We start from the raw sequence: 56,872 nt of genomic DNA on the forward strand, positions 1-56,872 counted from the left end.
GTAGCCTGCGGTCTGGCTCAGAGTCTCGGCGATGACGCTCTCGTCCTCAAGGGCCACATCAAGCAGCACCTCGCTCGGGATCTGCCGCCCCCCCTGCCCCGACAGATAGAACTGCAGCAGGAAGGATTGCACCACCTCGTCGAGCGGGGTATCGGCCGGCACTTTCGGGAAGTAGCTACGCGAACCCAGCACCTTGCCCTGACGGATAAAGAGCACATGGATGCAAGCCGCCCCCTGTTCGAAGGCCACCCCCACAACATCCAGCTCATCCAGCACGTTGCCGCTCACCGACTGCTGTTCGGTGACCCGGCGCAGCGCCAGGATCTGATCCCGGTAGCGGGCTGCCTCTTCAAAGCGCAGATCGCCGCTGGCGGACTCCATCTTGCCCACCAGCTCGCCAATCACCTGCTGGTTCTTGCCCGCCAGAAACAGTTTGGCCAGCTCCACCTGCTGGGCATATTCGGCCTCGCTCACCAACCCGGGTACGCAAGGGCCGGCGCAACGCTTGAGCTGATAGAGCAGGCAGGGACGGGTGCGGTTGGCATAGACCGCATCTTCGCACTGGCGTACCGGAAATATTTTCTGCATCAGATGCAAACTCTCGCGCACCGCGCCGCCAGAGGGGTATGGGCCGAAGTACTCTCCTTTGATCTTGCGGGCACCGCGATGCACGCCGATGCGTGGATGCTGGTGCGCGGTGATGATGATCCAGGGGTAGGATTTGTCGTCCCTCAGCAGCACGTTGTAACGGGGCTGGTACTGCTTGATGAGATTGTGCTCGAGGATCAGCGCCTCGGTCTCGGTATGGGTGACGGTGACCTGGATATCGGCGATCTGTCGCACCAGGGTGCGGGTCTTGATGCTGTCGACGTTGGTGCGAAAGTAGGAGGCGAGCCGCTTTTTCAGATCCTTGGCCTTGCCCACGTAGATCACGGTGCCACCGCTGTCATACATGCGGTAGACGCCACTTTGATGGGTGACGGCGCTCAGAAACGCCTTGCTGTCGAAGAGAGGTTCGGGAGAGAGGATCATCAGCTACTCGGCTCACACAAAGGCAAAAATTGACGGGCAGAGCATACTGCCCCCGCCGCCTGAAAAGCAAAAGGGCAGAAAAGCAAAAAGGCGGCACGCGCCGCCTTTGTGACCACACGCCACCCTATTAGAGGGTATCGGCATCCAGCATGCCATAGCGAATGGCCAGATGGGTCAGTTCCACGTCACCGTTGATCCCCAGCTTGCTGAACAGACGATAGCGGTAGCTGTTGACCGTCTTCGGGCTCAGGTTGAGCTGCTCGGAGATATCGGTCACCTTCTGCCCCTTGGTGATCATCATCATGATCTGCAGCTCGCGCTCGGAGAGGGACTTGAAGGGATTCTCGTCAGCGGAGGCAAATTGGCTGAGGGCCATCTGCTGGGCAATCTCCGGGGAGATGTAGCGCTGACCGGAGTGCACCAGCCGGATCGCCTGGATCATCTCGTCAGGGGCAGCCCCCTTGGTCAGGTAACCGGCGGCGCCGGCCTGCATCACCTTGGTGGGGAACGGATTTTCTGAATGAATGGTCAGCACTATGATGCGCACATCGGGGCGGATCCGCAGAATTTTGCGGGTCGCTTCCAGACCACCAATACCCGGCATGTTCATGTCCATCAGGATCACGTCCGGATGGTGTTGGCGACAGAACGTAACTGCGGTCTCGCCGCTCTGTGCCTCGCCCACCACCTTGATCCCGCGCACATCTTCAAGAATGCGTCTTATCCCTGTACGCACCAGCTCATGATCATCGACCAGGAATACATTTATCACCCAAACACCCCGTTTTATCTCGTTTTAGCCGCCCGGTTAGGGTTAACAGGGCGTCTTGCATCATAACCAAACTCGTCGCTTTGGCAAACCATGCACGCCAAAAGTTTGAGAAAACCCATGTTTAGCGTTTAAAATCAAATAATTATATAAATTTTCAAAACAAAAAACGGTGCCTTGCGACACCGTTTTTCATGACGTTAGTGCTGTGGCCATCACTTGGCCAAAAAGGCGCGCACCTTCTCAAGATCGGCCTGGGTATCCACCCCGACCGGCGGCGCTTCAAGGGCCTGGGCGACGTGGATCTTCTCCCCGTACCAGAGCACCCGCAGCTGCTCCAGCGCCTCGACCTGCTCCAGCACGCTCGGTGCCCAGTCTACGTAACGCTGGATAAAGCCGGCACGATAGGCATAGATACCGATATGACGCTGGTAGTGGTCACCAATCTGCTCGTGGCTGTTGGCAAAGCGATCCCGATCCCAGGGGATGGTGGCGCGACTGAAGTAGAGGGCGTAGCCATCCTTGTCAGTCACCACTTTCACTGCGTTCGGATTGAACGCCTCTTCGGCATCCTTGATCGGCACCGACAAGGTCGCCATCGGCGCCGTGGCGGCGGCCAGATTATCCGCTACCTGACGAATGATGGCGGGCGGAATGAGCGGCTCATCCCCCTGCACATTGACGATGATGGTATCGGCGGCAAAGCCGTAGTGACGGCACACCTCGGCCAGACGCTCGGTGCCGGACTGGTGATCCGGTGAGGTCATGCACACCTCGACGCCGGTGCTCAGCAGTGCCTGCTGTACCCGGGCATCGTCAGTGGCGACGATCACCCGATCGGCCCCCGATTGCAGGGCTTTCTCCACCACGTGCTGCACCATAGGCTTACCATGGATATCCGCCAGCGGCTTGCCCGGCAGGCGTGTTGACGCATAGCGGGCCGGAATGACGACGACGAAACTCATGACGGCAGCTCATCGCTGTTGAGCGGACGGGCACGGTTCTCCAGCAGCACCGGGATCCCCTCCTCCAGCGGATAGGCCAGCTTGTCAAAGCGGCAGACCAGCTCATGAACTGCTTTGTTGTAGTGCAGCTTACCCTTGCAGACCGGGCAGGCGATGATGTCGAGCAACTTGATGTCCAAAGCCAAAACGATACTCCTTCAACGATGTCGCGCTGGCGGCTTCATCACGCCAGCGATGGATGTCGAGCAACCAGATACTCCATGCGGGGCATATCAAGCCCCTGCTCCCTCGCTGAGGCGAGAGAGATTAATCTTGTGCCTTGGTCGCGCCCTTTGCCTTCGCCCCCAGCTTGTGCAGCAGGGCATCGAGCAGGGAGGCGGGCAACTCGGCGCTGACCGGCAGATACCACCAGTTATCGAGGGCAAACGAACGGCACTTGACCGCATCCTTCTCGGTCATCAGCAGCGGCTTGCTGGCAAAGCGCCCCACCAGCTCATCCCGATCGAAGGGGTGATGATCGCCGTAGGCGGCCTGCTGATCCAGCTGATAGCCGAGCCCTTCTAGGGTGGCAAAGAAGCGGGGTGGATGACCAATCCCCGCCAGCGCATCGACCTGCCCCGACAAGGGGGCAGCCAGCGGGGCATCGTCGCGCACCCGCCGCGGGGTGTCGGCGACCAGTTGCATGGGGTACTCCCCCTTGCCCGGCTCGCCGCCGTTGCAGATGATGGCGTCCACCCGTTTGAGACGAGTGACCGGCTCGCGCAGCGGCCCCATGGGCAGCAAGCAGGCGTTGCCGAAACGGCGCGCTCCGTCCACCACCACCAGCTCGATGTCGCGGGCCAGCGCATAGTGCTGCAGACCGTCGTCGGTGATGATGATATCCACCTCACCGCTCTGCTCCAGCAGTCGTACCGCGTCGGCCCGTTTCGGGGCAACCACCACCGGGCAGCCGCAGCGCCGGGCAATCAGCACAGGCTCATCTCCGGCCTGCGCCGTGGTGCTGGTCTCATCCAGCCGATAGGGGTAATGGGGCGCCTTGCCACCATAACCACGGCTCACCACCCCGGGTCGATAGCCGCGTGCTTGCAACTGCTCCACCAGCCAGACCACCACCGGCGTCTTGCCGTTGCCCCCGACCGAAATATTGCCCACCACGAGCACCGGCAAGGAGGAGTGATACCCCTTGCGCCAGCCATGACGATAGGCGTAGCGGCGGGTGCCGCTGATGATGGCAAACAGCAGGGCAAAGGGGGCCAGCAACCAGCGCCAGCCACTCTTTGCATACCAGAGCCGTTCCAGCATCAGGCCTTGCTTCCCGCGTTGCCAAACTGAATGGCGCGCAGCTGGGCATAGGTGCCGCGCTGCCCCATCAATGCTTCGTGGTTACCGCGCTCGACGATATGACCTTCGTCGATCACCAGGATCTCGTCCGCCTTCTCGATGGTAGAGAGACGGTGGGCGATCACCAGCGAGGTACGCGCCTTGCAAAGCTCATCGATGGCCGCCTGAATGTGGCGCTCGGACTCGGTATCGAGGGCCGAGGTGGCCTCATCCAGCAACAGAACCGGCGCATCGCGCAGCAGAGCGCGCGCAATGGCAACACGCTGGCGCTGACCACCGGAGAGGGATGCACCGTTCTCGCCAACCACAGTGTCATACCCGTTGCTCATCTTGCTGACGAACTCGTCGGCATGAGCGATACGGGCGGCCTGCACGATCTGGTCGCGGCTGTATTTGTCTTCTGCCGCGTAGGCGATGTTGTTGGCCACCGAGTCGTTGAACAGGTGGACATGCTGGGAGACCAGCGCGTACTGCTTGCGCAGCTCGCTCAACTTGTATTCGCGGATGTTGATGCCGTCCAGCAGGATCTCGCCCTGATCGATGTCGTAGAAGCGGGTCAACAGGCTGGCAATGGTACTCTTGCCAGAGCCGGAACGGCCCACCAGCGCCACCGATTTACCCGCCTCCACCTTGAAGCTGACGTTGTGCAGCGCCGGGGTATCCTTGGTCGGGTAGGTGAAGGTGACGTTGCGAAACTCGATCTCGCCGCGGGCACGCTCCAGAGTGCGGGTGCCAGTATCCTGCTCCGGCTCGGTGTCGAGCAGGCCAAACAGGCTGTGGCAGGCGGTGATGGCACGCTGGAACTGGTTGTTGACGTCGGTCAGGCTTTTCAGCGGCTTGAGCAGCATCATCATGGAGGTGATCATGACGGTAAACGTACCGGCCGTCAGAGTTGACTTGACGCTGTCAATGGTCGCGACGTAGAGGAAGGCCGCCAGCGCGATGGAGGCCACCATCTGCACCACAGGGCTGCCGATGGCATCGGCGGCGACCATCTTCATGGTCTGCTGGCGCATGTTGTTGCTGACCTGGAAGAAGCGTTTCTCTTCCACCTTCTGGCCCCCAAACATCAGCACCTCTTTGTGCCCTTTGAGCATCTGCTCGGTGGAGGTGGTGATATCCCCTACCGCCTGCTGGATGTGACGGCTGATCTGGCGGAAACGGCGGCTGATAAGGCCGATGATGATGCCCACCAGCGGGCCAACCACCAAAAAGATCACTGACAGCTGCCAGGAGTGCCAGAACATCAGGCCGAGCAGGCCGACCACGGTCGCCCCTTCCCGCACCAGGGTCACCAGCGTGGTGCTCGCCGCCGAGGAGACCTGACTCGCGTCATAGGTCACCTTGGAGAGCAGGTGGCCGGTATTCTGGCGGTCGAAGAAGCTCATCGGCATCGCCACCATGTGATTGAACACCTGCTGTTGCAGACGCATCACAACGTGGTTGCCGACCCAGGCCATGCAGTAGTTGGAGAGAAAGTTGGCGACACCGCGCAGGGCTACGATGCCGAGGACGAAGAAGGGCATCCATTTCAGAACGGTGCTGTCGTTGCCATTGATGCCCTGATCGATCAGCGGCTTGATGGAGTAGACAAAGGTGGTATCCACGGCGGCGTAGCCCAGCATCCCGATGATGCCACCGACCAGGCCCAGCTTGCGATCACGGACATAACCGAGCAGGCGTTTGAATACTGGCCAGCTCTCTTGTGAGGTTTCTTGTTGCATGAATAGCCGTTAGTAATGGAAATGACGGGCTATTCTAGCCAAAGCGCAGGCTTACACCAAGCGTCGCCACCTATATCGCATTCCTACACGGCAGAAATGGCGGATTATTGCTCAAACCACACTCGCGGTCGCCACCAGTCGCCACTGCGCCGGTACCAGGGCCCCACATCTCGCTCGGCGGTGACGCTCAAGCCCGCTGCGGTGGGTTCGACCAGCATCGCCCCTTGCTGACCTGTGATCCACTGGCGGGCATCCCGATAGCGGGCCACTACATCGGGACGGGGAAAGCCCCACTGATTCATAAAGCCGGCGCTGTGGATCACATCCTTTGCCGCCACCGCCGCGACAAACGGGGGCGTGGAGGAGGTGCGACTGCCATGATGGGGGCTCACCAGCAATGTGCTGGCCAACCCCTCTCCCTCCAGTGCCACCAGTCTCAGCTCTGCCTGCCGTTCGATATCGGCACTGAGCAGCACGCTGCGCTGCCCATCGCTGATACGCACCACGCAGCCATCGTTATTGCGCCCGCCACCGGGGCGCTCGGGCCAGAGCACTGCAAACGAGAGCCCCTGCCAGCGCCACTGTTGCCCACGCTGGCAGAGCGTCGTTCCCTCACTGAAGGGATAAGAGGAGAGCTCGTGGCGCACCGCCATGGCGCTGAGCAGTCGCTTGCGATTGCCGGCATGGTCCCGATCCTTGTGGCTGATAATGAGACGATCGATGACCCGGATCCCCAGATGGCTCAGCTGGGGCAGGATCACAGCGTTCGCCATGTTGTAGCCTCCGGGATAACGATCGCCGGTGTCATAGAGGATGGCACGCTCCCCCTTGCTGATCAGCACCGCCAGCCCCTGCCCCACATCCAGCACCCGCAGTTGCCAGCGGACTGGCGTTGGCCAGAGCGCCAGCAACAGCGCACACAGACCCGGTAGCCAGAGCCAGCGTGCCGGGCACCACTGTGCGGCGAACCAGAGCAGCAACAGCAGGGTGCAGAGCGGCAGCCACCAGCCGGGTAGTGGCCACCACAGTTGCAGTTGATCGGCCAGCCAATTCAGGATCGTCAGCACCCACCCGAGCCCCAGATCCGCCAGCCAGAACAGGCCAAAGGCGAGCGAGGTGGAGAGCGGCGCCAACAGCACACCGATCAGGGCCAGCGGGATGATGGCGATACAAAAGAGCGGTACAGCCAGCAGATTGATCACCATGGCGAGGGGCGCTATCCCTTCGAACAACGCCAGTTGCAGCGGCAGCAGACCGAGCAACAGCCAGAGCTGGATCTGCCAGAGCCCCGGCTTGTCGTGGACATATCCCACCAGCAGCAAGATGGCCACCGCCAGAAACGAGAGCCAGAAGCCGGCCGAATAGAGGGCGAAGGGATCCCAGAGGGTCAATACCACAAAGGCCCACAGCCAGATGCGCCAGGCCGGCCACTCCCGCCGGCTCCAGCGCAACACGCTCCACACCAGCACCATGATCAGGGCCCGCTCGGTGGCCACCGCAAACCCCGCCAACGCGCTGTAGACGGCGGCAAACAGCAGGGAGGTGATGATGGCGCCACGCAGACCAAACAACCTGCCCAGCCACCACCCGAGCACCGCCACCAGCGCGATGTGTTGCCCTGAGATGGCGATGATATGGGTCAGGCCGCTACCGCGAAACAGCTCCCACTGGGCATCCGTGATACCGCTCTGCTCGCCAAAAGTGAGCGCCGCCAGCAAGGGGGCATGGTCAAGCGGACGCCAACTCTCGGTCGCCGCCCCCAACCAGCGTTCGCGCCACCCCACAGGTGCCTGTTGAATGTCGATCACCCGACGCAGATTGCCGGTGGCAGTGATCCCCTTGCCCAGCAGCAGACGCCGCCCATCCAGCCCCGCCTCGTTGGCCAGACCGTGAGCCGGTTTCAACGAGGTCACCAGGGTGATCCGGCTGCCTACCGTCATGGCGGGTAATGCCTGATAGGCATTGACCCGGATCAGGGGCTCAGGTGTCACCGGTTGCTTGTCGAGGGTGCTCACCCGCAGCAGCAGCCGGACAAATTTATCCCCCTCGGGCTCTGCACTTTGCAGCTCTGCGGTTATCATGTGGCTCGTCTGATCGCCCAACCGCTCCAGCCAGGCCAGCCGATAGGCAAGATTGGCCTGCATCCAGAGGATGCCGAGCAGGAGAAACAGCCACCGCCAGGCACGGCAATATGCAAGGGGGATCAGCAGGGACAGCAACAGGCCCCCCCATGCGAGTGAAGGTAACCATGGCCAGAGCAGTGAGGAGCTTGCCCCCAGGGCAAACGACAACAGACGCAGATCCATGGAGCAAGTATTTAGCAAGGTTTCAATATGCCCAAACGACTCATTAAACGCTGGATGCCCGATCAGCAAACCCTGAAAGAACACAAGCACCTGCGGCTGTTCGGCAAACTGCTGCTCGATGCCAACCTCTGGCACCTCAACCGCCGCTCGGCTGCCGGGGCATTTGCGGTGGGCCTCTTCATGGCCTGGGTGCCGCTCCCCTGCCAGATGCTGCTGGCTGCCGGTGGCGCCATCCTGTGCCGGGTCAATCTGCCGCTCTCGGTGGCGCTGGTCTGGCTCTCCAACCCCTTTACCATGCCGCCCCTGCTCTATGGTGCCTATCTGGTGGGTTGCCAGTTGCTGGGACATTCGGCGCAGCAGATAGAGATTGAATTCACCTGGGAGTGGCTAGTCTCGGTGCTGGGCACAGTGGCACCACCGCTGTTGCTGGGCTCGCTGATCCTGGCCCTGCTCAGTTCCCTTATCGGCTACACCCTGATCCGCACCTTCTGGCGGATCAGCACGGTGCGCCAGTGGCAAAAACGCAAGATGGCCCGCCCATGCTGAGTCGCTGGTTTGCCCGCTTCAAGCTAGATCCCGATACCCTGCGCCAGCAGAAGTGGTTTGCCCTGTTTGGTGAGCGACTGCTTGCCCCTGCCCTCTGGCAAGGGGGAACCCGCGCCCTGAGCGGCGCGGTAGCAGCCGGGATCTTCGCCTGCTGGTTCCCCATCCCGATGCACTCGCTCATCGCAGTCGGTCTGGCGCTGGCATTCAGCCTCAACCTGCCGCTGGCACTGCTGGCGGTCTGGTTCAACAATCCGCTGACTTTGCCATTCATGTATCTCTACGCCTATCGCACCGGTTGTCTGGTACTGCACCAGACGCCGGAGCCTTTCCACCTCAGCTGGACCCTCCACTGGCTGGAGCAGGAGGCTGCGACCCTGGTGCCCCCCTTCCTGCTCGGCAGCCTGCTGCTGGCGGTACTCACCGCCCTGAGCGGCGGCGCCCTGACCGCGCTGCTGCTGCAACTGCGCAAACTGTGGCAAGGTGCCCGCCAACAGTGAGTCCCCCTTCCCATCGTTTGACGATCAGCCGTTGGCGATCAAAAAAGCCCGTCACCAAGGTGACGGGCTTTTTCATGGCATAGAACCAGAGCGCAAGGTGATGCGATTACAGCACCTTGGCGATCGCCTCGCACAGGGGATCAATATTGGCGCGGGTAATACCGGCTACGCTGATCCGGCCTGAGCCGACGATATAGATGGCAAATTCGCTCTTGAGGCGCTCCACCTGCTCCTTGGTGAGACCGGAGAAGGAGAACATGCCGTTCTGCTCGCGGATAAAGCTGAAATCCTGGCTCACGCCGAGGGCAGCCAGCTTCTCTACCAGCAGTTCGCGCATCTCGCGAATACGCACCCGCATGGCCGCAACTTCTTCGACCCACTCGGCATAGAGAGCCGGATCGCTCACCACGGCGGTGACCACAGCGGCGCCGTGTGACGGCGGGTTGGAGTAGTTGGCACGGATCACTGTCTTGACCTGAGTGAAGGCCACATCGGCGATCTCCTTGGTCGCGCTGACCAGCGTGAAGGCGCCGACCCGCTCGTTGTAGAGGCCGAAGTTCTTGGAGAAAGAGCTCGCCACCAACAGTTCGTCATGGCACTCGGCGAAAATCCGCAGACCTTCGGCATCCTCTTCGATACCACGGGCAAAACCCTGATAGGCGAAGTCAAACAACGGCAACCAGCCGGCGGCAGCACTCTGCTTGGCCAGCGCGCGCCACTGATCGCTAGTGGGGTCGATACCGGTCGGGTTGTGGCAGCAGCCGTGCAGCAGCACCAGCTCACCCGGCTGCACTTCGGCCAGCGAAGCCTGCATAGCGGCAAAGTCGAGCCCCTTGGTCGCTGCGTCGTAGTACTTGTACCACTTGACGGTCAGGCCCGCGGCCTGGAACACGCTGACGTGGTTGGCCCAGGTGGGATCGGAGATCCAGATGGTCTTGGCCAGACCGTTGCGCACCACGAATTCGGCCGCGATACGCAGGGCACCGGTACCGCCCGGCGCTTGCGCGGTCTTGGCGCGGCCGCTGGCAACCAGCGCAGAGTGCTGCCCGAATAGCAGTTGCTGCACGATGCGGCCATATTCGATATTGCCTTCAATACCGAGGTAGTTCTTGGTCTTCTCGTCGGTCAGCAGCTTCTGCTCGGCTTTCTTGACGCAGTGAAGAATGGGGGTGGCACCGGACTCGTCCTTGTAGATCCCTACGCCCAGATTGATCTTGTGGCTGCGAGAGTCAGCGCGGAAGGCTTCGGTCAGGCCCAGGATCGGATCCGCTGGGGCGGCAACAACCTTTTCAAACATGGTATTCCCTGTATTCCGTTGAGTTCGTTGGGTGGCAAAGCGGCTTGATAAACAAAAGCGCTCATCTGGCGAGCGCTTCGTCAACTCTTTATATCACCGCGTTCAATGGGGGAAAACCGCTTTTTGGCTCGCTTTCAGGCCAATTTCAACCAACGGCATGCCACGCTGGCGCCAGCGCACACACCTCGGCCGACAAGCCACCATTGGACTCAACCAAACCGCTACAAACTGCTAACAATGGCTTGGGGATCCGGCTCGGTTCCCACGGCCTAGCCTCAATCAAAGGCTGGGCATACGCACTGAGAATGGGGGCCAGATCACGGGGCAACCACCAGCTGGCCGGACGACCCAGCCGCTGGGCCAGCGCCTGCAGCCGATCCACCCCGGCAGGGTCGAGAGCGGTGAGATGACTCCACAACACATTGGGGGGCAAGGCGGCCACTACCTGCTGCAAGGCTAGAGGAGCCGATGGAGGGGCCCACACCAGCAAGGTGCCGGGTTCAAGAGGCAGCTCGGCAAAGGCGCCGACGCTGTCTGTGGTGATCACCCGCTCGATACTCCCCTCCCCCCACAGGATCTTGCCAAGACCCGCCAGGGTGCGCTCGGGTAGCGCCACCTCCCCCAGCGCCTGCAACCAGGGGGCTGCGTCGATCAGGGTGCCACCGCTGAAAAAGAGGCTGAACGGCTGGGCTGCGCGCAAGCGCAACAGCTGATCGGCACAGAGCCGGATCCCCTTGTCCTCGAAATCGATCTGCTCGTTGGGGGTGAAGTTCACCTCGCTCTTGCGATAGAGCGCCGCCAGCACCCGCTCGTTGACCTGCTCCCCCAATTGCCAGCCCTGAGCATGCAACCACTCCTCGGGCTCGGGGGGAGCGGTGGCGATCTCGGCCAGCATCAGCTCGCGGGTGAGATAGCGCCGCCCGGCCGGGGTAAGCTCATAGCTGTGGCTGCCGTGGGCGAGCAGCAGCTGGTTATCCTTGAGCAGGCCCACCAGCGGTTGCCACTGGCGGCCACGGATCACCACAGGTGAGTGGCTCAGCAACTGCTGCGCCAGTGCCCGCCATTCGGGGTGACTAAAGTCGATCAATTACAATCCATCCCTGTGAGTGCTCAATCGGATAAACAGCCTGAAAAGGTACCGTTACAAATCGATGACGCCAAGCCTCCCGCGCCAATTACGTGACTTCGCTCCCTGCAATTTTCCCCAAACAGAAGAGCCCACCGTGAGGTGGGCTCTTCCTTGGATAACACTCGACGCTTATTCGACGTTAAGGCGCAGTTCGGCGTCGTGCCAACCCAGTGGCAGGGTCAACAGCTGATCGATCAGCTCCCGGCGATCGGATTTCTCCAGATAGGCGAGATAGAGCGGGCGGCTCAGCGGCTGGCCCCCTTCTACCAGATGCAACGCCCCCTTCTCGAGGAAGGGGCTGACCATCCGCCGTGGCAGGTAAGCAGCACCACCGTTGGCCAGCACGAACTGCAACGCCATGCTGGCAGAGCTGGAGTGCAGCACCGGGGTCTTTTGCAGGCTCTGCAAACGGCTGGGTTGCGGCTCGAAGCTGGTGCCCCAGTCGAGGTGGATGTGGGGCATCTGCATCAGGTTGTCGGCATTGGCGGCCGGATCCCGGCTCACCAGCTCGAACACCAGCTCACCGATGGGATGCAGGGCAATCTCGTCGATCTTGGTGGGCTCGGAGAGCAGGGCCAGATCGAGGGAGCGCTCCAGCAACTGGCGGCAGAGATGCTCGCGGGAGGCTGTTTCCAGCCGCACCGCCAAACCGGGCGCCAGCGCATAGATGTGATTGAGCCAGTCGTTGAAATCGAGCTCCCAGAACACAGCGGGCGCGCCGATGGCCAACTGCTGGCTGAATCCCGGCGAGAGTGCCACATCCTGCTTGGCACGACCAAGGGTGTGCAAGATGGCGTCTGCGTAGGGCAGCAGACGCTCACCGGAGGCGGTCAGACGGATATTGTTGCGATGACGGGCAAACAGACTGACACCCAGTTGCTGCTCTAGCTGACGGATCCGGAAACTCACCGCCGACTGGGTCAGGTAGAGATTTTCAGCAGCCCGGCCAAAATGCCGGGTCTTGCTCACCTCGATAAAGGTCCGAAGCAGCTCGGTATCCATTAATCGATGGACTCGTCACTGCCACCGCCGCTGCCACCACCGACATCAAAGCTGCCGCCACCGCTGCTCTCTTCGCTGGCGCCGCCAACGACAGTGCAGAGGCGATGAACGCGCTTGGGACCGATCACCTTGAGGTATTTGAACCACACCTTGGCATGGGGGTTGGCACCGGCTTCGCCTGATTTGACCTGCTCGACGAAGGCGGACTCGACATCGTCACGGGGTGCAAGGTTGCCCTGGTAGAGTGCCAGCATGGCGGTACCATACTTTTCCAGACTGTCCGCTTCGGCCACAGTGAATTCGCCACTGCGACGCAGGCCACGGGGAAAATGTTTGAAGTCGTTGAAACGCTTGTCTGATTCGAAGCTCATAGTGCTCTTTTTTCTGGTTAGTTTGACCTTTGCGGGCAAGTATCATCAGGCCATCGCCGAGTGCAAAATCAATTTTCTCACTATGTTAATAAATATCTTTTATCGAAGTCACTTTGCCCCATAGCTGACGCCGATTTTGTGGCATAACACACAAAAAACGTTGATAAATAATAAACTTATGTAAACGTGCAGCCAATTTGCACGTCACTTTTTGGACTGTGCAGGCAAAAATAAAGCGCCATACGGCGCTTTATTTATCACATCAGGTGAACCAGCTGAACCTTTGGTTCAAACATGCTTACTCAATCATGGCCGGTTGGGCCAGGTTGTCGGCACGCCACAGACGGTAGCGCACTTCATACTCCTGCGGCACGTAGATCACGAACGGCAGTTTTGAGTTGTAGTTCACGAAGAAGCCCTGACCGTAGATCTGGACGAAGGTCTCTTTCTGCTGGTTATCCGGGCACATCATCAGGGTGCTGATGGGGTCGGAAACCTTGCCCAGTTTCAGGTAGTTGTAGCCCCAGCCTTTGACGCTGTGCTGTTCCAGGTTGCCTGCAAAACGCGGTACGTTGCAATCAACCATCATCTTTTTGCCGACCTGCAGCTCGACCATCATGTCGGCTTCTTTCTCGACTTCAGGCAGGCGGATCACCACACGTTCCTGATTCACGTCAGCGGCTGGGAACATGCTGATATCAAATTTTTTCGGCTCGGCGGCGAAGGCATGGCCACCCAGCAACAAGGCGCCCAGCAGGCTAAAACGCAATACGGTTTTCATCTGTACCTCATGGGGTTGGTTCAACGCCGCTAGACTAACCGCTCTGCCGATTTCATGCCAGCGATCTGCTACGTAAAAACTGCGTAAAATGATGCAGATCCGGCACACCATGACGTGATCTGGCTATTTTCTGACAGGGCGCACACTCCCGTTTCAAGAGCCTGAAACAAAAAGCGAGGCCAATTGGCCTCGCTTTGCATTCAAATGGCGCCAGAGTGCTATTTGGCCGCCTCTTGATGGGCCTTGATGACGGCCACCGCCTTGTCGGGGAAGTCGCTGAACACCCCATCCACATCGGCCTGATAGAGGAAGATATTAAGTAGATCGGTGAAGTCCTTGGCATAGGCCGGGATCTGCCCCTCATCCTGACGGAAGGTATAGGGGTGAACTTTCAGGCCCGCCGCATGGGCTTCTTTTACCATGCCGGTGAAGACCGGTTTGCCCAAAGTGCCCGGCTCGGTGACGATCATCGGCTTCCACGGGCCAATCCCTTCGGCATAGCTGGCGATGGTTTTCATCGCCCCCGGCTTGAACATCCAGTCATAGTTGTAGGGGGTCGCCTTGCCCTTGGCGTCGTAGACCATGGTCTCGTTCCAGTCGGTCTCGGCCATCAGCTGCACCAGTTTCAGATCCATACCCATGGCGGGCATCAGCTCGCTGTTGATGCGCTTGAGTTCATCGGCATCGAAGCACTGCAGATAGACCTTGTCATCCTTCCCGGTGTAGCCGTACTCCTTGAGCACCTTCAGCACCGCCTTGGAGATATCCTTGCCTTCGTGACGGAACAGCCAGGGCGCCTTGATCTCCGGATAGATCCCGATGTTCTTGCCGGTGCTCTTGTTGAGCCCCTGGATCATCTCGATCTCCTCCTGGAAGGTGTGGATCTTGAAGTCTGACTTCCAGAGCGGGAAGCGGGCCGGATAGACCGGCACCTGCTTGCCATCCACCAGCTGGAACGGTTCGGTCATACGCAGGGAACGCACCTCATCTAGGGTGAAATCCACCACATAGTAACGGCCGTCCGGACGGGCACGGCCGGGGAAGCGCGCCGCCACATCGGTGATACCATCGAGGAAGTGATCGTGCATCACCACCAGCTGGTCATCCTTGGTCATCACCAGATCCTGCTCCAGATAGTCGGCCCCCATGCCATAGGCCAGTGCCTTGGACTCCAGGGTATGCTCGGGCAGGTAGCCGGAAGCGCCACGGTGGGCGATCACCACCTTGCCGTCATCGGCAGCCAACGCGGGTAATGAGAGGGATGCCCCAAGGCTTAAGGCGATGAGGGAAACGGCGAGTTTTTTCATATGTGATGCTCTTTATTATTGTGTGTAGGTAATTGTTCTATCAGAGGTTTATTGCACATTTACGGTGGAAAACGGTGAGCAGCAGCGCACTGCCCACCGTCACTCATCAGCTCGCCTTGCGCAGAGCCTGATGGTATTGGTCGAGCCAGATCTGCAACATCTGCTGCTCTGAGTCGTTCAGGCGCAGCCCCAGCTTGCTGCGGCGCCAGAGGATATCGTCCAGTGAACAGGCCCACTCCCGCTCGATGAGATAACGCACTTCCGACTCGTACAGGCCGCCACCGAAGTGAATTCCGCGCTCCTCTTTCAGCCAGAGACGGGCATGGGCACCATAGGCCTCGGCAATACGCAGGGCGCTGCGATCATCGAGCCAGTCAAACTCCAGCGCAAAGGCGCGGGCCAGCTCGCGCACCGAGCAGTCAAACTCGCCGCCGGGCAGACGGCTGGTCGCCGTCCAGTCATCCCCCATCTGGCTAAACCAGAGCTTGAGCTTGTTGCAGGCGGCCTGCGCCAGCTTGCGATAGGTGGTGAGCTTGCCGCCAAATACCGAGAGCAGCGGCGCACCGTCGGATTCGCCAGAGAGTTCGAGGGTGTAGTCGCGGGTCACCGCCTGCGGCGAGTCTGACTCGTCATCACAGAGCGGGCGCACCCCGGCGTAAGTCCAGATCACATCTTTCGGCGCAATTTGGCGAGTGAAGTGGGCGTTGACCACCTTGCACAGGTAGGTAATTTCGGCCTCGCTGATCTTCGCTTCCCGCGGGCTGCCGTGGTGCTCCACATCCGTGGTGCCGATAAGGGAGTAGTCCTGCTGATACGGGATGACGAAGACGATACGGTTGTCTTCGTTTTGCAGGATATAGGCCTCTTCGCGCTCGTGGATGCGCGGCACTATCATGTGGCTGCCTTTAATAAGGCGAATGCCGCGGGGGGATTTCTCGTGCAGGCTCTCGTCATAGAAGGTCTTGACCCAGGGGCCCGCCGCATTGACCAGACCACGGCAGGTGACGGTGAACTGCTCGCCCCCTTCCCGCTCCAAAGTGAGCGTCCAGTGTTTGGAACCGCGCACCGCCTTGATGCAGCGGGTGCGGGTCTGCACATCGGCCCCCTTGTCACGGGCCATCATGGCATTGAGCACCACCAGCCGGGCGTCATCGACCCAAGCATCGGAATATTCAAACCCCTTGTTGATCCCCGCGGTCAAGCCATCTTGCGGCAGGAAGCGCACGCCACAGCTCCCCTTGAGCTTGTCGCGCTTGGCCAAATTGTCATAGAGGAACAGACCGGCGCGGATCATCCAGGCCGGACGCAGGTGCGGGCGGTGCGGCAGGCGAAAACGCATGGGACGAGCGATGTGAGGCGCCATACCGAGCAGCACCTCCCGCTCCGCCAACGCCTCTTTCACCAGCCGGAATTCGTAATGTTCGAGATAGCGCAAACCGCCGTGGATCAGCTTGCTGGAGTTGGACGAGGTGGCAGAGGCGAGATCTTGCGCCTCAAACAGGGCAACCTTCAGACCCCGTCCTGCCGCATCGGCTGCGATGCCGACCCCGTTGATGCCGCCACCGACGACGACCAGATCATAATGTTCGCTCATGTTCACCTACTTTCATTTTTATGATTGCTATAACAGCAATGTTTGATTTCGCTCATTTTAGAACATGAAAATACAACAAACGAACATTTTATGATGAAAGTGTGATCGCCACAGCCCGCCAGAGGTGGCAAAGGGGACAGGTCAGCGGAGCAAATGGCGTCGGGCCAACATCGGCGGGTTAATAGCCAAAAAAACCAGATTGAATAGTGGTTTTGGCAATACCTATAAAGGGGTGAGATGAGTGCAGGAATGGGAGACAAAAAAAGAAAGGAGGCCGCCCTGACGGGCGACCGGCACAGCCTTGGCGTGTTTCGCCGTCAGCAAATGTGGCAGGCGATCTGGTGTTGCGCCATCAATCGCGTCAGCTTTTCCGGTGGCTCCTGATCGGTAAAGAGGGCGTGGATCTGGCTGAGATTGCCCAGATTGACCATGGCATTGCGACCGAACTTGGTGTGGTCGGCGGCCAGGAACACCTGACGGGAGTGAGCGATAATGGCCTGGGCGATCTTCACCTCGTGATAGTCGAAATCGAGCAGGGAGCCGTCGTTGTCGATCCCCGAAATCCCAATGACGCCATAGTCCATGCGAAACTGACCGATAAAGTCGCGGGTCGCCTCCCCCACGATGCCACCATCGCGGTTGCGGATCTCGCCGCCGGCAATGATGACGGTGAAGTCATCCTTGGCCGTCAGAATGCTGGCCACGTTGAGGTTGTTGGTGACGATGCGCAGCTCGCGGTGATCGAGCAGGGCGCGAGCAATGGCTTCGGTGGTGGTGCCTATGTCGATAAAGAGCGATGAGCCGTCGGGAATATTGGCCGCGACCTCGCGGGCGATGCGCTCTTTCTCCTTGAGTTGCATCACTTTACGGGCGCTGTAGGCGGTATTGACGGTACTCGAATGCAGGGAGGCACCGCCGTGATGGCGCCGGATCTTGTTCTGTTCGGCGAGATCGTTCAGATCCCGGCGAATGGTCTGGGGGCTGACGTCAAAGTGGGTCACCAGATCGTCGGTCGAGACAAATCCCTGCCGCGTCAGGACGTCCAGGATCTCCAGATGTCGTTGGGTTTGCTTCACGCTTGCACTCCGATGATGAGACAAAAAAAGGCCCCGGCAGATGCGGGGCCTTTTGGCAGTTTACCTGATCCCCTTTGGGATCAATAAGCTGAGGATCACGTTTTATGCCTTATGGGCAGCCGCTTTCTTGGCCGCAACGGCAATGTTCTCATGCTTGAGGGTCATCGCCAGCAGGATGATGGAGAGCACGCAGGAGACGGTCAGCACCATGAAGCCGCCATCCCAACCGAAGTGGTCAACGGTATAACCCAGCATGGCGTTGGCTGCCACGGCGCCGCCCAGATAACCGAACAGACCGGTGAAACCTGCCGCAGTACCGGCTGCTTTCTTCGGTGCCAGCTCAAGAGCATAGAGGCCGATCAGCATGACAGGGCCGTAGATCAGGAAGCCGATAGCCACCAGCGCCATCATGTCGATGGTCGGGTTGCCGGCCGGGTTGAACCAGTAGACCAGTACAGCCAGGGTCACCAGCACCATGAACAGGATACCGGCCGGTGCACGGCGGCCCTGGAACATCTTGTCAGAGATCCAGCCACACAGCAGGGTGCCCGGAATACCGGCCCACTCGTAGAGGAAGTAAGCCCAGGAGGAGTTGTCGACGGTGAAGTGCTTGGCCTCTTTCAGGTAGGTTGGCGCCCAGTCCAGCACACCGTAACGAATGAGGTAAACGAAAGCGTTGGCGATCGCGATGTACCACAGCAGTTTGTTGTGCAGCACGTACTTGACGAAGATCTCCTTGGCGGAAAACTCCTGCTCGTGGCTCTCGTTGTAATCCTTCGGATAGTCGTTCTTGTACTCCTCGATGGGAGGCAGACCGACCGATTGCGGGGTATCACGCATCACGAAGAAGGCGATCACCGCAATGGCGGCCGCCGCAGCCGCAGGCACATAGAAGGCGCTGCGCCAGTCGTTGAACCAGCCCATCCCGAGGATAAACAGCGGGCCAATCATGCCGCCACCCACGTTGTGAGCCACGTTCCAGACCGCAACCACTTCGCCGCGCTCTTTCTGTGACCACCAGTGCACCATGGTGCGACCGCAGGGCGGCCAGCCCATGCCCTGTGCCCAACCGTTCAGGAACAACAGCACAAACATGATGGCAATGCTGGAGGTGGCCCAGTGCATGGTACCCATCATGAACATGATGGCAGCCGAGAGCAGCAGACCGGCGGAGAGGAAGTAACGGGCGTTGGAACGGTCAGAGACGTTCCCCATCAGGAACTTGGACAAACCGTAAGCGATGGAGACCCCGGAGAGCGCGAAACCGAGATCACCACGGGAGAAGCCCTGCTCGATCAGATAGGGCATCGCCAGACTGAAGTTTTTCCGTACCAGATAGTAGCCGGCGTAACCGAAGAAGATCCCGAAAAACACCTGCCAACGCATGCGTTTGTAGAAGGGGTCGACCTTGTCAGCCGGGAGCCTGTCGATGTGCGCCGCAGGCCTGAAGAGACTAAGCATGTTCTGCTTCCTTATTGTTGTTATGGGCGGTTGAGGATGCCCTGACCATTCCAACGAATCATGTGAGTCCACTGATTCGTAAGCGAGCCTATTGTGCTCATATGCGCTCATTTAATCTGTGATGCATGCTCAAATATTGCAGTTTTATTACAAATAAAAGCTCCAAATGAGAAATCACTCAGCAAGCGCCAGCCCTTGTGTGGCAAGGGTTGCAAGCTACCCCCTAAGTGGTAACTGGCGGTTATCAAGATGCTTTACGTCACATTTTCTTAGCAATGAGTGGGATCTTGTCCACATTTCCTATGGAGGGGGGATGGTGAAATTATTGGGAAGGGTTATTTTCTGTCACGACCGATAACGAGCGTAAACGAGCATAACGTTTGCGCAAGACGCAAAAACAACAAGGAAACGTTTTCGGCGGCAACGGATAGACACAAAAAGATAAAACGGAACATCAAACCTCTACGGGTGGATATAAGGAACAAAAGTATGAGCATACAAAGACCCAATACCCTGCTTGGCGAGTGCATCGCCGAGTTTATCGGAACCGGCCTGCTGATATTTTTCGGCGTCGGATGTGTGGCTGCACTGGTGCTGGCAGGCGCCAACTTCGGGCAGTGGGAAATCTCCATTACCTGGGGTCTGGGTGTGGCCATCGCCATCTATGTGACCGGCGGCATTTCAGGTGCCCACCTGAACCCGGCTGTAACCCTGGCGCTGATGACCTTCTGCGGTTTCGACAAGCGCAAGGTGGTCCCCTACATCATCGCCCAGATGGCCGGTGCCTTCTGCTTCGCGGCCCTTGTCTACTTCCTTTATGGTAACCTTTTCACCCAGTGGGAAGTGACCCATAACGTGGTGCGCGGCAGCGTCGAGAGCCTCGGCACCGCCGGGATCTTCTCCACCTACCCCAATGCCCTGCTGACCAACATGCAAGCTTTTGCCGTCGAGCTGGTGATCACCGCCGTCCTGATGCTGGGCATCATGGCGCTGGGTGACAACAACAACGGCGCTCCTAAAGGTTTCGCAGCCGCTCTGCTGATCGGTATCCTGATCGCCGTGATCGGTGCCTCCCTTGGCCCGTTAACCGGTTTTGCCATGAACCCGGCCCGTGACTTTGGTCCGAAACTGTTCGCGTTCTTTGCTGGCTGGGGGGATGTTGCCCTGACCGGTGGTCGTGACAACCCCTACTTCTGGGTTCCGATCCTTGGCCCCATCGTTGGCGCCCAGATTGGTACCGCTCTGTATGTCAAAGTGCTGGCTCCCTGCGTCCCGGGCAACCGTGTCGTCACCACCGAGCAAGCGACCCAAACCGCCAAAGAAGAGGCTGCCGCATAAGAGCGGCCCCCTCCAACGTATAAAAACGTGGAAAATAGAAACGTGGAGAACATCATGTCTGCTGAAAAGAAATATGTCGTCGCTCTGGACCAGGGAACCACCTCTTCCCGCGCCATCGTGTTTGATCAGGATGCCAACATTGTCGGTACCTCCCAGCGCGAATTCACCCAGCACTACCCGAAAGCGGGCTGGGTAGAGCACGATCCGATGGAGATCTGGGCGACCCAATCCTCCGTCTTTACCGAAGTGCTGGCCAAGACCGGCCTGCGCAGCGAAGAGATCGCCGCCATCGGTATCACCAACCAGCGTGAAACCACAGTGGTATGGGAAAAGGCCACCGGCAAGCCCATCTACAACGCCATCGTCTGGCAGTGCCGCCGCACCGCCGCCATCTGCGAAGAGCTGAAAGCACGCGGTCTGGAAGAGTACGTTCGCGAAAACACCGGTCTGGTGCTGGATGCCTACTTCTCCGGTACCAAGGTGAAGTGGATCCTCGACAATGTGGAAGGTGCCCGCGAGAAAGCGATGAACGGTGAGCTGCTGTTCGGCACCATCGATACTTGGCTGGTCTGGAAGATGACCAATGGCGAAGTGCACGTCACCGACCCGACCAACGCCTCCCGTACCATGCTCTACAACATCCGCGAGCTGAAGTGGGACGAGAAGATGCTGGACGAGCTGGGCATCCCCATGTCAATGCTGCCGGAAGTGAAACCCTCTTCCGAAGTGTACGGCTACACCACTCGTGGCGGCGGCTCCCGCATCCCCATCGCCGGTATTGCCGGTGACCAGCAATCTGCCCTGTTCGGCCAGCTCTGCTTTGAAAAAGGGATGGCCAAGAACACCTACGGCACCGGCTGCTTCATGCTGATGAACACCGGCACCGAGCCGGTTCGCTCCAGCAACGGCCTGCTGACTACCGTTGCCATCGGCCCGAAAGGGGAAGTGAACTACGCGCTGGAAGGTGCAGTGTTCATGGGCGGCGCCACCATCCAGTGGCTGCGTGACGAGCTGAAGATCATCCACGATGCCCGCGACACCGACTACTTCGCCTCCAAGGTGGGTGACACCAACGGCGTCTATCTGGTACCGGCCTTCGTCGGTCTGGGCGCCCCCTACTGGGATCCGTATGCTCGCGGCACCATGGTCGGTCTGACCCGTGGCGCCAACCGTAACCACATCATCCGTGCCGCGCTGGAATCCATCGCCTATCAGAGCCGCGATGTGCTGGATGCTATGCAGCAGGACTCCGGCATCAAGCTGGCAGCCCTCAAGGTAGACGGCGGCGCCGTAGCCAACGACTTCCTGATGCAGTTCCAGGCTGACATGATGCACACCCCGGTGGTACGTCCGACCCGCATCGAGACTACCGCCATGGGTGCCGCTTTCCTGGCCGGTCTGGCAGTCGGCTTCTGGAAGAGCTCGGACGAGCTGGAAGACAAGTTCAGCGTGGACCGCGAGTTCATCCCACAGATGGACAGAGACGATCGCGCCAAACGTTACAGCGGCTGGCAAAAAGCGGTTGAGCGTTCACGCCGTTGGGCTGAAGAGGATTGATCGGGCACCCGACATTCCGTTGAGATAAACACCAGAGAGGCCGACCGCAATGTCGGCCTCTCTTTTTATGCTTTCCCTTGCCGGTATCTGCCCCCTTCCCCGCTAATTGCTCCCTCCTGTTTTTCTGCCCCCCTCTGTTGTTACCATCCGTCACAACGCAATTGAGTTCTCTATCTATAATCATCATCTGGGTCGCATATGCGACCTTATTTATGAGGAGAGCGATATGGAGAGGGCGATACACCGTTTTACACTGCACTCACTCTGGTCAGGGCTCGGGATCCGCACCCGGATCCTCGCTGGCGTGGCGATACTGATGGCCATCGCCATCAGCTGCATCACCTTGATCCTCGAGCAGATATCCCACAGTCAGGCCCAGCAGCGGGTCGAACGCTACGAGCTGCCAAGCAGCGTGGATCGCATTGCCAACCAGCTGACCGCGCAGCTTATCCAGCACCTGACCGAGGCGCAGGCGCTGGCCAGCAACCGTTTTGTCATCGACTGGCTGACCACTGGCATGCCAGAGCAAGAGTGGCCCGCCATGGAGCGCTACTTTCAGGATCTGCAACGGCGGATCGGCGGCAACGTCTTTATCGCACCCCGCCAGAGCAACACCCTGATAAACTTCAGCGGCGGCCCCACCGCCCAGAAATCGCTGAGCGAATCAGACCCGAAAGATGGGTGGTTTTTCGGCTTTCTCAAACGCAGCAAACCCTATGAGCTGAACCTCGACATCTCGGATTTTGACAAGCGCGCTTCCCTCTATATCAACACCGCCGTCACCCACGAGGGCAAGACCCTGGCGGTGGCTGGCACCTCCATCGACATGAGTGCCCTGAGCAAACTCATCAGCGGCTACCGGATCGGCAAGAGCGGTCAGGTCTATCTGGCGGATATGGAGGGCAATATCGAGATCCACCCCGAGCAGGAGGTGGAGGGAGCCGCCCACCACCAGCAATCCTTCCTCGATACCGTCAAACGGCTTATTCCCAATGCCCGGGAACAGGTGGCCGTAGAGGCGCTAACACTGGAGGGGCAAACCTACCTCATCGCGGTGCGTTACATCCCCACCCTCAACCGGCTGCTGATTGGCGAGATCAACAGCGCCGAGCTGGAAGAGGGCCTGCAGGAATCCCGCCAGCTCATTATCATGGTGTCGCTCGCCATCGGCGGGATCGCCATGCTGGCCTCTGCTTGGCTGGCTCACTCCATCAGTCGCCCCATTCGTCAGGCTGCCGATGGCATGCACCACATCACTGCCGATCGGGATCTGGCAACCCGCCTCGACTTCTCTGACGAGTCGGAGCTGGGGCTGATGGCCCAAAGCTTCAATCGGCTGATCCAGAGCCTGAACCAGAGCTTCTCCCGCTTCCAGCAGTCAGGCAGCGCCCTCTCCGCCCAGTCGTCCCAATCCATGCAGCAGGCCCAGGCACTGGCAGGAGAAGCGTGCCAGCAGGCCCAGAGCATTCAGGAGCTGACCACTGTGGTCACCACCATCGGTGACAACGCCGAGCAGATCGCCAGCCGCTCTGAAGGGGTCAACGACGTGACCCAACGCATCGCCAACCATATGCTCAGCATCGAGCAGGATGTGACCCAGAGCGCCGCGCAACTCGACAGCTTGCGCAGCAGCATCGGCAGCTCCTCAGCCCTGCTCGATGAGGTGGTGAAAGACAGCAACAACATCACCCAGATCATGAACCTCATCCGCGATGTCTCGAACCAGACCAACCTGCTGGCCCTCAATGCGGCTATCGAAGCGGCCCGGGCAGGGGATATGGGACGGGGCTTTGCGGTGGTGGCCGACGAGGTACGCCAGCTGGCGGTGCGTACCCAGACTGCCACCAAGGATGTGCAGGATCTTATCTTGCGCCTGCAGGAGGGAACCCGGCAGGCCAGCAGCTCGATGGCAGACTCCCGCAACCTGAGCGAAGAGGGATACAACCGGATGAATCAGGCCAGAGAGGTGCTGGTTGATGCCACCAGCCAAATCAACCAGACCGCCCTCGAGATCAACGAGATCAGCGCGCTGGCGCAGGCGCAGAATCAACAGATGGGGCAAGCCAGAACGGCGCTGGACGAGCTGGCCATGGTGGCCGAACACCAGCGGGAACACGCGCAGGAGAGCAATGCCGCCAGCCGCGAACTGTTCGAACTGGCTAAGGCCATCGACGAGCAGATCCGCCAATACCGGATTGGCTAGACCCGCAGCTTCCCTCTCTCCCTCTCAATAACCAAGACGCCACCACAGGGTGGCGTTTTCATTTTGCAAATCATTTTGCCTGCGCTCTCGAAACGGGAATGACGATAAAACTCGCAAGATATTGATAATTAACATGAAAAAATGTGGAACGGCCATTGCTTAGTGATATCAGACTCAACAGAGGGATATCGCCATGAAACCGACCACCACTCAAGCGCCCGTAGCCCACGTCGCCACTCAAAAAGAGACACTGACCCCCCGCGAAGGCACCTTCCTGATGATGGTGGCCCAGCTGGTGGTGCTCACCTGCATCGTACTGGCCGCCACCGTCGGCGGCCTCTCATGGCAGTGGACCCTGCTGCTGGCCATTCCGCCGGTGATCGGCGGCGCCCTGCTCAGCCGGGTATGGGGCAAACTGCCCCGCTAACTGCGCTTCAGCTCACACATCTTCCCGAACCAGCGGCCGACCCTCGAGTCGGCCGTCTGTTTATCTGCCGCCTGGCTAATGCTGATTGGCCGCAACGAAGGCGCGGCTTGTTCTTCGCCAAGCAAACCGCAGCGACTCACCGTTCAAACAAACCGCACAAACCAACCTGAACTACAGGGTATGACTGCCCAACTGCTCTTTGAGAAAATCGAGCCAGACCCGCAGTCGGATATCCCGCTGGGCATCGGAGTAGAAGACCGCATTGATGGGGCGCGAGGCGCCGCTGTTGCTGCGGGCCAGCACCTCCACCAGCGCGCCGCTCTCCCGATCCGGCCCGGTCATGAAATCCGACAGACAGACGATCCCCTGCCCCGCCAGCGCCAGCTGACGCAAGGTTTCGCCGCTGCTGGCACGCAGAGTGGGGGTGATGGCAAAGCGATCCCCCTGCTCGGCACTGAGCAGCGGCCAGTGGTTGAGGTGATCGGGATGCAAAAAGCCGAGCAGCTCGTGACCGCTCAACAGATCCGCCGGTTGGCGTGGGGTGCCGCGCTCGCTCAAGTAAGCAGGAGAGGCCAGCAGCCGCAACCGCGAACGGCCCAGCGGCAGCGCACGCAGGGAGGAGTCGGTCAGCTCGCCGATGCGGATGGCCATGTCCACCCGCCGCTCCATCAGATTGATAAAGCCCTCCGAGCTGTGCAACTGCAACTCGATGGCAGGATAACGACGACGAAACTCGCCGATGATCGGCACCAGCCGGTGCAGGATAAAGGGAGTGGCCGCATCGACCCGCAAGATCCCCTCCGGCTGCTCCCGGCGCATCAGCAGATGCCCCTCCGCCTCGCTCATCTCGGTCAGGATCTTCACCGCCCGCTGATAGAACCAGCTCCCCTCCTCGGTCAGGCTGACCCGGCGGGTGGTGCGATTGAGCAGCACGGTTGAGAGCTTCTCCTCCAGCCGCTTGATGCCGCGGCTCACCACCGAGTTATCCATGCCGAGGTTCTCCGCCGCCTGGCGAAAACTGCCCGCCTCCACCACCGCCACAAACAGGGTCAGTTCATCAGAATGAGTCTTCATTGCTGTTATCCGGACAAGAGTAATGGGCCTTTATAGGCGTAGCTACTGTGGATTGGCAAGCGTGCTCAGACTGACGATCTTGTTTTTCGAAGAGAAATAACCAGAGAGAATCACTATCTCTCACCCTGTTTAATCAGTAGAATGCGATCAAGAGGAATCGTATGAAGCCAGATCATCAAGGAGATACATTAATGGAGTTTGAAGAACGGCTGGCTATTGCCCATCAACTACTGGCTGACAGTGGCCTCAAGGAATTTCACTACAATCCGTGGCTGTTCAAATTGCTGCGTAAACTCGGCGTCCCCGTCAAGCCGCCTTATTACGCGGGCTGGCTTACCAATTTCCTCTGTTCCGGCCTATCTATTGCGCCGTTATGGGGTCTGATTATGTGGACATTCGTCTGGCATCCAGAGGGAAGGGATCTTTTATCAGCCCTGTTCAACACAGCCATGTTCGCTGGCGTATTTGGTCTTTTCACCTTAATTGGACTCTGGCTCAAACGCCGGCAGCTTGGATTGACCCCATGGGAGCAGTTGGAGCACCAGCACATCAGTGAAGGCACAGCAGAAGAAGGTTAAAGCCCCTGCTGCGGATTGAAACTGAGTGCAATACAGGCTCTGAAGAGCACACTTTCACAGACTCGGACTCTCACCTTGCCGGATTTCGTTAAATTTTTTATCAGCTTTTCAATTAACTGCCTCATCCAAACCGCCATTGGCCTCTTGGTTCTCGCCTACAGGCTTTTCCGCCACCACAATGGCAACTGGCGCAGCTATCGACGAAGCTGGGATCCTCTCCCTCTATTTGCCTCCATTTTCCTTGGCATGGTGATCGCAAAAAAGCTACATCCGGCCATCATGGCAGCCTTGTAATGATTGGCCATAGCTTGGACGTTCAATCAAGTAGTTCACTAGATGATCAAACAGTTGTGCCCGCACTGTGAGATAAGCACTGGATCAAAGCGTCCATACGGGCCAGTAATATCTCTTTGCGGGTTTTAGGTGGTTTGCCATTGAACGCGCAATCAGCGAAGGTGAGCTGGTGACTCATGCAGAAACAGGGGTGTTGACTACAAATTCAGACAATCATTCATAAAAATTTCTCACTACTGCTATTGCTGCTCTCCCCTCAATACTGTTTTGCGACCAGCGCCCTGTTTCCTGCAAGTCACGGCAGGCATACTGACCCTTCGTTTTTGCCAAGGAGGTTCAGATGTCATCACCCGTGATTGTGATTGCCCAGCTTGAAGCCAAACCCGAATATGCCGAGCAGTTTCGCGCCGCCCTTGAGCCGCTGATTGCGGCCACCTTGCAGGAGGCTGGCTGCCAGCGCTATCAGCTGCATCAGGACTTGGACAATCCACACAGCTGGATGCTCTACGAGGTGTGGGAGAGCGAAGCGGCCCTCACCGCCCATCAGGGGCAGCCCCACTTTACCGAATTTGTCGCCAAGGCCGAGCTCTGGTTTGCCAGCAGCACCATTCGCCGCTATCAGCCACTGGGCGCCTGACTGCCCCTAGAGCCTGTTTCTGTTCAGCCCATCAAGGGCCAACCACCACCCCATTGAGGAACGAGATGATCAATATGCCACCCATGGGTCTGGGCACCTTCCGCCTGAAGGGCGAGCCGCTGCTTGCCACCCTGACCAACGGTCTGGAGCTGGGCTATCGCCATATCGATACCGCCCAGATCTATGACAACGAAGCCGAGGTCGGCGCCGTGCTGACCCGCAGCACTGTTGCTCGCCACGAGATCTACCTGACCACCAAGGTGTGGACCAGCGAGTTTGGCCCGGGCAAGCTGATCCCGAGCCTTGAGGTGAGCTTGGAAAAACTGGGCACCGACTATCTGGATCTGGCGCTGATCCACTGGCCCTCCCCCAAGGATGAGGTGCCGATGGCAGTCTATCTGGAGCAGCTGGCCGAGGCCAAGGCCCGGGGCCTGACCCGGGAGATCGGGGTCTCCAACTTCACCGTGGCCCAGCTCAAACAGGCTATCGAGATTTTGGGGCCGGGGGCCATCGCTCACCAGCAGATCGAGGTTCATCCCCTGCTGCAAAACCGCAAGGTGGTCGAGTTCTGTAAAGCCCAGGGTATCGCCGTCACCGCCTATATGCCGCTCGCCTATGGCAAGGTGCTCGCCGAGCCGCTCTTGATGGAGATTGGCAAGCGCCACGGGGTATCGGCGGCGCAGGTGTCACTGGCCTGGCTGCTGGCGCAGGAGATGACAGTGATCCCGAGCTCCACCAAGCGGGAGAATCTCGCCGCTAACCTTGCAGCCCTCAAGGTTAAGCTCACAGCCGAAGAGATGGCCGCCATCGCCACGCTGGATCGGGGCGAGCGCTGCGCCAACCCGGACTTTGCACCAGATTGGGATTAAACGGGAAGGGAGACATGGGCTCTCTCGCTTCGACGGCTGATACCGGCAACTGTAGTGGTCTAATCATCCCGGACACCATTTTAGGTGGTACAGTCGCCACCATGACCTGAGGTGTTCAATGACAAGATTACGTCGCTCATTTACTGCCGAATTCAAACTCGAAGCCGCATCCCTGGTACTCGACCAGGGATACTCTGTCCCTGAAGCCAGCCGTTCACTGGATGTCGGTGAAACCGTACTGCGTCGCTGGGTTCAGCAGCTCCAATCCGAACGCTGCGGCACAACCCCAATCAGCAAAGTACTGACTCCGGAGCAGCAGAAAATTCAGGAGCTGGAAGCCCGCATCAACCAGCTCGAACGTGAAAAGGACATACTAAAAAAGGCTACTGCTCTCTTGATGGCGGACGAGTTCACACGTACGCGCTGATAGACCGATTAAGGGAGCAAGCCCCCATCACTCTGGTCTGCTGCGCTTTCGATGTTCCCACCTCCTGTTTTTACGATTATCTGGCTCGCAGGCGGACGATTAACCGTGAACGTATGCAACAGCGCTGTGAGTTGCGCCGTTTGTTCAAAGAAAGCCGGAACTCAGCGGGCAGCCGCGCCTTGATGTCGATGATGCGGGAGTTGGGGTATCAGATTGGTCGATTCAAAGTACGTAACCTGATGAAGGAAGCCGGTCTGGTATCCAAGCAACCGGGCGCTCATCGCTATCAGGTCGCTCGGTCTGAACGACCGGACATTCCCAATCTGCTGGCCCGCGAATTTGATGTCCAGCAACCCAATCAGGTGTGGTGTGGCGATATCACCTACGTCTGGGCAGGTGGTCGTTGGCGTTACCTGGCAGCGATTCTTGACCTGTACACCCGGCGGGTCGTGGGCTGGGGGATGTCTGATAAGCCTGATGCAGAGCTGGCCATCAAAGCACTTGAGATGGCGTATCAGCAACGAGGTTGTCCGTCAGGCGTGCTGTTTCACTCTGACCAGGGCAGCCAATATGGCAGCCGGGCATTTCGGCAACGACTGTGGCGCTATCGCATGACCCAGAGCATGAGTCGGCGTGGCAACTGCTGGGATAACGCCCCGATGGAGCGACTGTTCAGGAGCCTGAAGTCAGAGTGGCTCCCGGCTATGGGATATATGAGCTTGCGAGAGGCGAAGCGGGATATCAGTTATTACCTGATGGATTACTACAACTGGCGGCGTCCACATCACCACAATGACGGGATACCGCCAGCAAAAGCCGAGGTTCGGCCTAACCAAGTGTCCGGATTTAGTTGACCACTACAAACCCTCACGGGCCTATTGCAACCACGAGCTATCCCCTCTCCCTACGGGAGAGGGTTAGGGTGAGGGGCAAGCTACCGTCCCCTCATCCCCAACCCTTCTCCCGCAAGGGGAGAAGGGAGCAAAGAAAACCTAACTCCATCGACGAGAACCTGAGCGGGGGGGCACAATGCCTCCCGCTTCTTGTCTCCAATACCGCGTGCCACTGCCGTCCGTGCAGCTGACCTCTTCCCGCCCCCTCGACTGTCCCTTGCTCCTTAACCGCTCCCCCTTGGCCCCCGACTCTCTGCACGCTGTTGCCCCCTGCTCTCACCTAACTCTGCACGGCCGCTCTTGTCTTCGTTGTCTCAGTTACGCCCACTACCACACTCCCCCTCACTATTGCTGCTGATTTGGCAAAAGTAATTTGATGTTGCCGTCATTTTTGCCAACAAAACCCATCGGCATACTGGCGCCATTCTCCCGTCGGGAGTCCCTAACCAAGGAGTTGTTATGCCACTGGCGTTATTTGCCCTTACCCTGAGTGCCTTTGCGATCGGCACCACCGAATTTGTGATTGTGGGGCTTATCCCCACCATTGCCGAGCAGCTCAATGTCTCGCTCCCCTCGGCGGGCCTGTTGGTCAGCCTCTATGCCCTTGGGGTGGCCATCGGCGCCCCTGTGCTCACGGCGCTCACCGGCAAGGTGCCGCGCAAGTGGCTGCTGGTAGGGCTGATGGCGCTCTTTACCGCCGGCAACCTGCTGGCCTGGCAGGCCCCCGGTTACGAGAGCCTGATTGTGGCCCGCATCCTGACCGGATTGGCGCACGGGGTCTTCTTCTCGGTGGGCAGCACCATCGCCACGGGTCTTGTGGCCAAAGAGAAGGCGGCAAGCGCCATCGCCATCATGTTCAGCGGCCTCACCGTGGCGCTGGTAACCGGCGTACCGCTCGGCACCTGGATTGGTCAGGTCTTTGGCTGGCGTGAAACCTTTCTGGTAGTAAGCCTGCTGGGTCTGGTCGCCATGGTGGGTAGCCTGCTGCTGATCCCGAGCAACCTGCCCAAGGGGGCAGCCTCGACCATCCGCGAGCAGCTTTCGGTACTGACCAAAAAGCCGCTGCTGCTGGTCTACGCCAAGACCGCCCTCGGTTATGGCGGCGCCTTCACCGCTTTCACCTTCCTCGCCCCCATCCTGCAGCAGGTGAGCGGCTTTAGCGCCGGTGCGGTGAGCCTGATCCTGCTGGTGTACGGGGTATCGGTTGCCGTCGGCAATATCTGGGGCGGCAAGCTGGCCGACAAGATGGGCCCCCTGCCTGCACTGAAGCTGCTGTTTGCCGGTCTGGCGCTGGTGCTGCTGGCCCTCACCTTCACCGCCCCCCATCCGGTACTGGCCGTGCTGACCGTGCTGGTGTGGGGCGCCTTTGCCTTCGGCAACGTACCGGGTCTGCAGGTACTGGTGGTGAAGCAGGCCGAACTGCACACCCCCAAGGCGGTGGATGTAGCATCGGGCCTCAATATTGCCGCCTTCAACGTCGGCATCGCGCTGGGATCTGTGGTCGGTGGTTTTGTAGTAGAGCACCTCGGCCTGATGCACACCCCCTGGATCGGCGCCCTTATCGTGCTGCTGGCCTACGGGCTAACCCATGTCAGCGAGCGCCGCGAAGCCCTCCGGCTCGCTGCCTGTCAGGCATAAGCTGCGCCAGCAGGCGTCACGCAAGGGCGTGGCGCCTGCTGCAATCGGTGCGGCAGGCTTCTATGCTGTGACACAGCCTCAACCCGGCAACTATTTCAGCAACCAAGCCTGTCACCCTCGCATCATTTGCCACGGAGTCTGTTATGAAGGTGCTTATCGTCTATGCCCATCCCGAACCCAAAAGTTTCAACGGTGCCCTCTTCTGCCACGCCATCAGGGCGCTGGAGCAGGCGGGCCACACTGTGATGACCAGCGATCTCTATGCCATGGGATTTGATCCCGTCTCGGATCGGCGCAACTTCACTGCCGCCAGCGATCCCGATTTTCTCAAGCTGCAACTCGAAGAGCTGGCTGCCACCGAGCAGGGCAGCTTTGCCCCGCAGCTGGAGCAGGAGATGCAAAAGCTGGAGGCGGCCGATCTGCTGATCTTCCAGTTCCCGCTCTGGTGGTTTGGCCTGCCCGCCATTCTCAAGGGATGGGTGGATAGGGTCTTTGCCATGGGGCGGGTCTACGGTCAGGGCCATATCTACGAGAGCGGCAAATTTCGCGGCAAGCGGGCCCTGCTGAGCCTCACCACCGGCGGCCCTGCCGAGACCTATCTGCCCGACGGCTTCAACGGCGATATCGACGGGGTGCTTCGCCCCATCCAGCGCGGGATCCTGCAATTTGTCGGCTTTGACGTGCTGCGCCCCCATATCTGTTATGCCCCGGTGCGGGGCTCGCAAGAAGAGCGGGAAACCTGGCTCGCCCAGTGGGCCGAGCGCCTTGGCCAGATTGAGCAGGAGTCCCCCATCGCGGTCGGCCGCTACCAGTAACGGCTGACGCAGCTGACTCACTCCCCCCCAAAGCACAAAAACAGCGAGCGGCACCCGGCCGCTCGCTGTTTTTCACGCTCTGTCGTTATGGTTTTTGTTATCCGTTAGCGGGTCTTATGCCACCTGTTGCACGCCTGCTTTGCCGGTCACGGCACGTTTGAGCCAGTAGTCGAGGCTGACGTAGCGGCCCCCGCCGTAAACCAGCAGCACCAGCAGCATCACGAAGTAGGTGGCGGCAAACTCCATCCCGTTGTTGAGCATCACGGGATCCCCGAGCTCAGTGATGTAGTTGTAGCGACCGGGGAAGTTGGCGGCCAGCCACTCGATAAAGCCGTTGAGGCGCACAGTGGCCTCCATGCTGCCGGTGGCGATGGCATCCCAGCCGTGCTTCCAGTGCACCATGGCGCTCGCCACGCTCATCAGGAAGATGGTGGGAATGGCCATGATGCGGGTAAAGAGGCCAAGGGCAATGCAGATGCAGCCCAGCACCTCGGTGCCCGCCGCCAGAAAGGCGAGCAGGGTCGGGAACGGCAGGTTGAGCCCCCCTTCCGAGACTGGCGCACCAAACCAGGCGACCGTGCCGGCAAAGCCCATCACCTTGGAGTGGGCCCCCACATAGATGACCGGAATGAGATAGAGGCGAATGGCCAGCAGGGCCAGAAAATCGAGCCGCTTGCACTGGGCCACCGCCCGCTCGTACCACTGGATCAGGGTGTTGTTCATGAGAATTCTCCTTGGTGTTTGCTAAATGGGGGCAAGGGGGTGCCGGACTGGCGCTCGCCAACGGACAAGGTCAACAGACCCAGCCGGTGAAAATGGCGTGCCCACCCTGTCAGATCAAAATCACGGCGAACCTGTTGCACCTGTTGCTGGAACGCGGCTTGAGTGATCCCCGGCTGCTGTTGCAGCAACTGGATCAGCGCCACATCCCATTCGCGCAGCCGCTGGGTCACCACCTGATGATCCGGGCTGCGAAACAGGCCATAGAAGTGGCTGCCCTGCCGGGTCGGCACCACGCCGCTGCGACGGATGGCAAAGGGTAGCTCCAGCAGTTGCAGGGTGGGATTGAGCACAAGCGGACTCTCCGCCATCACCTCAACCCCCGATATAACTTGCGGCACTACCCCTTCATCAATCTCGACACAGAGGCAGGCCCACTCGTACTCCAGCAGCGCCAGCCGCTGCCTGGGCCAGTTGAGAGAGCCCTCACTGTGGCGATGCTGCACATAGCGGACAAACTCGGTGGCGATATGGTGAAACTCGGGGGCCTCGGCGCCGTGCGCGATGACAAAGCCCTCCACCAGCTGCCACCTGTCCACCGGCGCCCAGTGAGCGTGGGTGAGCGGAAAAGCGCTCTCCAGCACCGACTCCACATTGGCGCGCACGCTGCGGGCATAGTGGCTGGCGATGCCATCCTGCGGCAGCCGCACCCGGCTCGCCAGCCAGGCGGTCTGCTGCTGCATCCGCTGCGGTGCCGTTTTGGGCGCAGTGATCAGGGATAACCGTCTATCCATAACGCACCTCCTGCACCTGACTGTCGATCGCCTCGCAACAGGCGCCGTGCACCCGCGCCAGCTCGGCCTCCAGCTCTGCCAGCGGTGGCAGATGGTGATCCCGCTCCAGCAACAGGGGGCGCAAACCGTGGGTCTGCACCGTATAACGGGCCAGCGCCACCACCTCCTCGCACACCGGTTTGCCATGGGTATCCAATAAAGTGCCGTCTGCCTCTTCCAGATGACCGGCGATATGGAAGTAACGGATCGCATTGCCCGGCAGCCCGGCGATCATCCGCTTGGGGCAGTAACCGTGGTTGCGGCTGTTCACAAAGACGTTGTTGATATCGAGCAGCAGCTCGCAGCCGCTGCGCGCCACCAGCTCGGCGAGAAAATCCTCCTCCGGCATCTCGTGGTCATAGCCGTGGTAGTAGGAGATATTTTCCAGCACCAGCGGGCGGGCCAACGCCTCCTGCACCTGCGCGATCCGCTCGGCCAGATAGGGGATGTTCTCCCACTGACGCGGCACCGGTAGCAGTTCGTAGAGATAACCCTGTTGGTCGCGGGAAAAGCTCAGGTGCTCGCTGTAGATCTCGATGCCGAACTCGTCCAGAAAGGTGCGGATCTGGCTGAGCAGGGTGCGATTGAGGGGTTGGCAATCGCCGAGGGAGAGGCTGAGGCCGTGGGCCACCAGCGGGTAACGCTCGGCCAGCTGGTGCAGCTGCGCCCGCTTGGCGCCGCCGATGGCAATCCAGTTCTCCGGCGCCAGTTCGAGAAAGTCGATGCCGGGGCGGACGGGGCCGGAGCAGAGCGCATCCAGATGCTCCTGACGCAGCCCGATCCCCCGACTGCGGGAGCTTATTGGCCGCATACCCCCTCCGTCATCTTGCTGCCCTGGCTGGATGTATTGCCATCAATCCCCTCGCCCGCCACGCCACACTTGCCATCGCGAGCGCGCACCAGCCGCCCCTGCGGATCACTGTCGAGGGCCTGCTTCTCGAAGCGCTTCTCGGTGCCGCACTTGCCCGCCGCACACTTGCCGCCGTGCTGTTCGCTGGGGGCGGCCTTGACCGGCGCATCGCTCGGGGTGGCCGCCAGCGCCAGCCCCGGAGTCAGGGCAATCAGGCTGGTCATGGCGATGGAGAGGGTCAGTTTGCCGGTGGTTTTGTTGCTGCTTGAGTTACTCATGGGCGGACTCCTTGACGGATGAAACGGGATAACTGGAGAGATCGCGGGCGGCCACGATCTGGCCGTGGAATTGCTGTTTGACGATGGCCATCGCCTCTTTCTTGTGATTGAGGCCAACCCCCATCCAGTGGTTGAGCACCAGCAGCTTGGGGTTTACCTCGGCGGCAATTTTGGCCACCACAGATGGCTTGGCATGAAGCGAGGCGGAGACAGGGTCGGCCCCTTCGTGGATGGCGAGCGGCATCACCAGAATGTCGGCCCCCTTGGCAAACGGCACAAAGGCCGGGTTGCTGCCGTTCTGATCCGCCGAGATAACGATGGTCCCCTCGGCGCTCTCGATGCGATAGGCCAGACAGGGCACGTCACCGTGAGGGATGCCGAGGGCGGTGATGGTCAGCCCATCATGCTGATAGACGGTGTGGGGCTGCGGGCTCTGGTAGGGCACATCGTGCAAGGTGATGGGGAAGAGGCCATCGGTGCCATCCTTGAAACCGCTCAGGTAGGCATAAGCGCCCTTGTCCTTGTTGAAGAGGGCATCGAAGTAGCCGCTCATGCTAGGGAAGGCCGAGCCAGCCTCGGGCCCCGCCAGATCCAGCGGATCGCTGCGCTCGAAGAAATAGGCCCCCTTGAGCAGGGCGGGCAGGTCGGTCACATGGTCGGTGTGGAAGTGGGTGATGCCGATAAAATCGACCTCTTCGAGCTTGGCCCCCGCCTGACCGAAGCGCAGGTAGACGCCGCCACCGGCATCGATCAGGATGCGGGATTTCCCCTTCCACCAGATCACCTCGCTGGAGGAGGCTCGTAGATCGTCGGAGATGGGGCCACCACTGCCGAGCACCTGCAGGGTGAAGGTTTTATCCAGTGGCGTCAGTTGTACCGGCTCGGCACAGGCCGGGGCGACGGTAAGCGCGCACCCGATGGCCAGCGCCACCGCTTTCAATCTCTGTTTCATCACAATTACCTGTCGGTTGGTTGTCGGTTGGTTGTCGGTTGAAAGTGTGTCGTTTGTGTCGTTTAAAGAGGGGGAGAGAGGGGCCGATGGCGACGAGTGAACGCCAGCCACCGGCCGTGGCGGGGCGCGAACCCCGCCGTCAGTTACCGTCCCGTTCGTCCGCCTGCCAGCGCGCTTCCAGCCAGAGCAGGTTGCACAGGCCCAGCAGCAGGGCAAATCCGAGGCCCAAAATCCAGGTGAAGTACCACATAGCAGATCCCTTGAGGTCAGTAGAGTTGATGGCTGTCGCGCTTGATGCGGGCACGGTCGAGCTTGCCGCGCACCACCCGATAGACCCAGCCGGTGTAGCCCAGGTTGACCGGCATCAGCACCAGCACGAGGCCGAACATGATGGCCAGGGTTTTGTAGCTGGAGGTGCTGTCCCACAGGGTCAGGCTGCTGACCGCATCGAGGGATGAGGGCAGCACGAAGGGGAACAGGGCGATGGCCACCGAGCAGAGCATGGCGGCGCAGGCAATGGCGCTGGCCAGCAGCGCAACCCGGCCCCGCTCCAGCCAGGAGGCAATCCCGCTCACCAGCGGCGCCAGCGCCCCGATGATCGGCACCAGCCACAGCAGCGGATAGTCAAAATAGTTGCGCAGCCAGCCTCCGGCGTGGAGGATCACCCCCTTCATCAGCGGGCTGATGGCAGCATTCGGGTCAAAGGGTTGTGTGCCCACGCCGGTCAGCTGAAACCCTTGCAGATCCACCAGATGCCAGCCGGCCAGCAGATAGCAGAGGCTCACCAGCGGGGCCAGCAGGATGGCGATCCCCCGTGCGCGCAGCGCAGGGGTGCCGGTCACCTTGGCTTGCAGAAAACCGGCGCCGTGCAGCAGCAACAGGCTGATGGCAGTGGCCAGCACCGAGAGCAGCCAGCCCCAGTGGAAGTCGAACGCGCCATAGTGCAGACGCAGCGCCGTGTCGAAGCGAAACGGCAGCCCCTCCATCACCAGACCGATAGCCGCACCGAGGATGAGCGCCGGTATCAGACCACCGGCCACCAGCGCCCGATCCCACCAGCGGCGCCATACCGGATCGGCCAGCTTGCTGCGATAGTCAAAGCCGACCGGACGCAAAAATAGCCCGAGCAGCAGCACCACCATGGGGATGTAAAGCCCCGAGAAGGCGGCGGCATAAACCAGCGGCCAGGCGGCGAACAGGGCGCCGGCACCGGCAATCAGCCACACCTGATTGCCCTCCCACACCGGCCCAACACTGTTGATCACCAGACGGCGGTCGTCGTCATCTTTCGACACCACCGGCAGCAGCATGGCGATGCCGAGATCGAAGCCATCCATCACGATAAAACCGACCATCATGAAGAGCACCAGCGCCCACCAGATGAGTTTCAGGGTTGCGTAATCCATCAGGCGATCCTCGCAAGTTCGGGTTGTTCACCGCTGTAGCGGCCGGTATGGAGAATGGCGGGCCCCTTGCGGATCACATGGCGCAACAGGAAGAGCTCCACCACCAGCAACAGGGTGTAGATGGAACAGATGGCGATCAGGCTGAACCAGAGTTGGCCCGGCTGAAGCAAAGAGACCGAGGCCGAGACCGGCAGCACGTCGCTGATGGTCCAGGGTTGACGGCCGAGCTCGGCCACCAGCCAGCCCGCCTCGATGGCAATCCAGGGCAGCGGAATGCTCCAGAGCAGGGTCTTGAGCAGCCGTGGCGAGTCTTGCAGCCGGTTGCGGCAGAGCTGGACAAAGCTCACCACCATCAGCCCCAGCATGGTGATGCCAAGCCCCACCATCACCCGAAAGCCCCAGAACAGCGGCGCCACCGGCGGGATGGAGTCATCGACCGCTTTGGCAATCTCCGCCTCCCCCGCCTTGGCGATATTGCTGGCATAGGGGGTGAGCAGCATGCCGTAGCCGAGATCCTTGCCGTGCTGCTCGAAGCGGGCGCGGTTGGCCGGTGTATCAGCGCCCTGCCGGATCTGGTCGAGGGCCTCGGCCGCCACCATGCCGCTACGAATGCGCGCCTCGTTCTGCACCTTGATATCCTTGAGGCCGGTCACCGCCTCGTCGATGGAGCGGGTGGCGATGATCCCCATCAGATACGGGATCTTGATGGCGGCGTGTGTAGTCTCTCCCTGCTGATCCGGGAAGCCGAACAGGGTAAAGGAAGCCGGGGCTGGCTCGGTCTCCCACTCCGCCTCGATGGCGGCGAGCTTGACCTTCTGCACCTCACCGGTGCGATAGCCCGACTCATCCCCGAGCACAATGACCGAGAGGATGGCCGCCAGCCCGAAGCCGGAGGCGATGGCGAAGGAGCGCAGGGCAAACTGCACCTCGGTTTTGCGCAGCAGATACCAGCTGCTCACCCCCATCACGAACATGGAGGCCGCCACATAGCCCGCCGCGACGGTGTGAACGAACTTCACCTGCGCCACCGGGTTAAAGAGCACGGCGGCGATATCCACCAGCTCCATGCGCTGGGTCAGCAGGTTGAACTCGGCCCCCACCGGGTTTTGCATCCAGCCGTTACCGATCAGGATCCAGAGCGCCGAGAGGTTGGAGCCGAGCGCCACCAGCATGGTCACCAGCAGGTGCTTGCCGCGGGAGAGCTTGTCCCAGCCGAAGAAGAAGAGCCCCACCAGGGTCGATTCGAGGAAGAAGGCCATCAGCCCCTCGATGGCCAGCGGAGTACCGAAGATGTCCCCCACATAGTGGGAGTAGTAAGCCCAGTTGGTGCCGAACTGAAACTCCATGGTGATCCCCGTGGTGACCCCCATGACGAAGTTGATGCCAAACAGTTTGCCCCAGAAGCGGGTGATGTCCTGATAGATCACCTTGCCGGTCATCACATAAGCCGACTCGGCGATCACCAGGATCCAGGACAGCCCCAGCGTGAGGGGCACAAACAGGAAGTGGAACAGGGCCGTGGCGCCAAATTGCAGGCGAGACAGGCTGACCACGTCATCCGGATTGATCATGCGTCACTCTCTTTTGTTGTATTTGCCTTGCACGTTTCGTGCGTGACAAGTACATCACGGAGCATGACACCTATAACAGATGCAGTTATATTGAATTACACCTATAACAGTTGATCCAGATCATGTCTCTTTACCAGCAGTTGGCCGACCGCCTGCAAAGCCAGATCGACGATGGTATCTGGCAACCGGGGGAGCGCATCCCCTCCATTCGCCAGAGCTGCAAGACCCACGGGCTCAGCCCCATGACGGTGTTGCAGGCCTATCAACTGCTGGAGAGTCAGGGGCGGATCCTCGCCCGCCCCCAGTCCGGTTACTACGTCAAAGCCGCCTCACCACAGGTCGTGCAGCACACGCCGAGCCAGACCCACTACAGCGGCTCGGTGGATATCAACGATCTGGTGTTCGAGGTGTTGCAGGCGAGCAAATCGCGGGATCTGGTGCCCCTTGGCATGTCGGTGGCAGACCCGACCCTGTTCCCCCATCCCCAGCTCGGGCGGGCCCTGGCCAGCTGCATGCGCAAGCTCGATCCCTTCAGCACGGTGGCCGACCTGCCCCCCGGCAACGAAGCGCTGCGCCGCGCCATCGCCCAGCGCTACGCCAGCGACGGGGTGGCGGTCAATCCGCAGGAGATCATCATCACCACAGGTGCCATGGAGGCACTCTCCCTCAGCCTGCAGGTGCTGACCGAGCCCGGTGACTGGGTGGTGGTGGAGTCCCCCACCTTCTATGGTGCCCTGCAGGCCATCGAGCGGCTGAAACTCAAGGCGGTGGAGATCCCGGTCATTCCGGGGGTAGGCATCGATCTCGACCTGCTGGCCGACGCCCTCACCCGCATTCCGGTCAAGGCGTGCTGGCTGATGGGCAATGTGCAGCACCCGCTCGGCCACACCATGCCAGATAGTCACAAAGCGCAACTGATGGCACTGCTCAACAGCCATGGGGTGCCGCTGGTGGAGGATGACGTCTATGCCGAGGTCTACTTCGGCCGCGAACGCCCCAAGCCGATCCGCCACTGGGATCAGCGTGGCGACAGCCTGCTCTGCAGCTCCTTTTCCAAATGTCTGGCGCCGGGCTTTCGGGTCGGCTGGGTGGTGGCAGGGCCCCATGCCGAGCGGGTGCAACGGCTGCAGCTGATGTCCACCCTCTCCACCAATGTGCCGAGCCAGCTGGCACTGGCCGAGATGCTGCGCCAGGGCGGGGTCGATGCCCACTTTCGCCGTCTGCGCCACACCCTGGTCCAGCGCCAGCAGCAGATGCGGGCGGCCCTGCAACGGCTGTTGCCGGACGAAGTGCGGATCTCCTCCCCCGATGGCGGCTACTTCCTCTGGCTGGCGCTGCCTGCCCATTTCGACAGCCGAGCCCTGCACGCCAAGGCTCTGGGCAGCGGTTTTTCAGTGGCTCCCGGCGCCCTCTTCTCCAGTCAGGGGCAACACAACCACTGCCTGCGCCTCAACAGCTCCCATCCCTGGTGCGAACAGCTGGAGCAGGCCCTCACCCGGCTGGCCGCGCTGATTGCCGCACAGCTCGGTGAAAAGTAACGAGGCCAAGAGCCGCTGACGAAACGAACAAAGGCCCGCAACGGGCCTGTGTAGTTGGGGAGTGGCGCGCCTTGGCTCGCCATCAAAAACGGATCATCTGGCCATGATCTGCGACTGCACCTTGAAGCCCAGCGCCTCGTAGAGAGCTTTGGCGCGCTCGTTGAAGGCCATCACCTCCAGCCGGATTTGCTGAGCATCACGGGCCTTGGCCCACTCATCGCAATGGGCGAGCAGCGCCTTGCCAATCCCGCGGGAACGGTGCTGCTCCTCCACCACCACCGAGCCGATGCGGCAGATCGGCGCACGGGTGAGAAATGGCACGCTCTCATTGATATCGATCCGCGCCGTCAAAAAGCCCACCACCATGCCATCCTGCTCGGCAACGCAGAACAGACGCCCTTCCGCGCCGATGGCGCTCAGCAAAAACTCCCGCTCCTCTGGCGAAGGGGGGCAGAACACTTCGGGATAGTGCTGATGGTGGATCTCTCCTATCTGCCGGTTCAGCTCGACAATCACGTCGATATCCAGTTCGGTCGCCTTGCGTATCTCCAACGGTTGCTCCTTGCAAAAATGGTGATGGTTCTGCGCCATCTTAGGGGCTGTGCCCCGCAATCCAAATAGGCTCATCCGTATCTTTTGACGAGCAACCTAAACAACAACGCCCCTTGAGCGGGGCGTTATCGGCAATCCATGGCGATGAGGGGTATCAGGCGGGGGCGTTAAGCTGGGCCACCTGCCGCTCGATGCTCCCCTTGAGGTTGTCATCGAGCTTGAGGGCGCGCGCCAGTTCGTCGAGATAGCCTCGCTCCATAAAGTGATCCACCTCGATGGCGAGCAGGGAGGCGAGATAGACCTCGGTGGCCAGCTCCATATCGGTCACTTCCCGTGCCAGCGCGTGGGGATCGAGGGGACGGGCCAGCTCGGCGTCAATCCAGCGGGCGACATCGCTCTGGCCCTGTTCGGTCAGATACTCCTGAATTTTCTGGCGCTCGGCACCATCGATATGGCCATCGGCCCGGGCTGCTGCCACCATGGCGCGCACTAAAAGCGCCGCACGGGCATCCAGCGCATTGCCTTCCAGACCGCTGATGGGATGGGTAGGCTGGGCCGGTGCCGCCTGCTGGGCCTGCCAATCCTGATAGAGCTTGTAGGCCAGCCCGCCAAGGGCTGCGGCGCCGCCCACGGCAGCGGCCTTGCCGCCATATTTGCGCACTTTTTTATTGCCCAGCAGCAGACCAAGCGCACCGCCGGCCAGCGCCCCCTGCATCTGCCCCTTGCGCTTGTCTCCGCCTTCGTTGAGCCAGCCTTTGCCTGCCCCCAACAACTGTTCCAGCATCTGTTTCATGGTGTCACTCCTGCGGCTATGTTCCCGTCGATAGAGCAAGATAGTGACCCCGCCCCCCTGAATCGGGGATGAACCCTTGACCGGGCAGGCCGATGGGGCAAAGCTCAGGGAAACCCTTCAGGCAATAAGGATGTAACTGTGCCCAATCGCGAACTGACCCTGCAATTTCTGGCCGAGCCCTCCGACGTCAATTTCGGCGGCAAGGTCCACGGCGGCATGGTGATGAAGTGGATCGATCAGGCGGGCTATGCCTGCGCCGCTGGCTGGTGTGGCGGCTATGCGGTGACCGTCTATGTGGGGGGGATCCGCTTTTTGCGCCCCATCCAGATTGGCCAGCTGGTAGAGGTTCACGCCCAGGTGATCCACACCGGCACCACCAGCATGCATCTGGCGGTGGATGTCTACAGCCGCCACCCCACCGACACCGAGCGCCACAAAACCACCCACTGCATCATCATCTTTGTGGCGATGGATGAGCAGGGCAAGCCGACCCCGGTGCCCCAGTGGCAGCCGGTGAGCGAGAGCGATCTGCAGTTGCAGCAGTACGCCAAAAAGCTGATCGCCCTGCGCGAGGAGATCGACAAGGAGATGCGCCAGCACCTCTGACCTTGGTGGCTCACAACCCGACAGAGCGGGCGCTTTCGGCCAACGACGGCGCCCCTGTATAATCCCCCCTCTTCCCGCAACCGGAACCCTGCCCATGTCACTGGAAACTGCCCCGCCCGAGGTAAAACTCGCGGTGGATCTGATTGAACTGCTGGAAACCAATGAGCTGGCCCCCGAGCTGGTGCTGGCGGCGCTGGCCATTGTGAAACAGGATTACGAGCGCAAGCTGGCGGAGGGGAAGGATCACTGATCCCCCCACACTTTTTCCGCCTTATCTTTCCGACGTCAGTTTTTCCCCACTGAAGTTTTTCCCCACATAGCCACTCATTGCGGCCCCATCACCTCGTCGCAAAGGGCGATCAGGGCCGAGCTCAAGCGGGTGAGCGGCTCGCTTCCGCTAACTCCGGCATGGAGCGCCAGCTCCACCGGCGCTACCTTGGGCCACTGGGTCAGAGCCAGCTGATCGGCAGGCATCAGCCGTTTGGGCAGCAAGCTCACGCCGATGCCTGCGCTCACCGCCCCCTGCAAACTGGCGAGGCTGGCGCTGACATAGGCGATACGCCAACGCCGGCCGAGGCCATCAAGCGCCTCGGTCATCTGCCGCCGATAGAGCCCTTCGCTCGGGAACACCACCAGCGGCAGCGGATCCCGTTCCCGTGCGGGCCAGTCGCGACTGTCGACCCACACCAGCGGCTCGCGCCAACTGGCAAGGGGCGAACCCTTTCCCCGAGCCTGCTTGACCAGCGCCAGATCCAGCTCCCCCGCCTCGAAGCGCTGCCAGATCTCGTGGCTCAGGCCACTTTGCACCTCCAACCGTACCTCGGGGTAGTCGCGGGCAAAGGCGGCCAGCACCGGGGTGATGGCGCCTGCGGCGAAATCCTCCGGCACCCCGAGGCTGAGGGACAAGCTCCCCTCGCTCACCTGCTCCTCGGCCTGCGCCAGCAGCGCCAGAATGCGGCGGGCCAGCCCCAGCAATTTTTCCCCCTCCGCCGTCGCCACCACCTGTCGGCCAGCGCGATCGAGCAGCGGGCAGCCAAGCTGCTGCTCAAGGCGGCGGATCTGCTGGCTGATGGTGGATTGGGTCAGGTGGACCCGTTCACCGGCGCGGGTAAAGCTGCCGGTGTCGATAATGGCGACAAAACTGCGCAGTAACAGGGGATCCAGCATGAGGCACTCCATTTACAAAACCACTGAAACCCATTCTATCATTTAATTTCAAAATGACTTTCGAGCCCGCTAGGCTGGCGTTTTTGCCTCCTTTGACGGTGATCTGCCATGTTCAGCCCCGATGACTCCGTGTCCCGAATGCCCCCTGTCTCTCCCAGAACCGGAAACTGCACCCGATGAATCAACGAAATACGGATCAACCCGTAGGCCAGACTGCCCTGTTGGTGCTGGTGATCCTGATTGGCCTGAATCTGCGCCCCTTTCTTACCGCCATCGGCCCGCTGAGCGGCGAGATTGGCCGCGCCCTGTCGCTGGGGATGGATACCCTCGCCTGGCTTACCCTGTTGCCGCTCTGGCTCATCGGGATTGGTGTGCTGCTCACCCCGCGCCTGCGCAGCCTTGCCAGTGCCACCACCCTGCTGGGGCTGGCCTTGCTGCTGCTCGGCATTGGCAGCGCCATGCGCTTCGATGCCCAAAGCGGCGCCTTGCTGATCGCCAGCGCGGCGCTCTGTGGATTGGGGTCGGCACTGGTGCAGGGGGTGCTGCCCGCGCTGATCAAGCAGGCCTTCGCCCACAAGGTGCCGCTGGTGATGGGGATCTTCTCTGCCTGCATGATGGGGGGCGGGGCGCTGGGGGCCAGCCTCACCCCAAGGCTGGCGGTCAGCCTCGACTGGTCGCGGGCGCTGGCGCTCTGGAGCCTGCCGGTGCTGCTGGCCCTCGTTTGGCTAGGGTGGAAAGTGCGTCTGCCACGGGCCGCCGCGGTCGCCATTCCCCACGGCGAGCAGCGGCTGATCACCCTGCCCCGCAGCTGGTTACTGATCGTCTGCTTTGGCATCATCAACAGTGGCTACGGCATCGTGGTAGCCTGGCTGGCACCCGCCTATATGGCGCAGGGGTGGAGCGCCGCACAGGCGGGCGAGCTGGTCGCCTGGCTGGCACTGGCGCAGACCGCCAGCGGCCTCGGCCTGCCGCTGCTGGCCGCCCGCAGTCAGGACCGTCGGCCGTGGATGGGCCTTGCCATCGCCATGCAGCTGGCGGGATTCGGCGGCCTCTGGCTGGCGCCAGCCAGTGCCCCCATTCTCTGGTGCATGCTGTGCGGTGCCGGTCTTGGCGGCAGCTTTTCGCTCATCATGGTGATTGCGCTCGATCACCTGCCAGACCCGCGCCGCGCCGGCACCCTGAGCGCCCTGATGCAGGGGTTTGGCTTTATGCTGGCGGCCACCGGCCTCTGGGTGGCGGCGCGGCTCTATCACTATATGGGCGACTTTGCGGCCGCCTGGCAGTGGCAACTGGGGGGATTACTGCTGATGAGCCTGCTGGTGCTGCGCCTCGACCCACGCCACTATCCCCGCGTCATGGGGTTACCGATCGCCAGCGAGCCAACCCTTTCGGCGCCCCTCCCGGCCAGCTCTGCGACCCAAAGCAACACACCGGCCTGAGGCCGGTGTGTTGGGGATAACCGTTTTGGGGATCACAAGACGAGGCTGACGCCACTCAGAGGGACAACTCAGCGCCCCTTCTTCTGCCGTCCGGTGTTAGCGGTGCGCGGCTTGCCAGCGGCCGGTTTGCCCCCCTTGCCGGGAGCCCCTTTGCCAGCACCGCCCTTGTTGGCTGCACCTTTGCCCGCACCACCCTTGCCCACCGGCAGCTTCTTCTCGAAAGCTTCCGGGCCCGGCACATTGGGACGCCCGCCAATCTCGTGATCGTCATCGCGGCGCGGCTTCTTGCCCTGCCCCGGTTTGGCGCTTTGCGCCGCAGGGGCCTTGGCCGCCTTGGGTTTGTCGCCTTTGGCCGGTTTCACCTCGGAGGAGGAGTCCTCAATCAGATTGAACAGATCGATCAGCTCGTCGTCGGTGAGATCGCGCCACTCGCCCACCGGCAGCCCCTTGAGGCTGACGTTCATAATGCGGATGCGCTCCAGCTTGGTCACTTCAAAACCGAAGTACTCGCACATGCGGCGGATCTGGCGGTTCAGCCCCTGCACCAGCGTGATGCGAAAGACGAACGGCGCCTCTTTCTTCACCTTGCACTTCTTGGTCACAGTACCGAGGATCGGCACCCCGGCCGCCATGCCGCGCACAAACTCGTCGGTCACCGGCTTGTCGACGGTCACCAGATACTCTTTCTCGTGATCGTTACCCGCCCGCAGGATCTTGTTGACCAGATCGCCGTGGTTGGTAAGGAAGATCAGACCCTGCGAATCCTTGTCGAGCCGCCCGATGGGGAAGACCCGGGTGCTGTGGTTGACGAAATCGACGATGTTGTCCTTCTCGCCCGCCTCCGTGGTACTGACGATACCCACCGGCTTGTTGAGAGCGATCAGCACCAGACTGTCCGCCTCGCGCGGCTCGATCACCTGACCGTTCACCTTGACCAGATCGCCAACCTGCACCTGATCGCCGATCCCGGCGCGCTTGCCGTTGATAAAGACGTGGCCCTGCTCGATAAAGCGGTCGGCCTCGCGGCGCGAGCAAATACCGCTCTCGCTGATGTATTTGTTCAGGCGCATGGATTCGTTAGCCAGCATGGGTCACCTGCCACAGGGTCTGGGCCGCGCCCGGTTGTGCCATCGCCTGTTCCGGCTGTGCCGGGGAGGCTGTTTGCTGCATCAGCCAATTCACTACGTCAAAGTTCTGCATACCATTCCATCTTCAAAAAAGGCCAATGCCAGCTTATCCATCAAAAAACGCCGCTACAGTAGCATAATTGCCCCCTTTCAGGGGCAGATAGTTGCAAGGTCGCAGCGCCCAAACGGGCATCCGCGGATAAGTTCACGCCGCCAGATGGCCCGCGATGCAGCCTTCGAACGGCCAGCCTGATGTAAGCGGCGTGATCAGGCGCCCACAGCCAGCGCGGCCGAACGCCATCAACTATACATATCACCTTGTTTCCATTAGGCTTTAAGCCGGTTGGCAGCGCCTTGGATGCTGCGCCGAACTCGCCCGCCCAGAGGCGGCTCCACCTCTATCGCCAAGGATTGCACCATGCTGGCTCACACTCGCCGCCTTGTTCGCCGTGCTCTGCTGACCCTGTTGCTGCTGTTGCTGACCGCATGGGCGGTGATCGCCTACTTCGCCTGGCAGGCAGCGCCGCTGCAGCTGTGGCACACAGTGGTGCCCCCCGAACTCAGCACCGATGAGCTCGACAGCAGCGACTGGCAAGCCTATCTGGCCCGCGAAGCAGAGCTATTCGAGCTGGTGGCCACCGAGGTAGTCGCCAAAACACCGCCCGAGCAGCAACTGGCCAGCAATCGCTACTATCAGGACGCCCCCATCAATCCCGCCCGCGTTCAGCAGAACTGGAACCGCTCCTATCTGCTGCGCCCCGAGGGGGAAGTCAAAGGGGTAGCGGTGCTGCTGCACGGCCTGACCGACTCCCCCTACAGCCTGCGCCATCTGGCCAGACGCTATCAGGAGCAGGGCTTTATCGCGCTGGGGCTGCGGATCCCCGGCCACGGCACCGTGCCCGCTGGCCTCGTGGATGTGGATTGGGAGACTTGGCTGGCCGCCACCCGACTGGCGGTGCGGGAGGCCAGATTGCTGGCACCGGGCAAGCGGCCGCTGCATCTGGTGGGCTTTTCCAACGGCGGCGCGCTGGCGGTGAAATATGCGCTCGATGCGCTGGCCGACCCGAGCGGCACGCTGGCAAAACCGGATCGGCTTGTCCTGATCTCCCCGATGATCGGGGTGACCCGCTTTGCCCGCTTCGCCGGGATCAAGGCCGTGCCAGCCCTGCTGCCCGCCTTTGCCAACGCCGCCTGGCTCGACACCATGCCGGAGTTCAACCCGTTCAAGTACAACTCGTTTCCGGTCAACGGGGCTCGCCAGTCCTATCGCCTGACCCACGCCATCCAGCAGCAGGTGCGCCAGCTGGCCGCCAGTGGCGAGCTGGCGGCATTTCCCCCCGCCCTCACCTTCCAGTCGGTGATGGACTACACCGTCAGCACCCGCTCCATCATTGCCGATCTGTACCACTACCTGCCGGCCAACGGCAGCGAACTGGTGCTGTTTGATATCAACCGCAGCACCCTGTTTGGCCCGCTGATGAGCTCGGCATCCGAGCTGGCGCTGCACCGCTTGCTGCCAAACGCCCCCGGGCACTATCGCCTCACAGTGGTTGGCAATGTCGAACCCGCCTCCCCCGCAACCCAGGCCAGAACGCTGGCCAGCGCAGACCAGCCTGAGCAGCTCCGCCCGCTGGGTATCGATTATCCCAAGGAGATCTACTCCCTCTCCCACGTGGCGCTCCCCTTCCCGATGGACGACCCCCTCTATGGCATGGCGGCGCGCCCGGAGCAGCGGGAGCAATATGGCATCAATCTCGGCGGTCTGGCCCTGCGCGGCGAGCGCGGCGTGCTGATCGTCAACCCCGGCGCCCTCACCCGCACCTCCTCTAACCCCTTCTACCCCTATCTGCAGCAGCGGGTGATGGAGACCCTCACCGCCCCTCCCGTCGCCCGACCTGCCGCCGTCACCCCTGCCAGCAGTGGTCAACCTGATGCGGCCTATCAGGCAGAAGTGGAGCAGTTTTTACAGGATAGCGACGAGAGCAGCTCGCCTTTCTAGGGCCCCTCTGCCACATCGGCCAAGCGGCCGACGTGCTTTGCGCGATAGCGATACGAGAAAGGGGCCGTCAATTGACGGCCCCTTTCTGTTGCTGATGGCGATGGGAGTGATGGCTTGGTGGGCTCAGGGATAGATGCTCACTTCTATCAGATTCTGATCCGGGTCGAGGAAGTAGATGGATTCTATCGGCCCACAGGCACCGCTTTTGGTCACCGGCCCCTCGACAATCTCCACCCCGTGGCAGGCCAGCTGGGCCATCACTTGCTCCAGCGGCCAGCGGGTGATAAGGCAGACATCCCCCGACCCCACCTGCGCCCGATTGCGCGGCTCCTGCCCCAGCAGTTGCAGATTGATCTTCTGGTTGCCAAACCCTACCGCCCGGCGCCCCGCTCCGAAGGTGATGGCCTCCATATTGAGCACCGAACTGTAAAATTCCACGGCCCGTTCAATATCACTGACCGTCAATACCAGATGGTCGATATGGCTGATCATGGTTACCTCCTGGTGGTGATCTGGCTGATGTGACCGACATATGCCCGCAAGCATCCGACTGCTGCTGCCACGGCGGGCAACCCCATCATACCCGGCAAGGGTAAGCCCATGTGTGCCTTGGCGCGCAAAGCGAGCGCAAATGATCTGGTCAGATAAATTCGCGTTACTGCACCGCAGCGCACGCTTTGTCACGCTGGGCCTGCAGGGTCTCATCTTCGCTATCCATCGCCGCCAGAATCGCCTGATTGCAAGCCCGCTCTGCCAGCTTGGCCGGACTCTGTTTGGCATCTCCTATTTCGGCGATAAGGGGCCGATAACTGACGGCTGCCGAGCAATACATGGTGCGAAATTTGGGCAGTTGCCAGCTGCTGTCATCCTGCCGGGTCAAGTCATCACACAGCTTGTGAAACAGGGCGGACGCCTTGACCGTGCACTGGCTAAAACGCCGCACATCCTGCTCGTAGGGACGACAAACGCTCGGCTGCTGGATCTGCCACAGCTGAAAAGAGAACGGAACCGACTCCCCTTCATACTGCACCACCAGCGTCTTGGCCTCGGTACCATAGATATCGGCAACCTGCTGCTGTACCAGATTGAGATAAGCCGAAAAAAGATAGGAAACCGGATCCATCACCACCTCCCTGTGGTTGTCACTGCCGCGCTCTCTTACCGAAAACCGGGGCGATTTTCAAACGAGTAACAGGCGACAACAGCTTACTGATTTGGTTGGAAAAAATGATACTCTTCTCGCCACCCTCATGTACAACGTTCAAGGCTAAAGTGCGATGCAACAATGCGGTATTTATGAACAGCTCATTACTCAACTGCTGACATCTCGACTCGACCGCGAGCGCTTTTACGTAGGGGAACGCCAGCTTGAACCTGCCGAAGCGGCAGTTTGGTTATCCAGATTTCTGAGTCGGGTTTTGGAATATGCGGTGGGTTCGGTAACTGGTGAAGATCAGCTGCAACGGCAGATTGAGCTGGCTAACCAGTTATTGCTTTGGCTAAAGGATCGCACCCAAGACCCAGACTTTATTGGCGAGAACCTCATCGATAGTCAGGGAAAAATTCTGACAGCGCTCTACCAATTGGATAACCCCATCTCCGCCAATTTAAAGCAATATGCCGAGGATATTTTCCCTCTGACCGGTCTAACGCAAAGTGAGCTGTTCTGCGGTAGCAATGCAGGTTTGTCGATGGAGTCTGAGATTAAACGGGAAATATTATCGGCAGATAGCATCTGCTGGCTGGTCTCATTCATCAAATGGGCAGGCATCCGTATTTTCCGTCATGAGCTGGAAGAGTTCACTCGCAGCGGCCGCCAATTAAAAGTAATTACTACCTCTTATATGGGGGCGACCGATGCCAAGGCAGTTGAATTTTTAGCTAGTCTCCCAAATACCGAAGTCAAACTCAGCTATAACACCCAGCGCGAGCGGTTGCATGCCAAGAGCTATCTCTTTTGCCGGAATACCGGCTTTCATACCGGCTATATAGGCTCCTCCAATCTCTCTCACTCTGCCCTCACCAGCGGCTTGGAGTGGAACCTAAAAATCACCTCGCAAGAGATCCCGCATATTATCGAGAAATCCCTGAGTACCTTTGAAACCTATTGGGAATCCGATGATTTTGAGCTGTTTGATGGCAAGCTCGAAAGCCGTACAAAATTGCAGCATGCGCTGCAAGAGGCCCGTGGGGATGGGGACAAAAATAGCCCTGCCTATTTCTTTGATATCACGCCGTTTCCCCATCAACTGGAGATCCTTGAACAATTGGCGATGGAGCGCGCTTTACACCAGCGCTTCCGTAACTTGGTGGTTGCGGCCACCGGTACAGGGAAAACCCTGATCTCCGCTTTTGATTTTGCGCGTTTTCTGAAAACCAAACCCGACGCCAAGTTTCTGTTTGTCGCCCACAAAGAGGAGATCTTGCGCCAAGCATTGGCCTCATACCGCGGAGTGCTCAAGCAATCCAATTTTGGCGAACTCTTAGTCGGCGGCGCCGTGCCAACCCACTACCGTCAGCTATTTGCCTCGGTGCAATCCTTGAATAACCAGCTGGCTAATTTACGTCTTAGCCCAGACTATTTCGATTACATCGTCATCGATGAGGTTCACCATATTGCGGCGGCCAGTTATCGCGGTCTGCTCGCCGCCTTTGAACCTCACATTCTGTTGGGATTAACCGCAACGCCAGAGCGCCATGATGGCAGTGATATTCTTGCCGACTTTTGTGGTGTCATCGCAGCAGAGATACGCTTGCCCGAGGCTATCAATCGTCGCCATCTCTGTCCGTTCCAATATTTTGGTATCGATGATGATACTGACTTGCGCCAAGTGGCTTGGAAAAATGGCCGTTATGACATCACTGAGCTCACCAATATCTATACCCACAATCAGCAGCGGGTACAGAAAATCGTCCAGAGCCTCAATGAGATCGTCACGGATATTACCAAGATCAAAGCACTGGCATTTTGTGTGAGCCGTGAACATGCCGATTTTATGCGCAAGTCCTTTTTATTGAAGGGCATCAAGGCTGATATTCTCACCAGCGATAACCGAGAAGAACGGTATAGCAAACAACAAGATTTGCGTACCGGCGTTATCAATATTCTCTGCGTGGTGGATATCTTCAACGAAGGGGTTGATATCCCAGAAGTCGATACCTTGCTGTTTTTACGACCAACGGAAAGCCTCACCATCTTTTTACAGCAATTAGGGCGGGGCCTGCGGCTGGCGAGCGATAAAGAGTGCTGCACCGTGTTGGACTTTGTTGGCAATGCCCGTGCTGAGTATGACTTTGCCCAGAAATTCCGGGCTCTGGTGGGTAAAACCAATAAGGCGATCAGCCACGAGATCAAACAGGGCTTCCCTCACGCCCCATTGGGTTGCCGCATCGAGCTCTCAAAACAGACCCAAGAGTTCATTCTGAGCAATATCAAGAGGGCGACCCTCAATACCTCGCGCCTCATGGGCCTGATCCGCCGTTTCTCACAAGATTGCGATTTACCGCTGACGCTGGCGAATTTTTTGAAGTTCTACCCTCATATCAGCCTTGAGGAGATCTACAAGCGCGGCAATTGGAGCGCCTTGGTCAAACAGGCTAGCAACCATACCATTTCTGAAATAAGTGATGAGAAGTTGTCGACTCTCTACACCCGGGCCATCAAAACCCGGCTATTGGGCTGCGATGCGCTCCATTACTTGAACTTCTTACAAACCTTGGTGGCAGACGCATTTACCTTAACGGCCGAGCACGATGCACGCATGGCCTTGATGTGCCATTACGACTTCTGGCAACAAAGCGGCCCCACTGCTGGCTTTAGCTCCTTGGCGCACAGCCTGAAACAACTCAATCAACCTGAATTAAGGGCCGAGCTGGCAGATCTGTTGCCCATGCTGATCAACCGGGTGCAACACGAACAAAGCGCCATGCCAAACCTTCCCGGTAATCCGCTGCAACTGCATGCTCGCTATGCCAGAGAGCAGGTGCTGGTTGGCTTTGGCGCGACCACCTTCGCCCACCAACCCACGGCTCGTGAAGGGGTCTATCTCATCGCAGAGCAAAATATCGAGTTGCTGTTCGTGACCTTGAACAAAACGGAACAGCACTTCTCCCCCACTACCCGTTATCACGACTACGCCATCAACGAGTCGCTGTTTCATTGGCAGAGCCAAAACAGCGCTCGCCCAGAACGGGGTAAGGGGCTGAGTTACATCAACCACAGAGCAGAAGGTAAGCGCTTGTTTTTGTTCGTCCGCGAGCAGAGCAAAGATGAATTTGGCCGCACCCTTGGCTTTGTGAACTTTGGTGAGGTGGAGTACGTATCCCACACTGGCAGCCAACCGATGAACATTAAATGGCGTCTCACTACTCCGATGCCGCCATTTATGTGGAAAGAGGCCGCCAAACTGGCGGTTGGTTAGTAAGGCTTCTCACCCGGTGGGGATATGGCGCAAAACCCACCGGATTCTTGCCCAAAACCCCGGCTAAATTATCCAGTTGCATAATAACCATGCGGCCTTGCGGTTGTTTAACTGGCCCTAACGTCAGATAATACCGCCCGCCTTCAAACCCCGATAACCCGACTTTCAGTGACGGTAATTGATGACTGAGTACCTGCTTTTATTGATCGGCACCGTGCTGGTTAACAACTTCGTGCTGGTGAAATTCCTCGGCCTCTGCCCCTTTATGGGGGTCTCCGGCAAGCTGGAAACCGCCATCGGCATGGGGCTGGCGACCACCTTCGTGATGACCCTCGCCAGTGCCAGCTCCTATCTGGTGGAGCACTATATCCTGCTGCCGCTGGATATCGCCTATCTGCGCACCCTCGCCTTTATTCTGGTGATCGCCGTGGTGGTGCAGTTTACCGAGATGGTGGTGCGCAAGAGCAGCCCGACCCTCTATCGCCTGCTGGGGATCTTCCTGCCCCTCATCACCACCAACTGCGCGGTGCTCGGGGTGGCGCTGCTCAGCATCAATGAGCGACACGACTTTATCCAGAGCGTGATCTACGGCTTTGGCGCCGCCACCGGCTTCTCGCTGGTGTTGATCCTGTTCGCCGCCATGCGCGAGCGTCTGGTCGCCGCCGATGTGCCCGCCCCATTTCGCGGGGTGTCGATTGCCATGATCACCGCCGGTCTGATGTCGCTGGCCTTTATGGGCTTTACCGGCCTTATCAAGATATAACCATGATCCATATTCTCTTTGCCATTCTGGTGCTCACCCTGCTGGCGCTGGCGTTCGGGATTATCCTGGGCTTTGCCGCCGTCAAGTTTCATGTGGAAGCAGACCCCATCGTCGACCAGCTCGATGCCCTGCTGCCCCAGACCCAGTGTGGCCAGTGCGGCTATCCCGGCTGCAAACCCTACGCCGAGGCGCTCGCCAACGGCGATCAGATCAACAAGTGCGTGCCCGGTGGCGAGGCTACCATGCGCAAGATTGCCGATCTGATGGGGGTCGAGCCCCAGCCGCTGGGGGGCAGTGACGAGGCCGCAGTGCCGGTCAAAAAGGTCGCCTTTATCCACGAAGATCAGTGCATCGGCTGCACCAAGTGCATTCAGGCCTGCCCGGTGGATGCCATTGTCGGCGCTACCAAAGCGATGCATACCGTGATTGCCAACGAGTGCACCGGTTGCGATCTCTGTGTTGATCCCTGCCCGACCGATTGCATCGAGATGATCCCGGTGCCCACCACGGTCGATAACTGGAAGTGGGATCTCAATAACGTGCATGTTCCGGGCAAGATTCCGGTCAAGATAGTGGAATAAACAGCGGAGCAACCATGCATTCCTTACTCGAACGTATCAAAGCCGGCACGCTCTGGGACTTTCACGGTGGCATTCACCCCGCCGACAACAAGCTGCAATCAAGCCAGAGCCCGGTGGTAGACGCCGGTCTGCCGCCACGCCTCATCATTCCGCTGCGCCAGCACGCAGGCCCCGCCGGCGATCTGCTGGTGCAGGTGGGCGACAAGGTCAAAAAAGGGCAGCCGCTGACCCGTTATGCCAAGGGGCGGGTCGTCCCTGTCCATGCCTCCACCTCCGGCACCATCACCGAGATTGGCAACCACACGGTTGCCCACCCCTCCGGACTCGGCGATCTCTGTGTCATTCTCACCCCGGATGGGGAGGATGAGTGGGGCGAGCGCAATGGCAAAGCGGATTACTGGAATCTGGAGCGGGGCGAGCTGCTCGAACGCATCCAGCAGGCGGGGGTAGCGGGCCTTGGCGGCGCCGTATTCCCGACCCACAGCAAACTCGACGGCCGCGGCCAGCTCACCGAGATCCTGATCGTCAACGGGCTGGAGTGCGAACCCTATATCACCACCGACGATCGGTTGATGCAGCAGTACGCCGACGAGATCATGGATGGCATCCGGGTACTCAAGCACCTGCTCAAACCAAAACTCACCCTGATCGGGGTAGAAGATAACAAGCCCGAGGCGATCGAGCAGCTGACCCGCCACGCCACCGATGAAGATGTGCTGGTCAAGACGGTGCCGACCAAGTACCCCTCGGGCGGTGCCAAGCAAACCATCGAGCTGCTGACCGGCCGTCAGGTACCCAAGGGGGGCCGCGCGGTCGATATCGGCATCATGGTGCTCAACGTCGCCACCGTGTTTGCCATCAAGCGCGCCATTATCGACGGCGAGCCGCTGATCGAGCGGATCGTCACCCTTACCGGCGACAGCTTCAAGCAGCCCGGCAACGCCTGGGTGCGCCTCGGTACGCCGGTGCGCTGGCTGTTGCAGCGTTTCGAACTGCAACCGGAAGCGGAGCAGCGGGTGATCATGGGGGGCCCCATGATGGGCTTTACCCTGCCCCACGCCATGGTGCCTGTGGTCAAGGCCACCAACTGCCTGCTGGCGCCGACGCAGGCCGAACTGCCCGCCCCCGGCCCGGAGCAGCCCTGCATCCGTTGCAGCGCCTGCGCCGATGCCTGCCCGGCCACCCTGCTGCCGCAAGAGCTCTACTGGTACAGCCGGGCCAAGGAGTATGACAAGGCCGAGAAGCTCAACCTGATGGACTGCATCGAGTGCGGCGCCTGCGCCTGGGTCTGCCCCAGCGAGATCCCGCTGGTGCAGTACTACAAGATCGCCAAAGACGACATTCGCGAAGCCCGCGCCGAGGCCGAGAAAGCCGAGCGCGCCAAGCAGCGCTTCGAGGCCAAGCAGGCCCGTTTCGAGCGGGAGAAAGCGGCCCGCGAAGCGCGCCATGCCGAAGCAGCCGCCCAGCGCCGTCAGACCATGACGGCCGCAGGCGGGGAAGATCCGGTGGCAGCGGCCCTTGCCCGCATCAAGGCCAAGCAGGATGCCCCCATCACAGCCATTACCGCCACCGCCGAGGGCTTGCCTGACAATAGCGCCGTGATTGCCGCCCGCGAAGCCCGCAAACGGGAAGCAGAAGCGCGCCGCGCCGCCAAGCTGGCGGAGAGCGCAAACAGCGACACTGCCGCTGCGGCGCAACCCGCCGAGGCGGTTGACCCCGCCAGCGATCCCAAGAAAGCAGCCATCGCCGCCGCACTGGCGCGCGCCAAGGCCAAGAAAGCCGCTCAGGCTGGCGATAGCGCCGAGCCTGTGGCTGCCGAAGCCGCTGCTGCGCCTGCGGTAGATGCTGATCAGCAAAAGGCAGAGGTTGATCCGAAAAAAGCGGCAATTGCCGCCGCCATTGCCCGTGCCAAAGCCAAAAAGGCCGAGGCGAATGCTGAACCGGTAAGCGCAGATCACAGCGCGGTAGCCGACGCAGGCTCGCAAGGCGATGCGCCATCTGCTGCCAGCGAAGCAGTTGACCCCAAGAAAGCCGCTATTGCTGCTGCCATCGCCCGGGCCAAGGCCAAGAAGGCCGCTCAGCAGGGTGACAGCGCTGAGGGCGAACTGACTGCAACCGCAGGCACCAGCGAATCCGCTGCAACCCAAAGCGATGCGCCATCTGCGGCCAGCGAAGCGGTTGATCCCAAGAAAGCCGCTATCGCCGCTGCCATTGCCCGCGCCAAGGCCAAAAAGCTGGCCCAGCAGGGCGAAAGTGCCGGTGCTGAGGGTGCGCAAGGTGAGCTATCAGCAAGCGCGGAGACCCGTGACGTGGCGCTAGCCAAGAGCGAAGTAACCACCAGCCAAAGAGATACGGCTGCAAGTGAAGCGGTCGATCCCAAGAAAGCCGCTATCGCCGCTGCCATCGCCCGGGCCAAGGCCAAAAAACTGGCCCAGCAGAGCGAGCGTATCAGTGCAGAGGTAGAGAGTGCCAGTGCTGAGGTAGAGAGTGCCGGTACTCAGGTAGATAGAGCCGGTACTCAGGTAGATAGAGCCGAAACTGAGGGTGAGCGCGCACCGGCCGAGCCGATGCAAACCGACGCCGCCAGCAGTGAGCAACCACTTGCCGTCACTGCCGCGCCTGAAGCGAGCGCTCCAGCGGTTGACGCCCCGGTTGATCCGAAAAAAGCGGCCATTGCAGCCGCGGTGGCCCGCGCCAAGGCGAAGAAGCTGGCGGCCGAGGCAGCCAGAGCCGCAGAGACCGCCGCTGAAGATGCCCCGTCAGCCGACCGAACAACCACAAGGTAATCGACAGACTCATGTTCAATATTGCGACTGCGCCGTTTGCCCATAACCGCAAACAGACCCGAACCCTGATGCTGCTGGTGATCCTGGCCTGCGTGCCGGGCTTGCTGGCCCAGACCTGGTTCTTCGGCTGGGGCTCCTTTATCCAAATCCTGCTGGCGATGGTCACTGCGCTACTGTGCGAGGCGCTGGTGCTCAAGCTCCGTGGCCGAACCATCAAGCCTGCCCTGATGGATGGCAGTGCGGCGCTCACCGCCGTGCTGATCGGTCTCTCCCTGCCGCCGCTGCTGCCGTGGTGGATGCTGGTGGTGGGCACGGCCTTTGCCATCATTGTCGCCAAACACCTTTACGGCGGACTGGGTCAGAACCTGTTCAACCCGGCCATGGTCGCCTATGTGCTGCTGCTGGTCTCCTTCCCGGTGCAGATGACCAGCTGGCTGCCGCCGGAGAGCGTGCGCGCCTACAGCCTCGGCTTTGGCGACGCGGCGTCAGTCATCTTCACCGGCTTTAGCCTCGACGGCTACAGCATGGCCCAGCTCAAGCAG

At 60.3% G+C, this 56,872-nt stretch carries 54 protein-coding genes (2 of these 54 only partly in view); 22 read left to right on the forward strand and 32 right to left on the reverse strand.

Annotated features, from left to right (window positions below; translation table 11 throughout):
- The 7 genes from uvrC to I6L47_RS05565 form a co-directional block, all read right to left on the reverse strand.
- Nucleotides 1–1,032 carry the 5' portion of an excinuclease ABC subunit UvrC gene (gene uvrC / locus I6L47_RS05535; protein ID WP_216948855.1) on the reverse strand. The gene continues 822 nt to the left of window position 1, outside the view, so only the first 1,032 of its 1,854 coding nucleotides appear in the window; its start codon is at nucleotides 1,030–1,032; its stop codon lies beyond the left edge, outside the window.
- Nucleotides 1,033–1,159: 127 nt separating this feature from the next.
- Nucleotides 1,160–1,804, reverse strand: coding sequence for a UvrY/SirA/GacA family response regulator transcription factor (uvrY, locus tag I6L47_RS05540; RefSeq protein ID WP_005337448.1), 645 nt, complete (start codon nucleotides 1,802–1,804; stop codon nucleotides 1,160–1,162).
- Nucleotides 1,805–2,016: 212 nt separating this feature from the next.
- Nucleotides 2,017–2,766 carry a 3-deoxy-manno-octulosonate cytidylyltransferase gene (gene kdsB / locus I6L47_RS05545; RefSeq protein WP_042056295.1) on the reverse strand — a complete coding sequence of 250 codons (750 nt, stop codon included), beginning with the start codon at nucleotides 2,764–2,766 and terminating at the stop codon, nucleotides 2,017–2,019.
- Nucleotides 2,763–2,951: a Trm112 family protein gene (locus tag I6L47_RS05550; RefSeq protein WP_005347033.1), complete on the reverse strand. Its 189-nt coding sequence runs from the start codon at nucleotides 2,949–2,951 to the stop codon at nucleotides 2,763–2,765. The genes kdsB and I6L47_RS05550 overlap by 4 nt, the downstream gene beginning before the upstream one ends.
- Before the next feature lie 121 nt (nucleotides 2,952–3,072).
- Nucleotides 3,073–4,068 carry a tetraacyldisaccharide 4'-kinase gene (gene lpxK / locus I6L47_RS05555; protein WP_216948856.1) on the reverse strand — a complete coding sequence of 332 codons (996 nt, stop codon included), beginning with the start codon at nucleotides 4,066–4,068 and terminating at the stop codon, nucleotides 3,073–3,075.
- On the reverse strand, nucleotides 4,068–5,831 hold the full coding sequence (gene msbA, locus I6L47_RS05560; RefSeq protein WP_216948857.1) for a lipid A ABC transporter ATP-binding protein/permease MsbA: 1,764 nt from the start codon (nucleotides 5,829–5,831) through the stop codon (nucleotides 4,068–4,070). Before msbA ends, lpxK begins: the two co-directional genes overlap by 1 nt.
- A 104-nt stretch (nucleotides 5,832–5,935) precedes the next feature.
- Nucleotides 5,936–8,137, reverse strand: a complete 2,202-nt coding sequence (locus I6L47_RS05565; RefSeq protein WP_216948858.1) for a DNA internalization-related competence protein ComEC/Rec2 — start codon at nucleotides 8,135–8,137, stop codon at nucleotides 5,936–5,938.
- A 27-nt stretch (nucleotides 8,138–8,164) separates the two neighbouring features.
- Here I6L47_RS05565 and I6L47_RS05570 point away from each other — a divergent pair, with 27 nt between their 5' ends.
- Nucleotides 8,165–8,683 (forward strand): DUF2062 domain-containing protein, encoded by a 519-nt coding sequence (locus I6L47_RS05570; RefSeq protein ID WP_005350890.1) that lies wholly within the window; start codon nucleotides 8,165–8,167, stop codon nucleotides 8,681–8,683.
- Nucleotides 8,677–9,180 carry a DUF2062 domain-containing protein gene (locus I6L47_RS05575; RefSeq protein ID WP_043825728.1) on the forward strand — a complete coding sequence of 168 codons (504 nt, stop codon included), beginning with the start codon at nucleotides 8,677–8,679 and terminating at the stop codon, nucleotides 9,178–9,180. The genes I6L47_RS05570 and I6L47_RS05575 overlap by 7 nt, the downstream gene beginning before the upstream one ends.
- Before the next feature lie 106 nt (nucleotides 9,181–9,286).
- Here I6L47_RS05575 and I6L47_RS05580 read toward each other — a convergent pair whose 3' ends face one another.
- The 9 genes from I6L47_RS05580 to glpT form a co-directional block, all read right to left on the reverse strand.
- Nucleotides 9,287–10,477: an amino acid aminotransferase gene (locus tag I6L47_RS05580; RefSeq protein WP_019446765.1), complete on the reverse strand. Its 1,191-nt coding sequence runs from the start codon at nucleotides 10,475–10,477 to the stop codon at nucleotides 9,287–9,289.
- 145 nt (nucleotides 10,478–10,622) lie between these two features.
- Nucleotides 10,623–11,564 carry a hypothetical protein gene (locus I6L47_RS05585; protein WP_216948859.1) on the reverse strand — a complete coding sequence of 314 codons (942 nt, stop codon included), beginning with the start codon at nucleotides 11,562–11,564 and terminating at the stop codon, nucleotides 10,623–10,625.
- A 171-nt stretch (nucleotides 11,565–11,735) separates the two neighbouring features.
- The gene (gene hdfR / locus I6L47_RS05590) at nucleotides 11,736–12,608 is read right to left on the reverse strand and encodes an HTH-type transcriptional regulator HdfR (protein WP_005337525.1); all 873 of its coding nucleotides are present in this window, start codon (nucleotides 12,606–12,608) and stop codon (nucleotides 11,736–11,738) included.
- Entirely contained in the window at nucleotides 12,608–12,979 is a 372-nt protein-coding gene (locus I6L47_RS05595; protein WP_005350885.1) for a DUF413 domain-containing protein, read from the reverse strand. The genes hdfR and I6L47_RS05595 overlap by 1 nt, the downstream gene beginning before the upstream one ends.
- Nucleotides 12,980–13,277: 298 nt before the next feature.
- Entirely contained in the window at nucleotides 13,278–13,760 is a 483-nt protein-coding gene (gene eco / locus I6L47_RS05600) for a serine protease inhibitor ecotin (protein WP_005337529.1), read from the reverse strand.
- Between the two features lie 218 nt (nucleotides 13,761–13,978).
- Nucleotides 13,979–15,067: a glycerophosphodiester phosphodiesterase gene (gene glpQ, locus I6L47_RS05605; protein WP_124929029.1), complete on the reverse strand. Its 1,089-nt coding sequence runs from the start codon at nucleotides 15,065–15,067 to the stop codon at nucleotides 13,979–13,981.
- A 106-nt stretch (nucleotides 15,068–15,173) separates the two neighbouring features.
- A complete protein-coding gene (glpD, locus tag I6L47_RS05610; RefSeq protein ID WP_216948860.1) occupies nucleotides 15,174–16,661 on the reverse strand; it encodes a glycerol-3-phosphate dehydrogenase in 1,488 nt (495 codons plus the stop codon).
- A gap of 317 nt (nucleotides 16,662–16,978) precedes the next feature.
- The gene (locus I6L47_RS05615) at nucleotides 16,979–17,737 is read right to left on the reverse strand and encodes a DeoR/GlpR family transcriptional regulator (protein WP_005347045.1); all 759 of its coding nucleotides are present in this window, start codon (nucleotides 17,735–17,737) and stop codon (nucleotides 16,979–16,981) included.
- 102 nt (nucleotides 17,738–17,839) lie between these two features.
- Nucleotides 17,840–19,198 (reverse strand): glycerol-3-phosphate transporter, encoded by a 1,359-nt coding sequence (glpT, locus tag I6L47_RS05620; RefSeq protein ID WP_005337540.1) that lies wholly within the window; start codon nucleotides 19,196–19,198, stop codon nucleotides 17,840–17,842.
- A 489-nt stretch (nucleotides 19,199–19,687) separates the two neighbouring features.
- Between glpT and I6L47_RS05625 the strand changes: the two genes are divergently transcribed.
- The 4 genes from I6L47_RS05625 (at nucleotide 19,688) to I6L47_RS05640 (ending at nucleotide 24,723) form a co-directional block, all read left to right on the forward strand.
- The gene (locus I6L47_RS05625) at nucleotides 19,688–20,536 is read left to right on the forward strand and encodes an MIP/aquaporin family protein (protein WP_005350866.1); all 849 of its coding nucleotides are present in this window, start codon (nucleotides 19,688–19,690) and stop codon (nucleotides 20,534–20,536) included.
- Between the two features lie 54 nt (nucleotides 20,537–20,590).
- A complete protein-coding gene (gene glpK, locus I6L47_RS05630; protein ID WP_005337546.1) occupies nucleotides 20,591–22,093 on the forward strand; it encodes a glycerol kinase GlpK in 1,503 nt (500 codons plus the stop codon).
- A gap of 226 nt (nucleotides 22,094–22,319) precedes the next feature.
- A complete protein-coding gene (locus I6L47_RS05635) occupies nucleotides 22,320–24,296 on the forward strand; it encodes a methyl-accepting chemotaxis protein (protein WP_216948861.1) in 1,977 nt (658 codons plus the stop codon).
- A gap of 193 nt (nucleotides 24,297–24,489) precedes the next feature.
- Entirely contained in the window at nucleotides 24,490–24,723 is a 234-nt protein-coding gene (locus I6L47_RS05640) for a hypothetical protein (RefSeq protein WP_005337550.1), read from the forward strand.
- A 171-nt stretch (nucleotides 24,724–24,894) separates the two neighbouring features.
- On the opposite strand, the gene I6L47_RS05645 is transcribed toward I6L47_RS05640, so the two are convergent.
- Nucleotides 24,895–25,797, reverse strand: a complete 903-nt coding sequence (locus I6L47_RS05645) for a LysR substrate-binding domain-containing protein (protein ID WP_216948862.1) — start codon at nucleotides 25,795–25,797, stop codon at nucleotides 24,895–24,897.
- 191 nt (nucleotides 25,798–25,988) lie between these two features.
- Between I6L47_RS05645 and I6L47_RS05650 the strand changes: the two genes are divergently transcribed.
- From I6L47_RS05650 to I6L47_RS05675, 6 genes are all read left to right on the forward strand, one after another.
- Nucleotides 25,989–26,375, forward strand: coding sequence for a DUF6404 family protein (locus I6L47_RS05650; RefSeq protein ID WP_005359671.1), 387 nt, complete (start codon nucleotides 25,989–25,991; stop codon nucleotides 26,373–26,375).
- Nucleotides 26,376–27,009: 634 nt separating this feature from the next.
- Complete coding sequence (locus I6L47_RS05655) at nucleotides 27,010–27,306, forward strand: putative quinol monooxygenase (RefSeq protein ID WP_216948863.1); 297 nt, start codon at nucleotides 27,010–27,012, stop codon at nucleotides 27,304–27,306.
- A gap of 65 nt (nucleotides 27,307–27,371) precedes the next feature.
- A complete protein-coding gene (gene dkgB / locus I6L47_RS05660; RefSeq protein WP_216948864.1) occupies nucleotides 27,372–28,175 on the forward strand; it encodes a 2,5-didehydrogluconate reductase DkgB in 804 nt (267 codons plus the stop codon).
- A gap of 118 nt (nucleotides 28,176–28,293) precedes the next feature.
- Nucleotides 28,294–29,456, forward strand: a protein-coding gene (locus I6L47_RS05665; protein WP_216948865.1) for an IS3 family transposase whose coding sequence is annotated in 2 segments (ribosomal slippage) — nucleotides 28,294–28,549 and nucleotides 28,549–29,456 — 1,164 coding nt in all. Because the reading frame shifts where the segments join, the coding sequence is not laid out codon by codon here.
- A 498-nt stretch (nucleotides 29,457–29,954) separates the two neighbouring features.
- Entirely contained in the window at nucleotides 29,955–31,133 is a 1,179-nt protein-coding gene (locus I6L47_RS05670; RefSeq protein WP_042081507.1) for an MFS transporter, read from the forward strand.
- A gap of 143 nt (nucleotides 31,134–31,276) precedes the next feature.
- The gene (locus tag I6L47_RS05675) at nucleotides 31,277–31,948 is read left to right on the forward strand and encodes an NAD(P)H-dependent oxidoreductase (protein ID WP_216948866.1); all 672 of its coding nucleotides are present in this window, start codon (nucleotides 31,277–31,279) and stop codon (nucleotides 31,946–31,948) included.
- 114 nt (nucleotides 31,949–32,062) lie between these two features.
- Here the strand turns inward: I6L47_RS05675 and I6L47_RS05680 are convergent, their stop codons facing one another.
- The 8 genes from I6L47_RS05680 to I6L47_RS05715 form a co-directional block, all read right to left on the reverse strand.
- Nucleotides 32,063–32,671, reverse strand: coding sequence for a DoxX family protein (locus I6L47_RS05680; RefSeq protein ID WP_103251011.1), 609 nt, complete (start codon nucleotides 32,669–32,671; stop codon nucleotides 32,063–32,065).
- The gene (locus I6L47_RS05685; RefSeq protein ID WP_216948867.1) at nucleotides 32,668–33,462 is read right to left on the reverse strand and encodes a putative DNA-binding domain-containing protein; all 795 of its coding nucleotides are present in this window, start codon (nucleotides 33,460–33,462) and stop codon (nucleotides 32,668–32,670) included. Before I6L47_RS05685 ends, I6L47_RS05680 begins: the two co-directional genes overlap by 4 nt.
- Nucleotides 33,455–34,312, reverse strand: coding sequence for a DUF692 domain-containing protein (locus I6L47_RS05690; RefSeq protein WP_216948868.1), 858 nt, complete (start codon nucleotides 34,310–34,312; stop codon nucleotides 33,455–33,457). The genes I6L47_RS05685 and I6L47_RS05690 overlap by 8 nt, the downstream gene beginning before the upstream one ends.
- Entirely contained in the window at nucleotides 34,300–34,629 is a 330-nt protein-coding gene (locus I6L47_RS05695) for a hypothetical protein (RefSeq protein WP_042056354.1), read from the reverse strand. Before I6L47_RS05695 ends, I6L47_RS05690 begins: the two co-directional genes overlap by 13 nt.
- Complete coding sequence (locus I6L47_RS05700) at nucleotides 34,622–35,581, reverse strand: MBL fold metallo-hydrolase (RefSeq protein ID WP_216948869.1); 960 nt, start codon at nucleotides 35,579–35,581, stop codon at nucleotides 34,622–34,624. Before I6L47_RS05700 ends, I6L47_RS05695 begins: the two co-directional genes overlap by 8 nt.
- Before the next feature lie 139 nt (nucleotides 35,582–35,720).
- Entirely contained in the window at nucleotides 35,721–35,831 is a 111-nt protein-coding gene (gene cydX / locus I6L47_RS05705; RefSeq protein WP_005337572.1) for a cytochrome bd-I oxidase subunit CydX, read from the reverse strand.
- A gap of 16 nt (nucleotides 35,832–35,847) precedes the next feature.
- Nucleotides 35,848–36,987 (reverse strand): cytochrome d ubiquinol oxidase subunit II, encoded by a 1,140-nt coding sequence (cydB, locus tag I6L47_RS05710; RefSeq protein WP_216948870.1) that lies wholly within the window; start codon nucleotides 36,985–36,987, stop codon nucleotides 35,848–35,850.
- Complete coding sequence (locus tag I6L47_RS05715; protein ID WP_216948871.1) at nucleotides 36,987–38,558, reverse strand: cytochrome ubiquinol oxidase subunit I; 1,572 nt, start codon at nucleotides 38,556–38,558, stop codon at nucleotides 36,987–36,989. Before I6L47_RS05715 ends, cydB begins: the two co-directional genes overlap by 1 nt.
- A gap of 122 nt (nucleotides 38,559–38,680) precedes the next feature.
- Here I6L47_RS05715 and I6L47_RS05720 point away from each other — a divergent pair, with 122 nt between their 5' ends.
- A complete protein-coding gene (locus I6L47_RS05720) occupies nucleotides 38,681–40,096 on the forward strand; it encodes a PLP-dependent aminotransferase family protein (protein WP_216948872.1) in 1,416 nt (471 codons plus the stop codon).
- A gap of 93 nt (nucleotides 40,097–40,189) precedes the next feature.
- Here the strand turns inward: I6L47_RS05720 and I6L47_RS05725 are convergent, their stop codons facing one another.
- Both I6L47_RS05725 and I6L47_RS05730 read right to left on the reverse strand, forming a co-directional pair.
- On the reverse strand, nucleotides 40,190–40,648 hold the full coding sequence (locus I6L47_RS05725; protein ID WP_216948873.1) for a GNAT family N-acetyltransferase: 459 nt from the start codon (nucleotides 40,646–40,648) through the stop codon (nucleotides 40,190–40,192).
- Nucleotides 40,649–40,802: 154 nt separating this feature from the next.
- Complete coding sequence (locus I6L47_RS05730; protein ID WP_042656069.1) at nucleotides 40,803–41,441, reverse strand: tellurite resistance TerB family protein; 639 nt, start codon at nucleotides 41,439–41,441, stop codon at nucleotides 40,803–40,805.
- A gap of 138 nt (nucleotides 41,442–41,579) precedes the next feature.
- On the opposite strand from I6L47_RS05730, the gene I6L47_RS05735 reads away from it, so the two are divergent.
- Nucleotides 41,580–42,047, forward strand: a complete 468-nt coding sequence (locus I6L47_RS05735; protein ID WP_021230653.1) for an acyl-CoA thioesterase — start codon at nucleotides 41,580–41,582, stop codon at nucleotides 42,045–42,047.
- A 94-nt stretch (nucleotides 42,048–42,141) separates the two neighbouring features.
- Nucleotides 42,142–42,297 (forward strand): pleiotropic regulatory protein RsmS, encoded by a 156-nt coding sequence (gene rsmS, locus I6L47_RS05740; RefSeq protein WP_080768580.1) that lies wholly within the window; start codon nucleotides 42,142–42,144, stop codon nucleotides 42,295–42,297.
- 74 nt (nucleotides 42,298–42,371) lie between these two features.
- Here the strand turns inward: rsmS and I6L47_RS05745 are convergent, their stop codons facing one another.
- Nucleotides 42,372–43,214, reverse strand: coding sequence for a LysR family transcriptional regulator (locus tag I6L47_RS05745; protein WP_216948874.1), 843 nt, complete (start codon nucleotides 43,212–43,214; stop codon nucleotides 42,372–42,374).
- A 176-nt stretch (nucleotides 43,215–43,390) separates the two neighbouring features.
- On the opposite strand from I6L47_RS05745, the gene I6L47_RS05750 reads away from it, so the two are divergent.
- On the forward strand, nucleotides 43,391–44,653 hold the full coding sequence (locus I6L47_RS05750) for an MFS transporter (RefSeq protein WP_216948875.1): 1,263 nt from the start codon (nucleotides 43,391–43,393) through the stop codon (nucleotides 44,651–44,653).
- A gap of 68 nt (nucleotides 44,654–44,721) precedes the next feature.
- Here I6L47_RS05750 and rluF read toward each other — a convergent pair whose 3' ends face one another.
- Together rluF and I6L47_RS22590 are read right to left on the reverse strand one after the other, a co-directional pair.
- The gene (gene rluF, locus I6L47_RS05755; protein ID WP_216948876.1) at nucleotides 44,722–45,741 is read right to left on the reverse strand and encodes a 23S rRNA pseudouridine(2604) synthase RluF; all 1,020 of its coding nucleotides are present in this window, start codon (nucleotides 45,739–45,741) and stop codon (nucleotides 44,722–44,724) included.
- On the reverse strand, nucleotides 45,731–45,853 hold the full coding sequence (locus I6L47_RS22590; RefSeq protein ID WP_005350832.1) for a hypothetical protein: 123 nt from the start codon (nucleotides 45,851–45,853) through the stop codon (nucleotides 45,731–45,733). Before I6L47_RS22590 ends, rluF begins: the two co-directional genes overlap by 11 nt.
- A 345-nt stretch (nucleotides 45,854–46,198) precedes the next feature.
- Here I6L47_RS22590 and I6L47_RS05760 point away from each other — a divergent pair, with 345 nt between their 5' ends.
- Nucleotides 46,199–47,779: a carboxylesterase gene (locus I6L47_RS05760; protein ID WP_216948877.1), complete on the forward strand. Its 1,581-nt coding sequence runs from the start codon at nucleotides 46,199–46,201 to the stop codon at nucleotides 47,777–47,779.
- A 123-nt stretch (nucleotides 47,780–47,902) separates the two neighbouring features.
- On the opposite strand, the gene I6L47_RS05765 is transcribed toward I6L47_RS05760, so the two are convergent.
- Nucleotides 47,903–48,271 carry a VOC family protein gene (locus I6L47_RS05765; protein WP_043825666.1) on the reverse strand — a complete coding sequence of 123 codons (369 nt, stop codon included), beginning with the start codon at nucleotides 48,269–48,271 and terminating at the stop codon, nucleotides 47,903–47,905.
- Between the two features lie 163 nt (nucleotides 48,272–48,434).
- Nucleotides 48,435–48,902 (reverse strand): hypothetical protein, encoded by a 468-nt coding sequence (locus tag I6L47_RS05770; RefSeq protein WP_216948878.1) that lies wholly within the window; start codon nucleotides 48,900–48,902, stop codon nucleotides 48,435–48,437.
- 154 nt (nucleotides 48,903–49,056) lie between these two features.
- Between I6L47_RS05770 and I6L47_RS05775 the strand changes: the two genes are divergently transcribed.
- The 5 genes from I6L47_RS05775 to rsxD form a co-directional block, all read left to right on the forward strand.
- On the forward strand, nucleotides 49,057–52,200 hold the full coding sequence (locus I6L47_RS05775) for a DUF3427 domain-containing protein (RefSeq protein WP_216948879.1): 3,144 nt from the start codon (nucleotides 49,057–49,059) through the stop codon (nucleotides 52,198–52,200).
- 181 nt (nucleotides 52,201–52,381) lie between these two features.
- Nucleotides 52,382–52,963: an electron transport complex subunit RsxA gene (gene rsxA / locus I6L47_RS05780; RefSeq protein WP_005337600.1), complete on the forward strand. Its 582-nt coding sequence runs from the start codon at nucleotides 52,382–52,384 to the stop codon at nucleotides 52,961–52,963.
- A gap of 2 nt (nucleotides 52,964–52,965) precedes the next feature.
- Entirely contained in the window at nucleotides 52,966–53,544 is a 579-nt protein-coding gene (rsxB, locus tag I6L47_RS05785) for an electron transport complex subunit RsxB (protein WP_005350799.1), read from the forward strand.
- Between the two features lie 14 nt (nucleotides 53,545–53,558).
- Entirely contained in the window at nucleotides 53,559–56,330 is a 2,772-nt protein-coding gene (gene rsxC, locus I6L47_RS05790; protein ID WP_216948880.1) for an electron transport complex subunit RsxC, read from the forward strand.
- Nucleotides 56,331–56,341: 11 nt separating this feature from the next.
- On the forward strand, nucleotides 56,342–56,872 hold the 5' portion of the coding sequence (gene rsxD, locus I6L47_RS05795; RefSeq protein ID WP_216948881.1) for an electron transport complex subunit RsxD. Its footprint extends 522 nt past the window's final position; the window shows 531 of its 1,053 coding nt (coding positions 1–531); its start codon is at nucleotides 56,342–56,344; its stop codon lies off the right edge, out of view.

The sequence above is a fragment of the Aeromonas sp. FDAARGOS 1417 genome (genome assembly GCF_019046985.1).
Lineage (GTDB): Bacteria > Pseudomonadota > Gammaproteobacteria > Enterobacterales > Aeromonadaceae > Aeromonas > Aeromonas veronii.

Bases quoted from the DNA above. Each gene is read 5' to 3' on its own strand.
- kdsB (WP_042056295.1), bottom strand. From the start codon at position 2,766: ATGAGTTTCGTCGTCGTCATTCCGGCCCGCTATGCGTCAACACGCCTG.
- lpxK (WP_216948856.1), bottom strand. From the start codon at position 4,068: ATGCTGGAACGGCTCTGGTATGCAAAGAGTGGCTGGCGCTGGTTGCTG.
- msbA (WP_216948857.1), bottom strand. From the start codon at position 5,831: ATGCAACAAGAAACCTCACAAGAGAGCTGGCCAGTATTCAAACGCCTG.
- I6L47_RS05565 (WP_216948858.1), bottom strand. From the start codon at position 8,137: ATGGATCTGCGTCTGTTGTCGTTTGCCCTGGGGGCAAGCTCCTCACTG.
- I6L47_RS05570 (WP_005350890.1), top strand. From the start codon at position 8,165: ATGCCCAAACGACTCATTAAACGCTGGATGCCCGATCAGCAAACCCTG.
- I6L47_RS05575 (WP_043825728.1), top strand. From the start codon at position 8,677: ATGCTGAGTCGCTGGTTTGCCCGCTTCAAGCTAGATCCCGATACCCTG.
- I6L47_RS05580 (WP_019446765.1), bottom strand. From the start codon at position 10,477: ATGTTTGAAAAGGTTGTTGCCGCCCCAGCGGATCCGATCCTGGGCCTG.
- hdfR (WP_005337525.1), bottom strand. From the start codon at position 12,608: ATGGATACCGAGCTGCTTCGGACCTTTATCGAGGTGAGCAAGACCCGG.
- I6L47_RS05595 (WP_005350885.1), bottom strand. From the start codon at position 12,979: ATGAGCTTCGAATCAGACAAGCGTTTCAACGACTTCAAACATTTTCCC.
- eco (WP_005337529.1), bottom strand. From the start codon at position 13,760: ATGAAAACCGTATTGCGTTTTAGCCTGCTGGGCGCCTTGTTGCTGGGT.
- glpQ (WP_124929029.1), bottom strand. From the start codon at position 15,067: ATGAAAAAACTCGCCGTTTCCCTCATCGCCTTAAGCCTTGGGGCATCC.
- glpD (WP_216948860.1), bottom strand. From the start codon at position 16,661: ATGAGCGAACATTATGATCTGGTCGTCGTCGGTGGCGGCATCAACGGG.
- glpT (WP_005337540.1), bottom strand. From the start codon at position 19,198: ATGCTTAGTCTCTTCAGGCCTGCGGCGCACATCGACAGGCTCCCGGCT.
- I6L47_RS05625 (WP_005350866.1), top strand. From the start codon at position 19,688: ATGAGCATACAAAGACCCAATACCCTGCTTGGCGAGTGCATCGCCGAG.
- glpK (WP_005337546.1), top strand. From the start codon at position 20,591: ATGTCTGCTGAAAAGAAATATGTCGTCGCTCTGGACCAGGGAACCACC.
- I6L47_RS05635 (WP_216948861.1), top strand. From the start codon at position 22,320: ATGGAGAGGGCGATACACCGTTTTACACTGCACTCACTCTGGTCAGGG.
- I6L47_RS05640 (WP_005337550.1), top strand. From the start codon at position 24,490: ATGAAACCGACCACCACTCAAGCGCCCGTAGCCCACGTCGCCACTCAA.
- I6L47_RS05645 (WP_216948862.1), bottom strand. From the start codon at position 25,797: ATGAAGACTCATTCTGATGAACTGACCCTGTTTGTGGCGGTGGTGGAG.
- I6L47_RS05650 (WP_005359671.1), top strand. From the start codon at position 25,989: ATGGAGTTTGAAGAACGGCTGGCTATTGCCCATCAACTACTGGCTGAC.
- I6L47_RS05655 (WP_216948863.1), top strand. From the start codon at position 27,010: ATGTCATCACCCGTGATTGTGATTGCCCAGCTTGAAGCCAAACCCGAA.
- dkgB (WP_216948864.1), top strand. From the start codon at position 27,372: ATGATCAATATGCCACCCATGGGTCTGGGCACCTTCCGCCTGAAGGGC.
- I6L47_RS05670 (WP_042081507.1), top strand. From the start codon at position 29,955: ATGCCACTGGCGTTATTTGCCCTTACCCTGAGTGCCTTTGCGATCGGC.
- I6L47_RS05675 (WP_216948866.1), top strand. From the start codon at position 31,277: ATGAAGGTGCTTATCGTCTATGCCCATCCCGAACCCAAAAGTTTCAAC.
- I6L47_RS05680 (WP_103251011.1), bottom strand. From the start codon at position 32,671: ATGAACAACACCCTGATCCAGTGGTACGAGCGGGCGGTGGCCCAGTGC.
- I6L47_RS05685 (WP_216948867.1), bottom strand. From the start codon at position 33,462: ATGGATAGACGGTTATCCCTGATCACTGCGCCCAAAACGGCACCGCAG.
- I6L47_RS05690 (WP_216948868.1), bottom strand. From the start codon at position 34,312: ATGCGGCCAATAAGCTCCCGCAGTCGGGGGATCGGGCTGCGTCAGGAG.
- I6L47_RS05695 (WP_042056354.1), bottom strand. From the start codon at position 34,629: ATGAGTAACTCAAGCAGCAACAAAACCACCGGCAAACTGACCCTCTCC.
- I6L47_RS05700 (WP_216948869.1), bottom strand. From the start codon at position 35,581: ATGAAACAGAGATTGAAAGCGGTGGCGCTGGCCATCGGGTGCGCGCTT.
- cydX (WP_005337572.1), bottom strand. From the start codon at position 35,831: ATGTGGTACTTCACCTGGATTTTGGGCCTCGGATTTGCCCTGCTGCTG.
- cydB (WP_216948870.1), bottom strand. From the start codon at position 36,987: ATGGATTACGCAACCCTGAAACTCATCTGGTGGGCGCTGGTGCTCTTC.
- I6L47_RS05715 (WP_216948871.1), bottom strand. From the start codon at position 38,558: ATGATCAATCCGGATGACGTGGTCAGCCTGTCTCGCCTGCAATTTGGC.
- I6L47_RS05720 (WP_216948872.1), top strand. From the start codon at position 38,681: ATGTCTCTTTACCAGCAGTTGGCCGACCGCCTGCAAAGCCAGATCGAC.
- I6L47_RS05730 (WP_042656069.1), bottom strand. From the start codon at position 41,441: ATGAAACAGATGCTGGAACAGTTGTTGGGGGCAGGCAAAGGCTGGCTC.
- rsmS (WP_080768580.1), top strand. From the start codon at position 42,142: ATGTCACTGGAAACTGCCCCGCCCGAGGTAAAACTCGCGGTGGATCTG.
- I6L47_RS05745 (WP_216948874.1), bottom strand. From the start codon at position 43,214: ATGCTGGATCCCCTGTTACTGCGCAGTTTTGTCGCCATTATCGACACC.
- I6L47_RS05750 (WP_216948875.1), top strand. From the start codon at position 43,391: ATGAATCAACGAAATACGGATCAACCCGTAGGCCAGACTGCCCTGTTG.
- rluF (WP_216948876.1), bottom strand. From the start codon at position 45,741: ATGCTGGCTAACGAATCCATGCGCCTGAACAAATACATCAGCGAGAGC.
- I6L47_RS22590 (WP_005350832.1), bottom strand. From the start codon at position 45,853: ATGCAGAACTTTGACGTAGTGAATTGGCTGATGCAGCAAACAGCCTCC.
- I6L47_RS05760 (WP_216948877.1), top strand. From the start codon at position 46,199: ATGCTGGCTCACACTCGCCGCCTTGTTCGCCGTGCTCTGCTGACCCTG.
- I6L47_RS05765 (WP_043825666.1), bottom strand. From the start codon at position 48,271: ATGATCAGCCATATCGACCATCTGGTATTGACGGTCAGTGATATTGAA.
- I6L47_RS05770 (WP_216948878.1), bottom strand. From the start codon at position 48,902: ATGGATCCGGTTTCCTATCTTTTTTCGGCTTATCTCAATCTGGTACAG.
- I6L47_RS05775 (WP_216948879.1), top strand. From the start codon at position 49,057: ATGCAACAATGCGGTATTTATGAACAGCTCATTACTCAACTGCTGACA.
- rsxA (WP_005337600.1), top strand. From the start codon at position 52,382: ATGACTGAGTACCTGCTTTTATTGATCGGCACCGTGCTGGTTAACAAC.
- rsxB (WP_005350799.1), top strand. From the start codon at position 52,966: ATGATCCATATTCTCTTTGCCATTCTGGTGCTCACCCTGCTGGCGCTG.
- rsxC (WP_216948880.1), top strand. From the start codon at position 53,559: ATGCATTCCTTACTCGAACGTATCAAAGCCGGCACGCTCTGGGACTTT.